Below are 56,924 nucleotides of genomic sequence, written 5' to 3' on the forward strand. Positions count from 1 at the left end.
CGCACCGAACTCGTAGAGAACGCACTCGATGCCGCAGCTCGCACACGCGGTGATCTTGCCGGTGCAGTATTCCACGCCGATCGCGGAAGTCAAGGCGTATTCAACTGGTCGAAGCAACACGTTGCTGTTGAATTGATCGTAGGTGTTCGTCCCAGGCTTCAGCGGGGGTTCGCCATTGGAGTCGTTTCCGTGGTCGCGTGTTGAGAGCGTGTGCGACTGCCGCGAGATCGTCTGGGCTCCATCGCGAGAGATCAGTTCCCTTCGGAAAGTATTGGCGCAGTAGTCCATTCGCGTTCTCGTTGGTACCTCGTTGCCATGGGCTGTGTGGATCGGCGAAGTACACCTTCAGCCCGGTGTCGATGGTGAACTGGGCGTGTGCGGACATTTCCTTTCCTCGGTCCCAGGTCAGCGAGCGTTTGAGTTCGGTGGGCATCGACGCCAGTGCCTGTGCCAACGCTCTGTTCATCGACACCGCTCCGTATCCCGACAGTGCCGGCCCGTTCTTGGTGATCGGTTGCTGTCGCCACCCTTGTTCCCGAGGCAGGTGCACGAGGGTGGTGTATCCGGTTGTGCGCTCGACGATGGTGCCGATCGCGGACCTGTCCGTGCCGATGATGAGATCACCTTCGTGGTGCCCGGGGATCGCACGGTCGTCGGCTTCTTCGGGACGCTCGCTGATGAGTACGTCCGGTGTCACATGGGCCCAGGCAACGCGTTTCGCTCTCGCGCGTGGCATCCGAAGAGCGCGGCCGGTGCGCAGGCACAAGATGAGTTCGCGGCGCAGCGCACCGCGACCCTCGATGAATAGGGACTGGTAGATGGCTTCGTGGCTGATCCGCATGGACTCATCATCCGGGAAATCGATCGGTAGCCGGTGCGAAATCTGCTCAGGGCTCCACGCTTTCACCCATCGGCGGTCCTGACGATGCGGCTTGTTCAAGCCCTTCCATTGCCGTTCGAACGGTCCGGCGACCGCATCGCCGCCCGGCTTGGTGATCTGGCCTGAGAGTCGGTCCTCGACGTAGTGCCGTAACCGATCGTTGGCCGTGAGCTTGGCGGTCTTCGGGCGGCGGGCAAACAACTCGGCTTTCCAGTGCGCCACGCTGGCGCGGTACTCGAGCTTGCCGCCACGCGTGGCAGCGTTACGCCGCAGCTCCCGCGAGATCGTCGACGGGCTCCTCCCGATGGCACTCGCGATCGCGCGCACCCCATGGCCTGTGGCGTGCAGGATCGCGATTTCCTCACGCTCTGCCAAAGAGAGGTACCTGCCTGCCGGCGCGGGCCACGAATACGGCGTCATCCCGCCAGCGTGCCGGAACCACCGCTGGCCCACAGGCTGTCCCACGCCGACAGCGTCAGCTGCCTCACGAGGAAGCTTGCCTGTGGCGATCTGGTCCCAAAACTGCCGTTCCTTCGACCGAGGATGGCCCGGTGCTCCCGGTGACCTCATCGGAGCCCTGCCCGTTACTTCCCGCACCCAATCCGATGGACGACCCACAACACCCTCCTGACCTCGAATGTTGCGTCCACCGATTGAGCCCAATCAGTACACATCAAAGGATTTCGCGATGCTCTGCACGAAGCTCGGTGTCACACAATCGATGGGAGCGGTAGGCACGAGCGCGGATAATGCCCTGGCCGAGTCGTTCAATGCGACGCTCAAACGGGAGACGCTGCAAGGCGCCGCCCGCTGGGAATCGCCCCGGGCGGCACGGCTCGCTGTGTTCCGGTGGATCACCCGCTACAACACCCGACGCCGGCACTCGTACTGCAACTATCTCAGCCCAGCCGACTACGAAAACGCTCACACATCCGATAGCCTGCAGAAAGCCGCGTAATCACAAACCCCGTGTCCACCTTCCGGGGTCAAGGCCCGTGTGTTTCGCGCATTACTGCATAGTTGACATCACGAAGCCCACTGCACTGACCGCAGTGACGAAAGGATTGCCATGATCTACATAACCGTCAAATTTACCGCTCGCCCGGAGCACGTCGATAATTGGCTGGAGCTGGTAGACGACTTCACAAAAGCAACGCGGAGCGAGCCGGGGAACATCTTTTTCGAATGGTCCCGTAGCGTGGACGACCCTCACCAATTCGTACTCGTCGAAGCATTCCGCGACACCGAAGCAGCGACTGCACACGTCAATTCTCTTCACTTTGCACGCGGAACGGAGGCCATGTCGTACGCCGTCGCGACCATTCCTCAAATCGTCTCGACGGAAATACCCGGTCAAGACGGTTGGAGCGAGATGGGCGAAGTACGTCCACGCACCCATTGAACACAGCAGTCGAACGGCTTTCGAAATATGTTATGTCCTAAAGGATCACAATTGTCCGGATGATCGGCCGTCTCCATGAAAGGACTGCGGAATCTTCTTTCCGTCTTCATTTTTCATCCATTCGTAGTATCCGTCGGCTGGGATGATGGCACGCCGTTTAGCGGCGCTGCTTCTGAATGACGGCTTCTCCGTGACGGTTTCGCTGCGAGCGTCTTTTGCCCAGGCAGGAAGCAAACCCCATTTGGCAGTTCTGAGCTGGCGCTGGGGCTCGGCGTCGGGTTCCTCGTGTGAGGTTCGTTCGAGGATCACACGGACCGGTTGGGTGGGTGCGACGTTGTAGGACGGGGGAAGTTCGTCGCTGACGGTGTGCGTGGTGTCGAAAACGACTGCAATTCCTTGCTCGAGCTTTTGTTTGCGTAGCGTCCGCACATGGCCTGACCTCCTCGTAATCGGTTCCTGCCCCATTGAACAGCGTGGGTCCGACTTCCGCGCCAAGCGCCGTGTGATGATCTGTGCGAGTACGTCGTCGAGTGTCGAGGAAGGGGAAGTGCGATCACCAGTCCTCGGCCGGCGCCCACGGATGTTGCGTTGGCGATCGTGGCCGCAACGGTTCTCGGTGTCACTGTCGGGGTTCTTCTGGCCGATGTGGTGGCCGGCCTCGCGGTCGGGGCCGGTACCGCGGTGGTGTTCCGTTTCGGGTTGCGGACGATCATCACCAGGAAATGACGGAAGCGTTCGGGAAGGCGGTCTACGCATGAAAACGTATCGCGACTTCGAATGGCTCTTCCGCGACTACCCGTGGACCGAGAACGGGCTGCACGTGACCTACGTGCTCGACGCAACGCCGGCTCGTCGCTCGTGCTCCTGGCCCAGGCGAGGTCTACATCAGGCCTGGCCCACCTCTGGTAACCCGCTGCCCAGAGCAAACGGTGCATCCAGATACCGAGTACGACTGTGAGAAGGCATTTCCAAATGCATTCGGCCAAGTAGTCGTTGTCCGGTACGGCAGACCAGATGCTCACGCGTACCCCGGTCATGGGGCATTCGGCGAACAGCACGCATGGCAGGACCACGGGTTGGGGATCAACGCGGCTGGCAAGATTCTCAATATTGCTGCGCCCAAACCGATTGCTGGGGCGACGGAGTACTTCGCGTCGTTCAAGATGCGCGGTGCCAACCCTATTCGGGCCTTTGTGCGGACCGTTGACAGGGAACAAACCGAAGAGGGCCATCTCGACAGCTACAACATGGGCCTACTCACCGGTTTCTGCAAGACTGGATCCGAAGCAGGTGAAGGCTATTGCGAACCGTGGGTGAACCAAACGCTAGGAAACTGAAGCATGCCCAATGACCAACTCGTGCAAGAAATCGCAGCGAATCTCGAGGACTATCTTCAAGCTGCGAGTTCGTTCCCACGTGAACCTTCCGCGCCGATCGAAGACGGCGCGGAAGGCTGGTATGCCCCAGCACCAGGCTCGCCCACGTATGGCCGAACTCCGTGGGTGAACATGCGCGATGTCCTCGTCCGCCCAGTCGGAAAAGCTGTCGTCGTGTCGTTTACCTGGCAGCCGGAATTCTCTGGCCGGAAAGCCACCTACGTCGTGCCCCTCGAAGCCCCAGACGTCGACGCAATCGGGGGTTCGAACAAGCTCATCACCTTGCTCGACTTCCGACTGGACGAGCCGAACTGGCAACACTCGGCTCGCTCGATCGGAGACGACCTCTACGTCGTTGTCTTAAAGCCGTTAACGCCACGGCAGTAGATGACCGTGGCAGGACCCCATTTGGTGAGCCACTCGCTATCAGAGAATCAATGCGTGTGAATACAGCTGGCAGCGTACTCATTTGGAGTTCGATACGCCAGCGATGAATGACGGTGCCGGTTGTTGTAGTCCTCCTTCCAGTCCTCGATGACCACCCGAGCTTCGAGGAGGCTGTGGAATTCGTTCATGTTCAGGCATTCGTCACGGACACGGTTGTTGAAGGACTCGATGTAGCCGTTTTTCCACGGCTGACCAGGTGGAACGTAGCCGATACCGACCTGATCCTCGCAGAACGTCCTCAGCGCCTCGGAGATGAACTCGGGCCCGTTGTCGCACCGCAGGACCTGCGGTGGGCCGCCCCAGCGTGCGAACGCCTTCCCCAACGCGGTGACGAGATCCTCTGCCGGGATGGATCTCTCGACAATGTTCAGCACGGACTGGCGGGTGTGTTCGTCGACCATCGACGCGATCTTGAATTTCCGGCCGTCGGTGGTCGAATCGAACTGGAAGTCGATCGCCCACACCACCTTCGGCGCGTCCGCTTCGGTGATCGGGGTGGTCGAGGCGCCGGCCCGTTTACGAATTTTTCGGACGTTTACTCGCAATCCTTCCTCGCGCCAGAGGCGCTGCACTTTCTTCTTGTTGATCACCCAGCCGGCGGCACGCAAGTCCGCCCATGCCCGCCGGAACCCTTTTCTTTGGTTCGCTTTGGCCCAGTCCCGCAACCACTTCCGCAGATCGACGTCCGGATCATCCGAGGTGTTCCTTGCTACTTTCTTGCGTTGGGTCGATCGCGGTTGCCCGACGATTCTGCAGGCGAAACGCTGCGAGAGCCCCATTGTTTCCTGGAGCATCATCACGGCGTTTCGTTTGGCGGTCGGGCTCAGAATTTTCCCCGAGCAATCTCCTTGAGGGCAGCCTTTTCGAGCTCGGCTTCGGCGAGGAGCTTCTTGAGCAGGGCGTTCTCGTTCTTGAGTTCCTTGAACTCTTTGGCGTCGTCGGCTTTCATACCGCCGTACTGCTTGCGCCAGTTGTAGAGCGTCGGCACCGAGACGTCGAGTTGTCGGGCGATTTCCTCGACGTCGGCGCCTGTGGCGGCGAGTTCGTCGCCGTGGCGCAGTTTGCGGATGATCTGTTCGGGTGTGTGCCGTTTGCGTCCAGCCATGAGATGAAGCCTTTCATGCCCTTGATCAGGGCGGAAGGATTCTCATAACTTGCTGATCCGTGCCCCCAATAGTGCACCAGCTTTATGAGAGCTGAGGGTACGGTTGGATGTCTGCCCAGAGCTTCTCATACTCGATCGGGCTGATGTTGCCGAGATAACTGTGACGCCGTTCGCCATTGTGAAAATTGTCGATGTGATCGGCCATGGCTGCAGTCAACTCCAGCGTGGTCGACCACTTCTTCGTGTTCAGTAATTCCGTCTGCAACCGCCCCCAGAATGCCTCCATGACAGCATTATCGAAGCAATCACCGACCGTCCCGAATGACTCGAGAAGTCCCCACCTTCGCAGATTCTCGCCGAACCCCTGCATTGAGCGCAGTTCTGACACCGACCGCCGCTGAGCCGCCCACTGCATAGTTATGCGCCACTTCGGGTCGTCTCTCATTCGATCGTTTCTCGGACACTGCCGGACTCACATCGGGACGTGGAGCCGAGCTTTCGTTATCGAATCGTTGAGTGTCTCGAAACCCGTCCGAAAACCAACTGTCTCTCAAATACTTCGTGTCGTTGAGTTCTGCGACACTGTGCCCTTGTGAGCACACTTTTGGGTGTCAGTTTCAGAAGACGACTGCACTTGTTCAGAAGTGGGCTGCGCATTGCCTCTTCAGGCACTTCGAGCGGGGCATGCTTCCGTTCAGTGTTGTCTTCCAACCGCCAGGACTCGTCACCCCGTGAACGCATACCGACCTTCTCGACACTGGCTCGAACCACCCGTCCTACGGCCTCCGATGGACAGATCCGCGCGCGACAAGGTCCACGGTCAGTGCGACGGCGACGGTTTGTGCAAGCAGCAGCCCGCACAGCACCAGAATTTGCACAGCCCCAGCCTGCAGGGCCGAACCGCTGGCCAGCAGTACGCCCACGAATGCACCCGGCAACGTCACCAGTCCCACCGTTCGTGTCTGGTCCAGTCCCGGCAGCAGCGCGTCGTTCGCGGTGGGTCGCACCACCTCCAGCCGTGCCTGACGTTCGGTCATGCCCAGACTGAGCGCCGCCTCCACTTCGCCGTGCCGGTCGGTCAACGCGGCCAGTGCGCGGCGTGCGGACAGCGATGTTGCCGTCATCGTCCTGGTTGGGTCCCTGTGTAGAAGTCCAGTGTCTGTGTGACTTTCGTGTCCGATAATGGGCACAGGAGGAAATTCACGAATCATGGCACGCAGACACACCCCTGAACAGGTCATCGCGAAGGTCCGGCAGGGCCAGAAAATGCTCAACGACGGCCACCCGATGATCGAGGTCGTCAAGGAACTCCAGGTCACCGAAGCGACCTGGTACCGGTGGCTGAACCAGTACGGGTCCGAGAAGAACGCCGAGGCGTCCAAACGGACCAAGGAGCTGGAGAAGGAGAACGCGCGACTCAAACGGCTGCTGGCGGAGAAGGAACTGGCCATCGACATCCTCAACGAGGTGGCCAAGGGAAAATTCTGAGCCCCGAACCCCGCCGCCGTGCCGTGCGCATGGCGGTGGAGAAGTTCGGGGCCTCCGAGCGTTTCGCCTGCAAGATCCTCGGCCAAAACCGGTCTGCCTTCCGGAAGAAGAAACCCGATACGAGCTTCGAGGAAACACGGCTTCGCGGCGCCCTACGCGCCATCGCGATCAAGCACCCGACATGGGGATGGCGGAAAGCCCGCTGGTGCCTGCTCGCCCAGGAGTGGGCTGGAATGGCGCTCAACAACAAGCGCGTACGCCGGCTCTGGCGCGAGGAAGGCCTCGTCTGTAAACCCAAGGCGCGGAAGAAACGCCGGGCCGGTCCCGGCGCCGGGGAGCAGAAGCGGCTGACGGCCGAATACCCGATGCACGTGGTCAGTTTCGACTTCCAATCCGACGTGACTTCCTGCGGGCGGCACATCCGCTTCTTCAATGTCATCGACGAATACACCCGCACCGCGCTGGCCATCATCGCGCGCCGGTCGTTCACAGCCTCCGACGTGGTCGCAGCATTGGAGAACATCATCGCCGAAACCGGCACCGCCCCGACCTACGTCCGCTGCGACAACGGTCCCGAATTCACCGCCGCCGCACTGATCAACTGGTGCAACACCGTCGGCGTGGGCACCGCCTTCATCGACCCGGGTTCACCGTGGCAGAACGGTTTCGTCGAATCGTTCAACGCCCAGTTCAGAAGGGAACAACTCTCGGGAGAAATCATGGACACGATGGCCGAAGCGACCTATCTGGCCGAGGAATGGAAAGCTATCTACAATCATGAACGGCCCCACGGATCCCTCGATGGCATGACGCCAAACCGCTACTGGGAAAACTGGACTCAAGAAAACCAACTAGCTATCGCATAGGTGCTGGACTGCTAACGGGGGCCCAACCAGTCCCACCCAGGATGATTCCGCCGACCGGCACGATCGAGATTCCCTGCGCCGGAACGACGCCCGTGAGCAAGCACAAGGGCACGACGATCCCGATACCCACAGCGAGGGGAAGAACGAGCCAGATACCGGACCTTCCCGATTCCGAACGCCGACTCGACGTGAACGCCGCAGCCCCGAACATCACCAGCAGTACGAGCAGCGACGACCACAGATGCGCAAGCGCCGCAGCGAGAATCAGCGAGATTGCCGCCAGTTGAACGAACCCGCGAACGGCAGCAGCGGGAGCGGTGATCATGCGCCCGAACGAGGAGACCCGATAGAGGATCGCAGCGAGGGCCACCATCACCAGACAGAGAACCACGAGCGGCGGACCAGGCTCGGCCAGGGAAGTACTCACCGTTCAAGTATGTGGCGTTGCCCCGGTGCATTCGTCTCGCCGCTCCTTAGCGGAGGGCGATCAAGGTGGCCAGGTGACTGCCACCCCTACAGTTCCCTACGTCCTTCGCGCCAGGTTCGCGACGACAGCAGGCGCATCCCGTTGAGAGCGACGAGGACGGTGGAGCTTTCGTGCCCGGCTACTCCGATCGGCAGCGGAAGGGTCCAGAACAGATCCCATCCAACGAGTGCCACGATGAACGTCGCCGCGATCGCGAGGTTGGCGACCACGATCCGGTGCGCACGCCGCGACAGTTCGATCACCGACGACAAGGTTGCGAGGTCGTCGCGCACCAGGACCGCATCGGCGGTGTCGAGTGCGAGGTCTGAACCCTTGCGTCCCATGGCGACACCGATGTCGGCGGCTGCAAGTGCCGGGCCGTCGTTGACGCCGTCACCGACCAGAAGAACGCGGCGCTCGCGAGTGCCGCCGCTCGAAAGTCCGCTGCGCTGCAGTTGCTGCACTGCCGCTGCCTTGTCCTCGGGAAGCAGACCTGCCCGAACGTCGGTGATCCCGATACGCTCGGCCACCGCATGCGCTGCGCGGACGTTGTCTCCGGTGAGTAGCACTGCCGGACTACCGGTTACCCGTTCGAGCTCGCCGATGGTGGCGTCGAGGTTCGAGCGCGCGGTGTCCGCAAGGGCGATCACTCCGATTGGTTCGCCTCCGACGCGCACGATCACTGCGGTCATACCGCCCGATTCACGGTCGACCGCGGTACGTTCGGCCGTCGACTCCCATTCGCGTATCGACAGACGTTCGGACGGTACAGCTTTCGGTACCACGTCAGGTTTGCTCACGGTCACTACCTCGCCGTGGACGTTCGCGCGGACTCCCACACCCGGTGTCGACTCGAATGCCGTCGACGCCGGTATCTGCAGACCTCGGCTGCGGGTGTAGCTGACGATGGCTGCGCCGATCGGGTGTTCGCTGCCCATCTCGGCAGCCGCTGCCGCGGTGAGCACGTCGGTTTCGCTGAAGCCGGTGAATGCATCGACGCGTTCGAACTGCGGTGTTCCTTCGGTGAGGGTTCCGGTCTTGTCGAATGCCACCACCTCGATCGTGCGGAGTTGTTCCATGACGACAGCAGATTTGACCAGAACACCGTGGCGACCGGCGGTGGCCATCGCCGCGAGCAGAGGCGGCATCGTCGCGAGGACCACCGCGCACGGGGAGGCGACGATCATGAATGTCATCGCTCGCAGCAGGGCCGGTTGGAGTTCGTTTCCGAGCAGCATCGGGATCGCGAAAATTGCTGCGGTAGATACGACTACGGTCTTCGAGTAGTACTGCTCGACCTTCTCGATGAACAGCTGCTTCTTCGCTTTCGTGGCCGACGCGTGTTCCACCATGGCCACGATGCGGGTGATGACGGTCTCCGAGGGGTCGACGTCGATGCGGATCCGCAACGCGCCGGTGCCGTTGATGGTGCCGGCGAAGACGCCGTCGCCGACCGACCTGAACACTGGGATCGCCTCACCGGTGATCGAGGACTGATCGACGTCGGAACTGCCGTCGACGATGGTGCCCTCGCCGGAAATGCGCTCTCCGGGTCGGACAATCACGATATCGCCGCATCGAAGATCCGCGGCGTCGATTCGATGCTCGACGCCCGCGGTATCGAGCTTCACGGCGGTCTCGGGCGCGAGATCGAGGAGACTGCGAATCGAGTCGGCCGTACGGCGAGTCAGGACCGCCTCGAGTGCGCCGGAGGTGGCGAAGATGACGATGAGCAGTGCGCCGTCGAAGATCTGCCCGATCGCTGCTGCGCCGAGGGCCGCGACGATCATCAACAGGTCGACGTCGAGGGTCTTCTCTCGCAGTGCGCGTAGTCCCTCGCGTGCCGGTTCCCAGCCGCCGGTGACATAGCAGGCCAGGTAGAGCGCCCAGAACAACCAGAACGGGGCATCGACGAGCTGCGTTAGGAGTCCGAGAAGGAACAGTGCGGTGGCAGCCAGCGCCCACCTCACCTCGGCGACGTCGAGCAGGCGCGTTCGCGAGGAGCCGGGGTTGCGCCGGGCCGTGGGCACGGCCGCAGTGGTAGTGCCGATCGATGCCATGACTGCCTTCTGCCGACGAATGTGGATGTACGGGTGACTGTACAGGAACATATGAAGATCTTTACATATGTACATGGACTACAGTTGCCGCATGGGACACGAAGTCGACGGGCGGCCACGTCCTCCAGCACAGCTCGACGCCGAATCCGCGGCAACAGTTGCGGCGACATTGCAGGCTCTGGCGACACCGAGCAGGCTGCGGATTCTCACCCAGCTACGGCAAGGCCCCAGTGGGGTGAACGACCTGGCCGACGCCGTCGAGATGGAACAGTCCGCCGTCTCTCATCAACTCCGCTTGCTCCGCGCGATGGGACTGGTCACCGGGGCGCGATCCGGCCGCAGCATCGTCTACCGCTTGTACGACAATCACGTGGCGATGCTTCTCGACGAGGCGGTCTATCACATCGAACACCTCGGAATGGCCGCACCGGATACGGCCGGCACTGTCGATTCCGCCTAGCCAGAGCCCCCCTTCTGGTACCCAGCACACTCGCAGTCACATCGAACCGACGGACGTGGCCGCTGGGCCTGCCTCCTCAACCAGTGGTTACCCCCAGGGGGTATCTCTTGGTATCGTTGGGGGCATGCACTCAGTGAGCCGGCGCGGTCGACGGGGCACAGCTCCGACGGTCTGTTTGCTGATTGCACTGACGGTGTTCGGTGTTCTGTTGATGCATTCGGTAACACCGATGTCGAGGTCCGTGACCGGCTCTATGTCCACGTCGATGAGCGACGGCCATGCTTCGGCGGCAGCACCGTCCCACACCGACGCCGTGGTTTCGGTAATGACCGGGGAGCACGGCTGCCCGTCGGCACACCAGATGATGCATCCCTGTGTCGGCACTACCGCGTCGTGGCCTGCGCTGACGGTCCCGGCTGCGAGCGCAGCCATCGACCTGGTGCCGACATCGGTGAACCGGATCATTGGACGCGCCGATTCCACGCTCGAACGTGCACCGCCGTGGACGTTGTGGGAGTTGGACAGATCGGTGACCTTGCGAGTGTGACGGGGAGCCCGACAGACGCACGTCTGTCGGGGGATCGATACACATTCAATTCTCTGTACTACTCACTCTTGCAAGGAGTTTCCTCATGCGTACCAAAATCATTGCCTCACTCGCTGCTGCTGCCGCGAGCGCGTTCCTCGTCGTCGGCTGCAGCGACAACACGACCGATTCGTCGATGGACGGCCATTCGATGGGCTCGATGTCCTCGGCGTCGCCGGCATCGTCCGCTTCGGCGAGCTCGTCGGCACAGTTCAACGATGCCGATGTGATGTTCGCGCAGATGATGTACCCGCACCACGCCCAAGCAGTCCAGATGGCCGACATGGCGAACGGCCGCACCGACAACCCGGACGTGCTGTCACTGGCATCAGCGATCGCCGCCGCGCAACAACCCGAGATGGACCAGATGACGGCATGGCTCACCGAATGGGGTCAGCCCGCACCCTCGGCCGACATGGGCCAGATGGGCGGGATGGACCACAGCTCGGGCAGCGGCATGATGACCACTCAGGACATGGACGCGTTGAGGGCAGCGTCGGGACCCGAATTCGACCGCCAATGGCTCACGATGATGATCGCCCACCACACCGGCGCCATCGAGATGGCGAACACCGAAATCGCGGACGGGACCGATCCTGACGCCCAGGAGATGGCCCGCACCATCGTCGCCACCCAACAACAAGAAATCGACACCATGCAGCGACTGCTCGGCTGACCTGGCCCGCTACACGACACGATGGCCGCATCCTCTCCGGCGGAGAGGATGCGGCTATCAGCGTTCCACAGTTGTCAGGGCTGCGTTCCCGGTACGAAATCAGCTCTCACAGTGCCGGTTCGCGCTGCGACGGAGGATTGGAACTCCCCTCGTTCACCGCCCCGGCGATGGCGTCGGGTGCGAGGTCGAGGCGACGCAGTAATTGTGCGTTCGCGGCGACGATGATCGTCGACAGCGACATCAGGATCGCGCCGATCGACATGGGGAGTACGAACCCGACCGGTGCCAGAACCCCCGCCGCGAGCGGGACGGAGATCAGGTTGTATCCCGCAGCCCACCAGAGGTTCTGCTTCATCTTCCGGTACGAGGCCCGCGAGAGTTCGATCACCGACAACACCGACCGCGGGTCGTCGCTGGCGAGGATCACTCCGGCCGATGCGATCGCGACGTCGGTACCCGCCCCGATCGCGATGCCGACATCGGCCTGCGCAAGAGCCGGTGCGTCGTTGACTCCGTCGCCGACCATCGCCACGGTGCGTCCTTCGCTCTGGAGTTCGGCGACGGTGTGGGACTTGTCTTCCGGTTTCACCCCGGCGAAGTAGCGGTCCACACCGAGCTCGGTGGCGACGGACTTCGCGACGGCATCGGCGTCGCCGGTGATCATCACGACCGCGATTCCGCGCGCGTGGAGCGCGTCGATCGCGGTGCGGGATTCGGGCCGGATCTCGTCGGCGAGCGCGAGTGCTCCGATCACGGCACCGCCGGCGAGGACGTGCAGGATGATCGCCCCGTCCCCGCGCCACCGATCGGCGACAGCGAGTTCGGATCCGCGCTCTTGCTCGAGCAGCGCTGGCCCGCCGACCTGGATCCGGAGGCCGTCGACGTCGGCTGCGACCCCGACAGCGGGGGACGACTGGAAGTCGGCGGCCACCGGGACCGTCAGGTTCCGTGCTCGTGCGGCCTCGACAATGGCGCGAGCCAGGGGATGTTCGGAGTCCGCTTCCGCGGCAGCAGCGAGTGAGAGAACGTCGGCGGCGGTGCGCCCGTCGGTCACCTCGATCGCGGTGACGGTGGGTTCGCCTTTGGTGAGGGTGCCGGTCTTGTCGAATAACACGGTATCCACCGTGCGCATGGTTTCGAGTGCGAGCCGGTCCTTGACGAGTACACCGCCGCGGGCGGCGCGTTCGGTGGCGATGGAGACCACCAACGGGATAGCGAGTCCGAGTGCGTGCGGGCAGGCGATGACCAGCACGGTGATGGTGCGGATGACGGCGTCGTCCGGCATCCCGACCAGAGTCCACACGGCGGCGGTGATGATCGCGGATCCGGCTGCGAACCAGAACAGCCAGCCGGCGGCGGTGTCGGCGATGCGCTGAGCACGCGAGGTCGAGTTCTGGGCGTCGGCGACCAGGCGGCCGATGCCGGCGAGGGCAGTATCGTCGCCGACCGCGGTGACCTGGATGCGGAGACCTGAGTCGGTGGCGACCGTGCCGGCGACGACCTGGTCGCCGTCGCTGCGGCGGATCGTGCGTGATTCGCCGGTGATCATCGATTCGTCGATGCTCGCCGATCCGGAGACGATGGTGCCGTCCGCGGGTACTCGGCCGCCGGGGCGGACGACAACGACATCACCGAGCTGCAGCTCGGATGGGGACACCGGCACCACGTCGTCGCCGTCGACGCGTTCGGCGGTGTCCGGGAGCAGTGCGGCCAGTGAGTCCAAGGCGGAGGTGGTCTGCGCGAGGGATCGCATTTCGATCCAGTGCCCGAGCAGCATGATCACGATCAGCAGGGCCAGTTCCCACCAGAAGTCGAGCTGGTGATCGAGCAGGCCGAGGCTCGCTCCCATCGACGAGGCGAATGCGACGGTGATCGCGAGGGCGATGAGCAGCATCATTCCCGGTGCACGTGAACGGATTTCGCCGATTGCGCCGGTGAGGAACGGGGAACCGCCCCAGGCGTACATCACGGTGCCGAGTACCGGTGAGATCCAGGCGATCCACGCTGCGTCGGGCAATGAGTATCCGAGGAGCATCGCGAACATCTCGGAGGCGACGATCACCGGGACGGCGAGGACCAGCATGCTCCAGAACAGGCGACGGAACATTCCGACGTGGTCGCCGTGACCGGCATGGCCACCGTGCCCGGTATGGCCCTCGTGTTCCTTCTCGCCGTGTGCGGAGTGGGCTGCGCTGTGTCCGGATGCATCGTGGCCCGGTTGAGTGTCCGCCGTCTCGGCTCCGCCAGCGTCGGACTGTGTGTGGTTGTTCATCGCGGTAGATCCTTCTCTCGAAACAAGGTCGAACGGCTACGCGGTGCGTGAATCCGCGGGTTGCGGTTCGGCTGTGTATCCGGCCTCGTGGACGGCGGCGATGACCCGAACGTGGTCGGGCTCGTCGGTACTGGTCACCGTCAGCGTTCCCGCAGCTGCAGATACTTCGACCGTGTCGACCCCGACGACGGCGCTGACTTCTTCGCGTACCGATGCTTCGCAGTGCCCGCACGTCATGCCGGTGACTCGGTAGTTCGTGGTTATCACGATGCCCCTTCGTTTGCATTCTTGGTAACATACCCCCAGGGGGTATATGACGGGATGGCTTGCACCATACCCCCTCCCCGTATATTTCGACAGGGCGAGCGGCTGCTGTCAGGGGCGAATACAGGTCACCGGAGCGGTGCAGTCGAAGTCGTGTCGACGTTCCCGGCGATTAACGTGTATCCATCGACCTGGCATCGACATCGGTGGCCCGAATCGCTGCACGCCCCGACTTCACACTCGAACGCGCATCGTCGCGGACTTTTGTAGGAATACACAGATTTGGTGACCTGGCGAGCGCGACAAGGAGCCCGGTCGACGCACGCCTGTCGGCGGATCGAAAGACATCCGAATCCCTGTATCGACCACTCATGCAGGGACTTTCTTTGTGCGTACCGAAGTTCGCTGCTGCCACCGTCGGCGCGTTCCCTCGTGCTCGGCTGTAGATCTCGACGGACAGATCCGCGTCCTTCTCGCCGCGCCACCGACCAGGCGGTGAATGACGTGCGGATCCCGTCGAGATGCCGAGAGATGTGTACGACTACGGAGCCGGAGACGCAGCCGTCCGACAAGCACGCAGCTGCGTCATCCCCAGACAGTCGAACCCCAGGACCGGATGCGGGCTCAGCACGACGGCGGTCGGGACGTGCGTCGACTCTGTAGGTACGTACAGCCTGTCCCCAAGGGTCGTTCTCGGTGGCATATCCTGGAACGGCATCCAAGAGTGAGGTCGACGCCGTGCGTAGAGGATCCGGACAGTTGGAGGAGTCGATCCTTCGATTGCTCGGTGAGCATCATCAGTTGGCGGTGTCAGAGGCTCGGGAGTTACTTGGATCCGATCTCGCGCATACGACAGTGATGACGGCGCTGGGGCGATTACACGGCAAGAGGCTCGTCGACCGGGAACGACGCGGACGATCGTACGTCTACACCCTCCGCGCTCCCGTCGACGAGCTACCGGCCTTACGAGCAGCGATGCGGATGCGGACCGAACTCGATACGCGAGCTGAACGAGCCGACGTTCTCGCCAACTTCGTTGCCTCCCTCGATCCGGAAGACGAATCCGTCCTCCGAAAGCTGCTCTCGGAAGGTTCCGCACGGAACTCGGACCACCGAACATGATTCTGTTGCTCGTCGTTGCCGCGTTGCCGTGGATCATGTCGGTCGCGTTGAGAACATACTGCGGCCCGGTCGACGACGATGCAGCACCGCTGGCAACGGTGACGGTCATCCCTGTCCTGGTGGCAGTCACGGCCTTCTCTGTCGCAGCGTCCACGACGGCGCTGGCATCGGTACTGATCGCCTCACAACCTGCCATTGCAATTGCCGCCGGCTTCGGGATGATCGGGTGGGTCGTCTACAGGCTCGCACTAGCCGCCGGACACATCGCTCGCGTCGTCGCCAGCTCACGAGATGCTGCGAAGTTCGCAGCCGAGGCCGACGTACGCGGCGGAACCGTCCTCGTCGAATCGACCGAGCCCGACGCCTTCGCCGTCGCCTCCGGTGGCGGCGCAGTGGTGATCACGACAGCGCTCGTCGCGGCCCTGTCGGATGCCGAACTCACTGCGGTGATCGAGCACGAACGCGCGCACCTTCGCTTCCGGCACACCTTCTTCACGCAGACGGTCGAGCTCGCAGCACAGTTCGACCCGCTGCTTCGCCCCGTCGTCGGCCACGTCCGCCACGCGGCCGAACGCCACGCAGACGAGTGGGCTGCGCGATACGACCGACATGCAACCATGTCGGCCCTGGCCAAGACGGTATTGCTCCGCGCCCACCTAGCGCGGCACTCGACTTCGTTGTCAAGCACCGGCGGCGACGTCGTACGCCGTGTCCGCGCTCTGACCGCGCCTCCGCCTCCGCCTCCGCCTCCACGCCGTTCGGTCGTGATCGCCGCACTGGTGTCGATCACGGCTTTTGCGGCGATCTCACTGGGATTGTTCGACGTAGCGCAGGACGTGATCGTTCCGGAAGTCGGCGAGAACCCGACCTCTGTCTTTCGTTGAGGAACTCCCCCCCACCGGAAGGCGTACGTCAGATTCCCGCGACGCCGGCCAGCTGCCCGATGCCGTAGGTGATGATCATGGCGATTGCCCCGCCGGTCACTATTCGCGTCACCGCGGGCCGGCGCGGGGCTCCCCCGAGCCATGCGCTGATCGTTCCGGTCGCGGCCAGAGCTACAACGACCACCGCGAACGTCACAGCGATTCGAATCGGCGCCGGAAGCAGCACGATCGCAAGAAGCGGTAGTAGTGCACCAGTGACGAACGCGATCGCCGATGAGAGAGCGGCCTGCCACGGGCTCGTCAACGCGTCCGGATCTATTCCCAGTTCGATATCGACGTGAGCTGAGAACGGGTCCTGGGCGGTCAGTTCCTCTGCAACGATCCGGGCAGTCTTCGGTGACAAGCCTTTGTCCTCGTACATCGCCATGAGCTCTGCGAGTTCCTGCTCGGGTTCTTCGTCCAGTTCTCGGCGTTCTTTGTCGAGTAAGGATCGTTCGGTGTCGCGCTGAGTGCTCACCGAGACGTATTCCCCCAGTGCCATCGACACCGCGCCGGCAACAAGGCCTGCGGTACCGGCAGTGAGCACAGGTGCGCGTTCTGCGGTTGCGGCCGCGACTCCCACCACCAATCCGGCAACGGAGACGATACCGTCGTTGGCCCCCAGAACTCCCGCGCGGAGCCAGTTCAATCGTCCCCCGACATCGCCGTGGGGTTCGGCCTCGTGTCCGCCGGGCACTGGGTCTGTCATATTCGCCTCTTGTTCGGGTCCGTACCGATCACCGTTCTCCGATGGTCACCGGTCAGGCACTCGTCGTCACTTACCAGGATCGACTGGTGCGGGTGCAGAGGACACTGCGTCCTCCCACGCCGCGCGTGCCCCGGATTCTCCGATCCGATACACCTGCACCATCGTGGCCACTCCGACCACGACAGCGAGTACGGCGACAGCGATCGATTGCCACCGGACCGGCCGCGTCCCACGGCGCTCCCGAACGTGCTGCGCCACGAGCATCGCAGCAATAAGCACCATGCCCAGCGCGAAGTAGAGCATCGAGTCGCCGAGTTCGGTGTGCGTCTGCACCGAGGCCCCCTCCGGAACTCGCTTCTCGAGCCATTCCCCCGCGTCGGTGGTCAGCGGCGTCAGGACGAGCGTGAGGACCGCGAGCACCGCGATGAGCCAGACGAGCCTGCGGCGCACCGGAGCCCAGATACTCGCCACGATGGCGAGCAGTGCGGTGAGCGGGGCGAGCACCACGATGAAGTGCACCAGCAGAATATGAGCGGGCAGGCCATTGATCGTCGACACACGGATCTCCTACTGTCCGGGCGTGCACACCACACGGCCACCACTAAATACTACACGAGTTGTAGTATTGAAGCTGCTGTCGACCACGGCGCTCCCGGGCCGGTGATCATCTGTCGAAGAGTTCGCTCGTAGAGTTCCCCCAACGATTGCACCGTGTCTCGGTCGAACAATGCTGTCGGGTAGACGATTCCGACGTCCATCCCGATCATCCGGCCGACGACGTCGCGTCGCTCGACGAGGTGAAAGTGCAGATCACATTTCGCGATGTCCAACGGTCGGGGCGTGATGTCGACATGCGTGGCGCCGAGATCGAAGTGCGAGTCGGTGAACACATCCAACGAGAGCGCAACCTGGAAGAGCGGATGCCGCCCGAGGTGCGGTCCTGGGTCGATATGTGCTGCGACCGTCTCGAACGAGACGCTCGCATGATCCAGTGCGCGTACTTCGCTCGCATGCGCAACGGCGATGACGTCCTCGAACGTCGTCGCTGCGGCGATATCGGATCGGATCGCAAGAGTATTGACGAACGTACCGACGATCGTTTCCAGCCCCGGATCTGTGCGACCGGCAATCGGCGTCCCAATGACGAGATCGCTCGTGCCGCTCGCACGGGCGAGAAGCACCAGGAGACCGGCCCGCAGAACGGTGAACCGGCCGGTTCCATTGGCGCGGGCGACCCGGTCGAGCCCGTCGGTGATGTCGACGGCCAGCTGCAGGTCGATTCTGTCGCCGGTGAAGTCCCACGACGAGGATCTGGGTCGGTCGGTCTCGACAGCAGTACCGAAAGCAAAGCCTTCGAATTCTCGGCTCCAGAAGTCGAGATCCGGCACCCCCGGGCGCTGCGCTGCCCACACGCTGAAGTCGGTGTACTGCAGCGGCATCTCCGCCCAGCCCGGTGCGCGTCCCGATAGACGAGCTCGATAGGCGACAAAAAAATCCTGCGCCAGCAGCCGGAGGGACCAACCGTCTGCTGCGATGTGGTGCACCGAGCACGCAAGAACGTGGATGCCCGGTGCCTTCTCGAACAGTGTCGCCCGAATCGGAAGCTCACCGCGAACATCGAACGGTGCGGCGAGGACCTCGTCGACCGCGCGCGGATCGAACGCAGTGATACCGAGAACGGACTGCATCCGCGCTGGATCGTCGACAACGACTTGCCGCGGACCCCACGGTGAATCCGGGTAGATGGTGCGCAAGCTCCGATGTCTGACGAGCACATCGACGAAGGCTGCTTCGGCCGCGGAGGTGTCGAACGGTCCGGTGATCTCCGCGGCGAACGGAAGGTTGTACAGCGGCAGCTGTGCTGCGCGGTCGATGTGCATTTGCTGCGGTGCCAGTGGGATCACCGCAATGCTCTCCGCTGCGCCCGGCACCGGACGCCCTGGGCGGGGCCGATCGGCTGGATGCGCCTCGATAAATGTCGAGAGTGCCCGTACCGATCCTGCATCCACCAGGTCTCGTATCCCGATGTCGACACCGAGTTCGGTGTTCAGGCGTGCGATCACTCCGGTTGCAGTGAGGGAGTCGCCGCCCAGGGCGAAGAACGATGCATGCATGTCGATGACCGTAAGGCCGAGAACATCCTTGAATGCCCGCGCAACAGCATCTTCTGTACAGCTCCCGGGTTCTGTGTCCACACCGATTGCGACGTCGCGCTTCGGCTCCGGTAGCGCAGTTCGGTCGAGTTTGCGGTTGACGGTCAGCGGTATCGACTCGAGCACCGTGATGGTCGCGGGAACTGCAGATCCCGGAAGTATGTTCGCGAGAAAACCTCGAACCTCCTGCGGATCGAGCGGCTGCGCTCCGTCGCAGACGATGTATCCGTCGATGCGTAGGTCACCACTGTGGGTACGGCGGGTGGTGGATGCAGCCGCCGTGACTCGGGGGTGCGTCCGGAGTGCGGCATCGATTTCACCGAGTTCGATGCGATTGCCACGGATCTTGACTTGGTCGTCGGTCCTTCCGACGAACGCCAGGGAGCCGTCGGATCTCGCTCGTGCCATGTCGCCGCTGCGAAACAGTCGTCGACCGGCTCCGCCGAGCGGGTCTGCCACGAATCTCGATGCGGTGGCGGCGGCCCGGTTGCCGTATCCCCGTGCGATTCCGGTGGTCGCTATGTAGACCTCACCGACCGCCCCGGTCGGAACCGGTCGCAGGGTCCGGTCGAGGAGGTGGATTTCAGTTCCCACCATGGCGGTTCCGATACCGATTGCCTCTCCGGCGACCAGGGCATCGGTCATGGTGACGCTACATGTGGTTTCGGTGGGGCCATACGCGTTGAGTAACCGACGCCCTGGGGACCATGCGGCGACGACGTCTCGCGGTGCCGATTCGCCTCCGATGATGATCGTCTCGATGTCGGTGAGGTCGGAGTAACCCAGTGTCACCAACGCAGATGGCGTGATCAGCAGATGCGTGAGGTGGCGGCGCGCGAGCAGTTGCGTCAGCTCGGGGCCCGCGTATGCCTGCGGCGGGGCGATGACCAGGGTCGCCCCTGCTGCCGCTGATGCAAGGTGTTCGACGATGGCGGTGTCGAATCCTGGCGAGGTGAGATGGCAGACTCTCGACGAGGCATCGAGACCATAGCTCACCTCGATCTGCTGCACCAATGCTCCGATGCCCTCGTGGGTGACGACGACGCCTTTCGGCTCACCGGTCGAACCCGAGGTGTAGATCACGTACGCCGCATTCGATAGCGAAGCCTTGCGCGTCGCCGGTCGACGCCGGGTTTCGTCGCTGCCGGCGACGCCGATGTCGAGCCAGTCGATTCCGCCGCCCGTCCAGGCGGGTTCTGCACTCGACCTGAGCCCGAGGACAGCGCGGCTGTCCCGCAGGATGTAGTCGGCCCGGCTATCGGGCAGTTTCGGGTCGATCGGCACGTAGACCGCACCCACGCGAGCGACCGCCCAGAACGCGATGACTGACGCGATGGATCGTGATATACACACTGCGATTGCAGCTTCCGGTCCGGCCCCCCGCTCTGTCAACCTCCCCGCCAGGTCGTCGACACGCTCGTTCAGTTCGAGATATGTCAATACTGTGTCTCCGTCGTCGACCGCAGTCCGCTCTCCCGCGTTCCGCACCGCAGCGTCGAATGCGTCGATCAGAGTCATGCTCGAAGTCGCTGCGGCCCCGGTCGATGCGGTGGGTGGTTCGTCCGGCAGGAACAACTCGAGGTCGCAGACGGCGGTATCGGTGACGTTCGGGTCTGCGAATCCGTCGAGGAGATGAAGAAACCGTTTGTGGTGGAGGGCGAGATCGCCGGCGGGATAGACGGCTGGGTTGGCCTCGAAGTCGATGCGGGGGCCCTGGCCGGTGCGGCCGGGGTAGATGTCGACGGCAAGGTCGGCCACCGGTCCAGTGGTCAAGATGTGGATCTGCCCGTCGACACCGCCCAGGCGGACACTGTTTGCGAACATCATCACGTTGACCGTGGGTCCGAAAGATGCTGCCGAGAGGGGTGATTCACCGGGTGAGGTGGACGATGTGCCGGGCCTGGATCGTTGGTGGCGCAGTACCGTGCCGAGGGCTGTCTCGGTCAGTTTGATGGCACCGCCGACGGTCGTGCGTCCAATGCCTGGCAGGTCCAGGGGCACAACGTTCGAGGTAGTCGATCCGCCGCGCCGTAGCAGCGCAGTGGAGCGAGCGGACACCGGGAGGGACAGTCGCACGTCGGTCGAGTCGGTCATGCGGGCAACAAACACTGCGAATGCTGCGATGACAACGCTCGACGTCGTGCGGCCAGCGAGCGGCGTGAGGACAGCGTGCTGGCTCGATGCGGCGACACCGCCTGCGGTCATCGACATCGGTTGCGGTGCAGCACTGCCCGCGAGCGACAACACCCCGGTACGGGAGTGTTCGAGTGCCGATGCGCGCCAGAAGTCACGGTCTCGTCGTGCCCGCGCCGACCCTTGATACTGTCGGTCTTCCTCCACGAACGCCGCCGGTGACGTCGCATCGTGGGGCGCTGGTTCTTCGCCGGCCATCACGGCGGTGTAGATCGCTGCGCCGCGCTCGAGTACTCGGACCGAGGCGTATCCATCCAGCGAGATGTGGTGGGCGCAGGTGTACCACAGGACATGATCGTCGGACAGGCGGAAGAGCCGGAGCCGGACCAAGCAGCCGTCGAGTGGGAACGGGCTTCGGCAGTCCCGCTCCATCCACTGCAGGGCAGCCTCCCGTGGATGCTCGACGCCGCGAAGGTCGACCGTCTGAGCCGCATCACGGACGCTGCCAGCGAAGGTCTGACTGGGACGACCGGCGGCATCGACAATGCGCATCGGAGCCGACGAATACTCGGTGTGGGCCCGCAGGCCACTGCTCAGCAGCGCATCGACATCGACGCTGCCGGTCAATTCGACATAGTAGGCGATCACGAAGGGGATGTCCGGCGACAGCTGCTGGGCATGCCAGATATCGAGCTGTGGTGTCGTCAACGCCAACACGTCGTCGCCCATGTGAACCCTCTCAGAACAGTTCATCAACTACTACATGATCGGTAGTATCCAGATTAGCGTCGTCACCGAGGCCGCGCATCGACGCAGCGAAGAGCGGCCGACCGAGATACCACCAAACCCCCTATAAGAAGCCTTACTCGCGTGTTGCTGAAGGTCCCTTGAGGATGAACGGGATGGGCTAGAACGGCGCTGGGTCGGACCACTCTCAGCGCTCTTTCAGCACCCTGTGGGCACTATGAAGCCAAGTCCATCGACTGGTCGACCTCCGCAGAACACACAAGGTTCGCGATCGATCGTCCAGGAAAGTTCGTACCCGAGTTGCAGCGCACGCACAGCGTCTTCCCAGCAAACTCGCACACTCTGGATCTCGAGGCCCTCGACCACGCGGGCCGATATCGGAAAGGCCTCGCATGACTACACCGGAATCCGGCTTTCGTAGAACCCGTATCGCTACTGCGGCAGTGGCAGGAATCGGGGTCGCCGTCGCGATCGGAACCTCGACCCTGGCATTCCTCGATACCCAGAACACCGGTACAGCCAACGCAGCGACCGTCTCGGATACGACCTCGACCACGCAATCTGCCAACGGAACCAGCACCACTACGAACCCATTCGGTGCCTCGCCGCCTGTCTCATCGGGATCCGGAACAGCACACAGCACCACCCACGGCTCATGACTAGCGTCGCCGAGAATGATTCGGTAGCCGAGTCCCGTTGGCAGATATGGAGCACCGACGCTCATCTCGTCGTGACCGACCCGATGTCGCTCGAGGCTGCGGAATCGATGGTGCGCAGCGAACTCGATACGGTCGATCGCGCATGCAGCAGGTTCCGGCCCGATTCCGATGTCATGAACCTGGCCGGCTCACATATCCGGCCCGCCCCCGTCGGTGCCGTACTCGCCGACTTCGTGCACGCGTCGCTACAGGCAGCCGAATTCACCGACGGTGCAGTGGACCCGACGCTCGGCTCGGCGATGATCGAGCTGGGCTACGACCGGGACTTCTCACTGCTCGAACCACCCACCGAGGGTTCCTCCACACCCGTGTCGTTCGTACGCCGCGCCGACTGGACGATGGTGACCCTGCACGACGGCGTGCTCACGGTTCCGGAGGGCGTTGTACTGGACCTGGGAGCGACCGCGAAAGCGCTGGCAGCCGACCGCTGCGCGGCACTCGTCGCGTCCGAACTCGGCTGCGGAGTTCTCGTCTCTCTCGGAGGTGACATCTCGACGAGCGGTCCGCAACCGAGCACGGGATGGCATATTCGAGTGTCCGACGGCGACAACCAACCATCGACGACGATCACCATCGGATCGGGCGTCGGAGTTGCCACGTCGAGCACCCTGCGGAGGCGATGGTCGAAAGGCGGAAAGACTGCTCACCACATCCTCGACCCGCAACTCTTAGTTCCTGCCGACCCATACTGGTGCACAGTCACCGTCGTCGCACAGAGCTGCTTTCTGGCAAACACGGCCAGTACCGCCGCCATCGTGAAAGGCCCGTCGGCCGTTCGATGGCTGACAGACAACGGCCTTCCCGCCCGAATGATCGACGCCGACGGCGACACGACACTGACACCCGGATGGCCCCATAACAGTGCCCACATCGGACATCCGATCACCGAGGAGCACTGATGGATCAGGCATTGTGGGCACTCGGACGGGGAACAGGCATCGCGGCGTTGGTGCTACTCACCCTCTCCATGGCATCGGGAATGGTGACGCGATCGGGGAGACCGATCCTGACGCTCCCACGATTCGGCGTCGTGGAACTCCACAAGAACACGTCCCTGTTGGGGTCGCTGCTCATCGCGATCCACGTCGGTTCACTGTTCTTCGATCCCTACGCACAGCTGAACGTCATCGACTCGGTGGTCCCGTTTCTCGGGCAGTACCGGCCGTTCTGGCTCGGCCTCGGCACCCTCGCCGTGGATCTGATCATCGTCGTCGTCGCCACCGCTCTACTGAAGCACCGACTGGGGCACAAAACATTTCGAGTCGTCCACTGGTCGACGTACGCCCTGTGGCCGATTGCCCTCGCCCATGCCCTGGGCAACGGAACCGACGTCGGACACGCATGGTTCCTCTCCATTGCTGCAGTGTGCGCGGCACTGGTGACAGCCGCGACGATATTCCGGCTCCGCCACGATTTCCTCGAATTTCACCACACCCGAGCAGGAGCACAGCGATGACGACCTCGAGCCTCACTCACATTTTGTCCGGTGCCGCGTTCGACCTCGACCGACATGCGCACATGTTCGGGCCGGTGCCTGCGGGCGATGATTCGGTCATCGCGGCTGTCTCACGTTCCGGCCTGGCCGGGCGCGGTGGCGCAGGTTTTTCGGCCGGGGCGAAGATGGCCGCCATCACCGGTCGCCGCCCGGTAATGATCGCGAACGGATCCGAGGGCGAACCGCTGAGCAGCAAAGACGCTGTCCTACTGTCCGATTCACCGCATCTCGTTCTCGACGGCCTCTCGATTGCCGCGGCCGCAGTGCGCGCCACGGATGCATTCCTGGTCGTACCCGCCTCGCATGCCGAACGGTTGCGCAACGCCATCGCCGAACGGCGACACAGTCGTTGGGATCGCACCGATGTCCATGTCGTCGCGTCCGCCGGACGCTTCGTATCCGGGGAGAAAACGGCTCTGATCGCGGCGGTCGAGGGGAAGCCGCCGATTCCGCGATCCTCGCTGACATCGTCATCGAAATCGGGAGTGAAGGGACGTCCGACTCTCGTGCACAATGTCGAGACTCTCGCGCACGTCGCCACCATTGCGCGATTCGGCGTCGACTGGTTCCGAGCGTCCGGAACTACGAGCGAACCTGGAACGATGCTCGTGACGTTGTCCGGTGCGGTGCACAACCCCGGCGTCGTCGAGGTACCGATCGGAAGCCGACTCGAGTGGGTCGTCGGCGATATCGGACGAGCAGACATAGACCACACTCGCGCTGTCCTGGTCGGCGGTTATCACGGAACCTGGATCAACCGAGCGGACCTCGCAGGGCGACGCCTCTCGAGAGAATCTCTCGCCGCGATAGGCGCACGTCCGGGAGCGGGAGTGGTACACGCGCTTGCAGTCGACACCTGCGGTCTTCGTGCCACGGCCGACATAGTCGACTACCTTGCACGGGAAAGCGCTGGGCAATGCGGGCCTTGCCTGAACGGGCTCCCCCGGCTGGCGTCGGTGTTCGGCGACCTCGCCTACCACCGTCCCGGTGAACAGACGCTGAACGAGATCCGCCGCTATGCCGGGCTCGTCGACGGGCGCGGTGCATGCCATCATCCCGACGGAACCGTACGGCTCGTCCGGTCGGCCTTGACCGCATTCGCCGACGACGTGCGCCTGCACAGCACCGGCCACTGCGAGGCAACAGCGCGATTGCGGAGAAAACGATGAGAACCGACCGAACATCCGACATGCAGCTTCGCATCGACTGGACGCGCTGCGACGGCCGGGGCCTGTGCACCGAACTGCTCCCCGAGATCCTCTCCCGCGACGAGTGGGGCTATCCGCTGTCTGCGAGCCCTGCGCCTGTTGTGCGATCGAGATCACTCGGTGATGCACGTAAGGCCGTCGACCTGTGCCCGCGGATGGCGTTGTCGTTGCACTCACCGGGCCGAACGGCACCGTAGAGCGGTCTCGAGACGAGACTGTCCGAGGAACCGGGGCTACAGGATGGCTCCTGAACCGACGTGATTTCTGTGTTCGGTGTGCCGTCGCCGAGCATCCTGCGGATGCGGTGTGCCGTATTTCGTGGCCGTTTGTCGTGGTGGATGCAGGTCGTGACGACCTGACGATGGTCGACACACGTCAGGATCGGCGAAGCAATGCAGTCAGCAAGCGCACACTTTGTACCGGGGAAAGCTGAGGTAGATACGCCTTGGTGATGGCACTGCCGATGCTCGCCAACGCTGCTGGGTCCGGGAACGCCATGTACATCGGGCTGTAGTCGGGTTGGAACTTGGATTTGAACGCGAGCAGTGATCGAAAGCCGTACACCGGTTCGAGAGTTCGCCCGAGCAGGTCCAGGGATCGATCCATCACTCCGGTGGCCGGTGAATCCGATGATGCGGCAGTCACCGCGTGTGCCAGCGGAGCACCGGAAAGACTGAGGAACTGTGCGCCTTCGTCTTTGACCATCATCGCAGCCGAAGCGATCAAGAACTCGATGGCCGGCCGGAAACCGTCGGCCCGACGCCGCATGAAGTCCATCGTCCACCCCGCCACGAGTCCGTCGCGATAGACGGGCATCCAGGAGGTAACAGCGTGCACCGTGCGGTGCTCGTCCACGGCAATGAGGCAGCGGACATCGCGGTCGTCGAGTTCGTTCAGTCCACCGAGGGTGAACCCCATCTCGGGCATGCCCTTGTCGGTCATCCATTCTTCGGAGATGGCCGCGATCTGGTCGGTGATCGCAAAGGGTGCGTCCGGGTAGGAGAGCCACTCGGCGTGCACAGCAGCTTTCCCGGCGCGGTTGAGTGCTGTGCGCACGTCTTGAAACTTCTTCCCGGTGAACGCCAGGGTCGACACGTTCAGGACCGCCTCCTGGGCGACCTGCACACTCGACCACCCGAGCGTGTCCGTGACCGAACGAACCTCGGCCGACACCGAATACAGGCACGGTGTCCAACCGTTCCCGACGCAGAAGTCCGCGAATCCGAGCAGCGCTGCGCGCAGATCGACTGCGGGGCACACCGGGCTTCCGGTGGTGACAGCGACACGGCCGATCACCCGATATGCGACGAAGCCCGTGCCCGAGTCGTCGAACCAGTACTGGTTACCCGGCCATGTGGTCATCCACGACAGTGATCCCCCGCCGAAGGACCGCAGGATGTCGCGGGCGCGGACGACATCACCGGAGTCGACTGTGTAGGCGGGTTTGGTGAACGTTCGGAACATCGCGACGGTCAGCACGAGCCAGAACACCACTCCTGTCCACTCGAACAGCAGCGTCGCTGGCGTGTTCGTGGGTAGTAGACGTGGGTCGAGCCACTGCAGGTCCACCGGTGGGATGAGACGGTTGGGGAATTCGGCGATGAGCGCGGTCGGTGTGGCCACCGGGTCGAACCCTGCCCGTGCAAGCCAGCCGGCGCCGACGAAGACCACGAACAGCGTTGCCACTGTCACCGCCCCCGCGTACCCGAACCGGCGGTACGTCCCCGACGGCGCGGCAGCATCGAACAATCCACGCGACCACAGCAACAAGGCCAGGATGACGATCGGAGTCAGTACCGGTATCGCGGATCTCGCGATCTGCGATGTCTCGTCCAGACCGTAGAACACCGAACCCGGTGTGACACTGTCGATGTAGCGCAGAGCAACATTGAGCACGGCCAACCCGATCAGTACCGCCTGAGCGATCACGGCGGTCCACCAGGCACCACGTCGGCCGCGCCGCAGCCCGTCCGATACCGCCAGCACGAATACGGTCGGCATGATGGCCAACAGTGTGGGGCCGATCCCGGAAAGCCTCAGTGCAGCAAGCCCTTCCCTGCATTCTTGGGGATCCCCTCCTGCCGCGCACAGTGCGCGGATATCGCCCACCGTCGCTTCGGATCCTCCGAAGACGTCTTTCAGCCCGGCGAACGGGCCGATCGCATTCGGGGAGAGAACGGCGAGGATGGGACCGACTGCGCTGGCAGCGACCACGAGTGCAATCAGCAGACGACCCTCACGTTGTGTGCCCACCATCGGTTGACGCCGCGCCGGCCGACCGAGCAGCAGCGGGCCGACGATCAACCCGATCGCTGCCGCCACGAGCCGGATGACGTCTTGCAGGTGCCCACCGAAGAGCACCAGGGTGATCAACAAGGTCACGGTCACCACCCGCACCCGCCACCGCCACAACGTGCTCATCGACACCGTCGACGCCATGACGACCCCGACGATCCACGTGGTCGGACCGACCGCGACACCACTGTGCAACGTCGAGGCCCACCGTAGGCCGATACGCTCGGTGATCGAGGTGAACAGCACCCCTCCTGCGGTGCCACCCAGTTGTGTCAGCACCGCGGCCGCCACCCATCGCGGCGTCCCGAGTCGCTTCTCGAGCGGTGCAGCGACGAGCAGCACCAGAAGCGTCGCAAGCAGATACCCGGTCAGGCTCGGCGACCACAGACCGGCCGAGAGCAGTGTCCACACTCGGCCCTGCCGCAGTGACTCGGTCCCGACACCGACCTGAGCCAACACCGATGGGCTCGGGCCGCGCCCGACACTCGACGTCGCGATCGCCGCCGCCCACATAACGAGGACGAACAGTGAGCTCGCCGGCGCACGAACTATGTTCTCGCGCAGGAACGTTCCTGCCGAGGCTGTGTACCGGGGCAACGACCGCACGGCGGATCTGGCGGCGGCGGTGGAATTCACCGCGCGCTCCTTTACCCGGGTGTTGTGCGGTAACGAGTGTTTCACGATCTCGGGTCCTCCTCGTTGCGGACCGCGCACGAGTGGTCCTCGCGCGGTTCCGATCGCATCGCGAGCCGACAGCTCGCCCGGGTTCTACAAGATCTTCGAATCTTTCCGACGCCCTGTGGTACTCGCCGCCGGTCGAGTCCATCCGGTCCAGGGCTGCAGCGCCGGGTCATGGTGTCAATCCCAACCGGGTTCCCAGCCACGGCAACGACTGCGAGAGCCCCGGTCCCCACACACTCCAGCTGTGTCCTCCCGGGAGTTCGAGGTAGCGTACGTCCACCCCGGCAGCGGTGGTCGCGGCCAGTACCCGCTGAGCCTGCGGGCCGTACGTCCGGTCCGTACTACCGGCGACGATGGTTCCGGCGGTGTCGGGCAATCGTGTGCGCGCGAGCACGTCGAGGGGGTTCACCGCGGCGAATGCGACGGGGTCACCGCCGAAGAACTGGTCCATCGTCTGTCGACGGGTTCCCACTGTCGGTTCGTCCTGCCCGGAAATATCGAGGAACGTCGGATACACGGCCGCGGCGTTGACGGCGAGCTGCAGTGCGCACGTTCCTCCGGCCGACATGCCGCCCACAGCCCAGTGGCGAGGGTCGGGATCGACCTGAAGTGTGGAGCGGATCCAGGCGGGTACGTCCACGGACAGATAGGTGAACGCGTTACCGGCAGGCGAGTCCACGCAGAGGGTCTGAGCGAGCCTGCTGCCGAGTGGATCGGCCACCACGACGACGGGGGCAAGGCCAGCGTGCGCGGCGGCGTAGGAGTCCAGTACGGCATCCAATCTGCCGCCGTCGAACCAGTCTCGCGGTGTCCCCGGTTGCCCGGGGACCAGAACCAACACCGGAAGCTGCGCGCGCGGAACACTCAGATACGCCGGTGGCAGGTAGATCCACGCCTCCCGAGCTCGGAATCCCGACATCAGCCCCGGGATGCTCACCGTGGACACGATCCCTGTGCTGGACATCGACTGCGGCGGTGACCAACTTCGGCTCAGTGGCACTCCGGGTTCCGCGCTCGTCAGCGCCGGTGTCGTTCCCGGTACCCGGGAGAAATCCACTTGCGACGCCAGGTTCAGCCCGAGGGCGGTCCGCACGGTCGGGTATGCACCGAAGTGGTTGTTCACCTGTGCAGCGCCGCTGATCACCACACAGGCCACAGCAACCAGTGACAGCAGCTTCATCCGCACCCGCGCTGGACCCAGCAACGCCATCGCCAACGCCGCTGCACCGAGCCCGGTCCAGAGCACCGCAACCACCGGCAGAGGATCGGGGAACGGCCGCCAGAGAACGTCGACCGAGACTGTCGTCACCGCCGCAGCGGCGACGCCGACCATCAGCGCCACCGGTAACCGTCGACACCACCAGCGGCGCCCCCGGCCGACAGCGAGCACCAGCAATGCCACCACGCCGAGTCCGAGCAGGGCGGCGCGCACCGGGCCGTAGAGGACAGGTATGTCGATCATCGACATGACGTCCTTTCGCAGGTGACTCCGAGGCCGCCTTGTCCGATCCCATGCTGTCCCAGCACCGGCCTGCTCGCACGGAGAACGCCCGTATGGGGAGGTGGGTAAGACGATCGATACGGGGACAGGCGCGAGGAACGTGCGGCCCTCACGCAGGGTCGGGCAGGAGCTCGCCGTTGGCTTTCTGCGGTTCCCCGGTCCGTCGGTGGGTCGGGGCAGGGAGAGTATCGACGGGGCCGTTGCGGACACGGATCGCCTCGGCGACGACGAAGCCGACGAGCACGCTCAGCAGTGCAGCGGAGGTCCATTGAGTTCCCCATCCCAAGCCGCCGTGGTCGGTGGGCTTGCTCAGGAAGTCGCCACCGGTAGCGCCGAGGGGGCGGGTGAGAACGAACGCGATCCAGAACAGGGCGATGCCGTTGACGGAGGTCAGGTAATGGGCTACGAGTAGCGCGATCATGACCGCGAGCAGGATCAGTGCACTGGTGCGGAATCCCAATCCGAGACTGTCAGCGAGGAAGTCGCCACTCGAGGTACCCAGACTGTTGGAGAACAGGATCGCGATCCAGTACAGAGTTTCGCCGCGGGCGGTGGCGATGTTCTCCACGTCGAGGGTCTGTCCGCTGCGCCACCAGAGCAGGAACACCACCGCCAGACCTGTGATGAGCAGGACCGCTCCGCCGGTGTAGCCCAGTCCGCCTGTGCGGTTGAGAAGATCCGACAACGTCGTGCCCGCGGTGCTGGTCAACGCGATGACCGTCCAGAACAGGGCCGGGTGGTAGCGCCGGGCTCGTAGCTGGAAGATCACCGCGATCAGGAACAGTGCCGCGAAGACGACGGTAGCGACGAGGTAACCCACGTGCAGGGTCTGAGCGAGCAGATCCCCGCCGGTCTCGCCGAGAGTGGTGGCGAGTATTTTCACCACCCAGAACGATGCCGTGATGTGGGGAAGTTTGCGCGCGACCCGCAGCGCGGATCGGCCTGTCGTGGGCGGGTCGTCCGAAGCGGTCATCGAGAGTCCTTGTCCAGTCGCAGAAAATGCCCACCCGTGCGGGCCACCGCTGGCGCGGCAGATCAGAGACTGACATCTGCTTGTTGAAGAACCGCTGAGAACGCGCGCTCAGCGGTTCAGCGGAAGGCGGATCTCGAACCGGGCACCGCCGGCCGGCGACTGCGACACCGCCACCGTCCCTCCGTGCGCGGCGACAGTGCCTGCGACGATGGACAGTCCCAGCCCTGTGCCGCCTTCATCACGTGTTCGTGAGGAGTCCAGGCGCACGAAACGGTCGAACACTTTCGCGCGCTCGGACTGCGGTATCCCCGGCCCGTCGTCGTCGATCCGGATGATGGCGTGTCCTGCCGATTCGGCGCAGGACACAATGATGCGGGTCCGGGCGTGGCGGACGGCGTTGTCGGCGAGGTTGCGCACCACCCTGCCCAGCGCGCTGGGGTCACCGGTCACCCGAACGGGCACGATCGACGACTCCACCAGTACCTCGGACACGGCCTCGATACGTTTGCCCTCCTCGTACAACAGGTCGTCGAGATCGACATCGACCGCCGCGACGGGCAGACCGGTCTCGTCCGACCGTGCCAGAAGCAGCAGATCCTCGATCAGTCGACGCATTCGGCGCGCTTCCGGAAGCAAGGACTCGTCGATCATCGCCTCATCGAGAAGGTCGGGCCGCGACGATGCGAGTTCGAGAGCTGCGGTGATCGTGGACAACGGACTTCGTAGTTCGTGGGATGCGTCGCTGACGAAGCGTTGCTGCGCTCGTTGTCCGACCTGCAAGCGTTCGAGCATCGCGTTCATCGTCTGTGCCAGGCGGGCGATCTCGTCGCGGGTTTCGGGTACGGGAATACGTTCGTCGAGTTGGCGACTGGAAATCGACGCCACCCTGGACCTGATCCGTTCGACCGGGCTCAATGCCGCACCGACGAGGCGGTACGTCGCGAACGCGACCAGGGCGATCACGATGGGACCGACGACGGTGAGCAGGATCGCCACTGTGGACACGACGTTTTCCACCGGTTCACGGTCGGCCCCGACCACCACCGTCACCGGCCCGGAGGGCGATGTGGCTCCCTGTGCGGTAACCCAGAAGTCGCCGTCCTCACCGTAGGACACTCGGCCCAGATCACGGGTCGCGGCCGGGGCAACCTGCTCGGTCGTAACAGGCGCAGCGCCATCCCCTCGGGACTGCGCTCGTACCGTCCCCGATCCGTCGATGACCTGAATGATGCCGATCTGCCCGTCCGTGGCCAGTAACGAGTCGTCGATCTGCGCTGCGGTGTCGGATTCGAGCTGTTCGGCGACCTGCAGGCCGCGGGCAGCGGCAGCAGATCGAGCGGAGTTCTCGAGCGAGTTGTACAGGACCCCGAGGAGCGCACCGCCGGCGATGACGAGGCAGACGGCGACAACCACTGTCGATGCCACCGCCGAGCGCACGCGGACGGTCCACGAACGTGGTCGCAACAGATCGAGGGTCGAGTGCATCAGGTCAGTGTCCCGTGTCCCCTCGTGAGAAGCATCTGCTCTTCAGCGTCTCTTCAGGAACGATCTGCCAGAGTCCACGACCATGACCACGACCACCGCGCGCATGTTGGCGAGCAAAGTCCCCGAAGTGACGCTCTTGTTCTGGGTCATCAAGATCCTCGGTACCACCGTCGGAGAGACGGCCGCCGATGCACTCAACGTCGATCTCGGGTTCGGCTTGACCGGAACCACCGTCGTCGTCGGTGTAGTGCTGGCCGCGGCCCTGATCTACCAGTTCACGCTGCGCCGGTACGTGCCGTGGGTCTACTGGCTGGTGGTCATCCTGATCAGCATCGCCGGCACGTTGATCACCGACAATCTCACCGACAACTTCGGTGTGCCCCTGGCCATCAGCACCGGGTTCTTCGCTGCCGGCCTGATCCTGACGTTTGCAGCGTGGTACATCAGCGAGGGAACACTGTCGATCCACAGCATCAGAACCCGGCGCCGTGAAGGGTTCTACTGGCTGGCGATCCTGTTCACCTTCGCGTTGGGCACCGCCGCGGGCGATCTGGTCGCCGAGCAGCTCGCACTGGGATACCTGACATCGGCATCTGTGTTCGCGGCGATCATCGCGGTGGTCACCGCCGCGCACTACGGGCTACGACTCAATGCCGTCCTCGCGTTCTGGATCGCCTACATTGTCACTCGCCCCCTCGGCGCGTCGATCGGCGACTATCTCACGCAAGACAAGAACCTGGGCGGCCTCGGACTGGGACCGACCGTCGTCACCGCGGTGTTCGGCGTCGCCATCGTCGGATCGGTGGCGTATCTGAGCATCTCCCGCGCCGATGTCCTCGACACCACCACCGTCAGCTCCGGGACCTCCGACGCAGCGCACAGCGCATGACACCGCCCGTCGAACATCACCCGAACACCGGCCGGGCGCGGCGCACCACGCCGTGCTCACGTACCCCGCGAGTACCGCGCGGTGCGTGCCTGTCCATTCACCGATAGTCCTGGCGCGCCCCACCGCACCGACGGCCCGCTGTGTACGACCGTGGGCCTAATCGACCGATACCAGACACAGGCAGCGGTCGCTCCCGACCCACCGGGCCGATCTCGAGACGAGGATCGATGACCGACACGGCAGACACCGAACAAGCACGCGTGTTCATCACCATGTTGCACGCCGAGATCGCCGTGATCTCGGCGCGAATCGAAGGAGCCGAGAAGATCGCCCGGACGGCCTGGGAGGTCGGCCGAACATCCTCTCGCCGTTGGTATGCCGACGATGCACGTATCCAACGCACGATTCTCTACGAGCTACATCGTCAACTCGATTCCCTGCACACTCGCTTCCCGGGTGTACGAGTGCCGGAGGCACCGAGGTCACCGTCGACGCCGGAGAGTGCCGGAGGCACCTCACCCCTGACCTCGTCGAGGCCTGCGCCCACTCACCGTGAACGAACACCGTGATCAGGGCCGCAACCGAGAAGTGCAGGACCGTCGACCGATTCGACGAACTACCCCAACTCATCGGAGCCCCTGTAGCTCGCTGGTCGACAGCAGCTCCAGCTGTGTCCGACGATGTGCAGCGGCACTGCGCTGCGCCGCGCGATGTCGACCTCACTCTCAGGTGTCCACAGGGATCCTTCAGGAGCAGTCGAGCATATTCGGGGTTGTACCGCACGCAATCAGATGTGCATCCGACAACCGAAGGAACCCTCGTGAACATCAAGAACAGGATCGTTGCGGTCGCCGCCGTCGTGCTGGCCGGAGCATCCATCGGCGGTGGCATCGCAGCCGCACAGACCCTCGAACAGCCCACAGCCTCGAACAGCAGCGTCGTCGACACTCCCGAAGCGGGCGACACACCGGACGCACCGGGCGCAGCAGATGTGCCCGAGGCCGGCGACACACCCGACGCACCGGGCGCCGCAGACGTACCCGAGGCCGGCGACACACCCGATGCACCCGGTTCCGTCGACAAGCAGGAAACGGGCGACACACCCGATGCACCGGGCTCGGTGGACCTACCCGAGGCCGGTGATATCGTCGACGCCCCCGGACAGTAAGTTCCTCGCTTCACCCCGCAGCGCCCGCAGGCCCGTTGGCCTCCGGGCGCTGCCCCTATTTCATCCCAACCCTGTTGCTTCCGAACGCTTTTCAGTGTTCCTTCAGTCTCGTCCGCGCATGATCGAGATGTACCGGATCACTTCTGGCAGGAGATACCACTCATGCTCGCACCGACTCGCCCGACACCGCCGGACCACAGCGACGACCGACAGATTTCGCGCCGCGAGGTGAAGATCTGGAAGCTTCTCGCGGCGGCAGCACTCGTCGTGCTCACCCTTGCCTCGGTGTCATACGCGCGAGCGCTGCTGACCCCGGGATATGCGACCTGGAACGACAAGACATCATCATGGATCCGCGACCATGGGGGTGGCCCCGTCCTCAACGCCTACGAGAACTGGCGCTACGCGAGCCCACCGTCGGACACCCCACCCGATCTGTCCGGATTCACCTCGGCCACAGCCATTGCCGGCGGCACCCCGACATCGTTCGCTACTCTCCCCGTTCTCCCCACTGTCACCGGATCGCCGGCTCCGACATGGACACCCGGCCGCACGGGAGCCGATGGAACTCCGGTCGCCTACATTTCGCACTACCAGCCGGACCCGGCCCATCGCAGCGCAGTGGCCGGAGTAGCGATCGTCTCCGGTTCCGCGACGGTCGCCCACCTCGTCGACGGCACGAGCCAACCCCGCACCGACGGCAATGCCGCTGCATCGGTACCTGGTTCCGAGGTACCGAATCTGGTGGCTGCGTTCAATTCCGGGTGGAAGATGAAAGATCTTGCCGGCGGATATTTCTCGAACGGTGTGGCGCGGCAGGACCTGCAGAACGGCCAGGCCTCGGCGGTGGTCGACGACTCCGGGCACCTGAGTGTCATCGACTGGAGCAGCGGCGCGGCAGTGGACCCGCACATCGTGGCGGTGCGGCAGAATTTACCGCTGATCGTCGACCACGGCTCGATCGCCGCGGGCGTGCACTCGAACGCCGACAGCCGCTGGGGCAGCGCGAAGAATCAACTGCAGTACACCGAACGATCGGCATTGGGGACCACCGCGAACGGCGACCTCGTCTATGTAGCGGCGTCGAGAGTCGACCTCTCCACCCTGGCGCAGGCACTCGTCGATGCCGGGGCGGTGACCGGGATGGAGCTCGACATTCACACAGGGCTGACCGAGTTCAACTCCTGGACAGTCGATCACACCGGGACGTTGACACCGACGACGATCTTGCCGGGAGTCCAGAACAGACCCGACCGCTACCTGGCCCCGGATCAACGCGACTTCTTCTATCTCACTCTCACGACGCCGACGCCGAATCAGCAGTGGGCCGCAGCGGACACCGCGTCGACGCCGCCGAGCGTGGTCGACGCCGCGGGCATCTAGGGCGCACCCCAGCGGCCGACACGGCTCCTGTCGACCGAAAGAAGCCACCGGCCAACAGGTGCGGAGTACACGAACGGCGAGGGTGTCGGTGCCGCAGAACGAGGATGCTCAGTCGGCCGCCGCGACGGTGAGGCGGTATCCGACCCCGCGGATGGTCTCGATGCTCTTGAGCCCGAACGGTTGATCGACCTTCTTGCGGAGATAGCCGATATAGACCTCGACGATGTTCTCGTCCCCGTCGTAGTTGACATCCCACACCGACCGCACGATCTCGGACTTGGTCACCACGGTGCCGCTACGCCGCATCAAGAACTCGAGCACACTGTATTCGCGCGGGGTCAGCGCAAGTTCTGCACCGCCTCGACTGACGCGGTGGCGCGCGGGATCGAGTTCCAGATCGCCGGCAGTGAGCACCGCGGGGCGCTCGGGAGCTCCCCTTCGCATCAGGGCGCGCAGGCGAGCAACCAGCACCACGAAAGAGAACGGCTTGACCAGATAGTCGTCTGCGCCGAGATCGAACGCATCGGCCAGATCGTATTCGCCGTCCTTCGCCGAGAGCATCAGGATCGGTGTCCACACCCCCTGCGCCCGAAGATCTCGCACGATGTCGTAACCGTGTTTGCCCGGCAGCATGATGTCGAGAACGAGCGCATCGAACTCCCCCGTCGCTGCACTGTGGAATCCGTTGTCACCATCGTGTTCGACCTCGACAGTGAACCCATCGGCCACCAGACCGCGACGCAGCATCTCCGCCAGGCGCACTTCGTCCTCGACCACCAGTACCCGCATCGACAACTCCGTCCGTATAAGTCTGGCAAGTACAACAGACCCATGCCGAGATACCAGACTCGCTCTCAGCGGTTCTTCAGCAGCTCCCCAGCACACTGATCCCCGTGCTCCTTTCCTCATCGATCTCCGCCGTACACGCCACGGCCACCGAAGTGTTCACCGAAGCCGCAACCGCCGACGTCGAGATCGCGGGGCTGGTGATCGCAGTCGGCCTCATCGCAGCCGGGCTCATGCTCCGCATGCGCCGCGACAGGGCCGGCGCGACGGTCTTCGGCGCACTCGGTTACGCCTTCGCCGTTCTGGTGCTCGCCGTCGCAGTACACAGCAACGGCTGGCTGACCGGTGCCGATACCGCAGTCGCTCGATGGTTCGTCGATCATCGCAGTGCGACACTCGACCAACTCGCCGTCGCCGTCACCACGGTCGGTGGCCCCGCGGAGACCGCCGCACTGGGCCTGATCGTCGCAGTGGTTCTGGTGTGGAGGACGAAACGGTACGGCCCGGCACTGGTGCTGCTGGTGACCGTCGCCTCGGCTTCGATCGCGTGCACGCTGTTGAAGCTGATCGTCGGCCGTGAGCGGCCACCCCAGTCGATCCAGATGATGCTCGAAACCGATCCGTCGTTCCCGTCGGGGCACGTCACCGGCACCGCTTCCCTACTGTTGATGCTCGCGCTCATCGCCGGTGCGCGGCGATCGAGACCAGTACGAGCATTGCTGCTCGTCATTGCCGTCACGCTGACCGTTGCCGTGGCGTGCACGCGGATGTACCTGGGCGTCCACTGGCTCACCGATGTCGGTGCCGGCGCGCTCCTCGCGGCGGGTGCGGTCACCCTCGGCTCCTATGCGCTGCATCGTCTCGACTCCGCCGGCGATGGCACAGAGTCGACGCCACCTCGACTACTCATGAACAGGATCTCGCTATGACATCGGGACTGACCGGCGGTGTTCTCGACCCGAGCACCCTCGTCGCGACATTCGGATTGATCGGTCTGCTCGTGGCGTTGTTCGTCGAGACCGGTCTGCTGATCGGGTTCTTCCTCCCCGGCGACTCACTGCTGTTCACCGCAGGAGTGCTTGTCGCGCAGGTCGATCCGTTCGTTCCCCTGTGGGTGATCCTGGTGTCCGCACCGATCGCAGCCGCGCTCGGTGACCAATGCGGATACATGATCGGCCGTGCCGCCGGGCCCGCCGTCTTCGACCGACCCGGCGCCAAACGGCTCGGCCCTGCGCAACTCGCGCGCGCGCAATCGTTCTTCGACACCTATGGTGCCCGTACGATCGTTCTCGCCAGATTCGTTCCCGTCGTCCGGACACTCGCACCCGTCATGGCCGGTGCGTCGGGGATGAAATATCGAACCTTCCTCGTCTACAACATCATCGGAGCCCTCGCCTGGGGTGCCGGTGTACCGATGCTCGGCTACCTACTCGGCGGAATCCCGTTCGTGCGCAACCACATCGAGATCATCCTCATCGCGGTAGTCGTACTCTCGATACTCCCCCTCGCCATCAACTACCTGCGCTCTCGTTTCCGAGGACACGCACCGGTCAACCGGCCCGACCCGGACACGAGCATGTCCCCGCGCTGAACAACAGAGATCTGACAACACCGGCGTCGAGACCACCGGGCGCATCGACGAACCGAGCCGATCCCGCGGCATCGCCGCACCGACGAACCCGAAAACCCCAACGGTGCTCTTTGTCATCGGAGATGCTTGACTCGCTTGCTGGCGATTTGTATCTGTGGTCCCGATACACCGGGAGTTCAGCCGGGTAACGACGCCGTGTCGGGTAGACGAGAGGAGGAACAGATTTCGGTGTCGATGTCCGCGAGCACTCATCGGTGGCGTATCGCTCGGCACCCCCACGCCGGGAGTGGTGTGGACGCCGTCGTCATCATCGCAGCCGGCACCATCCTCCTCACCCGATCAGCTCTTCAGCTGCTGGGGTATCCGCGGGTCGGTAGCGGTCCACTGCACATCGCCCATCTGCTCTGGGGCGGTGTGGCCCTGACTGTCGCCGCACTGACCGCACTGTCGGTACTCGGCGACCGAACGCGACCGATCACGATCGTGCTCGCCGGGATTGGACTCGGACTGGGCCTCGACGAGATCGGCAAATTCGTCACCACCACCAACGACTACTTCTACAAGCCGGCGGTGGCCATCATGTACGTCCTGCTCATCGCTGTCGTGGCCACCTCCCGCCTGGTCCGTGATCTGGTGCCGCGTCGACCCCACGAAGACCTTGCCGCGGCAGCCTTCATCGCTGCGGACGGGGTCGTCCGCGGACTCGACCATCACCGCCGCGCCCAAGCCCTCGACTATCTCGCGCGCGCGAACGCACACGAACGACGACAGGTCACGCAAATCACCGCACTGCTCGCCAGCTGCACCGAGCGACCGCCGACGCGGTGGCGACGACGATGGTCGACGATCGGGAACTGGCGTGTACTGCGCTACCTCGACCACAGCATCTGGATTCGACTGTCCGCACTGGCCCTGGTGACGTACTCCGCGTTCGGTCTGTCGTCGGTCAGCATCCTCGGCACCGAAACCGTCGACGACATAACGCAATTCGCGCGACTGCTCGATGCGGCAGGGTCAGGGCTTGCGCTCGTTCTCGCACTTCCCGCTCTCGTCTGGCGTACCGACCGCAGGTGGACTCTCGAGGCCGTGCGACTGTCGAGTATCACCACGCTGATCTTGATTCAGATCGTCGAATTCGCGCAGTCCCAATTCTCCGCACTCGCGGATCTGCTGGTCGGACTGGTCACGTTGTCCTTGATCTCCAGGGCGATCGCGGTGCGCGCGCGTCGCCGGAACGACGTCGTCCGTCCTACGACCTGACGGAGTCGACGCTTCAAACCCATGCGCTGCGAACATGCCCGGGCCATTGGACATCCAGCCCGCCGAAACATCAAGACGTAGAAATGACAGAAGGCGCGCACGATCATCGCCGCAGTCAGCGCAGACGATGATCGTGCGGCCAGCTCCCTGATCGATGACATCAGCCGTCGTCGCGCTCCGGTTCGCCGTGTTTGTCGAGAATGTCGACGAGCGAGTGCAAGAGTTCGTCGACGCGGTCGTTGATGTCGTCGAATCGATCGTCGAGATCGGCAAGGCGGATGTGAGCGTTGCGGCGGGCACGAATTCCATGCTCGTAGTAGGCATTGTCCAGAACGACGCTCGAGTAACGTATTTCGTCGTAGAGAACGTCACCGTCTGTGCCGTTCTCCGTCCACAGGACTCGCGGACGATGCTCGGACGGACGGCCGGTCAGGTGCGCGCGGGTCACTGCGGACAACGACTGCGCCGTGAGCGGTTCCGGAATCCAGGGCGTGTAGCCCCAACGGTCGATGCGGACCACAAGTGGCTCACCCGCTTGCTGCGCTGTCACCACCGGAAACGCAGACGTCGGCGGTGAGCGATCGGGGTCGAGAAATTCGCGGAGCACCGAGATACTCGCGAAGCGATCGAGCATCGACTGAATCTGCGCCCAGCGCCGGTACACCGTCACCGGACCGGACTCACCGTGACTGCCGAGCATGTTCGGGGTGACCCGGTACAGGCCTGAAACAACCAGGTCCAGCCCCGCGACCTCGATGTCGCCTCGGCGCAGCACACTGATCTCACGGTAGGTCAGACCGGCGGACACCAAGGTCAGTATCAGTGCATCACGCCGACCGAACAGCCCGTATGGCCATCCGGACGTCGGAATGCTGTCGATGATCGATGCAGCGCCGCCACGGATTTCGGCGAGACGTTCCCGGCGATGCTCCGCGAGAGCGAGTCGAATGGGGACCGAGCGGCCGGGTTCGGTCATTCCGCGAGTGCGGTGAGCGGCGTTGACAGCGGCGACTCGGCGTCGCTGCGTGGCGACGCTGGCGGGATGGTCGGCGAGAAACTCTGCCAGTGTGGATGGTGCAGCCGGCAGCGACGGACGGTCGGTGGCAGCGCACCAGTCAAAGAACAGTGCCCATGTGTGTTCTGCGGAGCGGTCGAGACCCGCGACGCCATGGGGCACCGAGCTGAACGCAATTCCGTTCGGTTTCATAGTCCGAGCTCGGTGACGGCGTTGCCGAGCAGCGGCGCGTTCTCGCGGGCATAGATTTCGACCATCCCAGGGGTCGTGTGGCCGGTCTGGCGCATGATGGCGTGGGCGTCGGCGCCGTTCCGGAATGCTTGGGTGACGAATCCTGCCCGCAACGAATGCCCACCCAACTGTGTGACCGTCTCGGGATCGAATCCGGCGCGAGCGGCGCGGCGACGGATTGCAGCGTGCACCGCAGCCCCGGAGAGGGCGGTGTCGGAGAGGTTGCCGTTCTTGCGGATGGACCGGAACAGCGGCGAGGATTTGTCGGCGGTGGGCAGGGAGCCGCGGCAGACATGGGCATCGAATGGTGTTGCACGGAAGAGCAGTCGAATGACGGCGATTCTGCCGCCGGTGTCGAACGCTGCGACGATCTTCAACCATCGCACCCACGCGCAGACCGGGCAGGATTCATAGCGGTCGGTGAACGGAAGGGCTTTCACGGTTCCGGTACCGTCCTGGTCGGTCTTGGACTTGCGGATCTGTACGTGCGCGCCGTCGAGGCGGTCGCGGCGGACATCGCGGCATTCGAGCGCCACGAGTTCACTGCGCCGAAACGCGCCGGTGTATCCCATCAGCAGTAGCGCGGTGTCGCGGCGTTCGAGCACCTCCGACGCCCAGTCCGCTGCAGTGCGTCGGGCGTGGTCAACGATCGTGGTGATGTCAGCGGTGAGGAGCGGGGCACGGGGATTTCGGGGCCGCTCCCCCGCAGACGCATAATCCCGACGAATACCGGCGAGAGTGGCGCGAACCATTTCGTGGCCGCACGGGTTGTTGTGGCCAACAGCGCGGTGACGGTCGGCGATCGCCGCGATCCACTTGCCGAACGTCGACGGTGCATACGCCCGCGTCCCGTCGACAGTGAGCGTGTCGGCGGCGGCGACGAGGTAGGCCGCCACCGTCGCGGGATGCGCAGGCAACGCGTGGTGCCCGGCGACGGTGCACCAGGTCTCGAAGCGTCGCCACGCCGAATCGTAGGCGCGGCGAGTAGCAGCAGACCGTGCCGATGCCATCGACCGTTCGATTCGCGCGGCGACCTCGCTCGACAGGTCCGGAAACACCGCCGCACCACTCACCGGGACGATTGAACCCACGTCCGGGACCTCGCTGAGCTGCCGTTCTGCCATGGTAGGGACTGTAGCGAGCACCCCCGACAGGCTTCTCAGGTCGAATGCACGCTGAGCAGGCGTTTCAGCGGGGACGGTGCGGGAAGGAAAATTCTCGTCGGTCACCGCACACAAATCGTGGGTGACTACAGGCAGCGATCGATTTCCGCGTAGAAACCAAGGTAGAGATGCGTGTGGTGATCACGCGCGCTTCAGTCCCAGTCCAGTCGAATACCGAGCTCGACGAAGGCATAGGCCAGCTCATCGACGTCACCTTCGGTCCGGCACCCCGTTCGAGCGAATCCGAACAGAGATCGGGCGGCGTCGCTGTCGACGCGGGCGGCGGCGACAGCGGCATCGATCGCCGCAATTACACCGTCCCAGGCGCTGCGGGCGGGTACCGGACTGCGAGACCTTGACGGAGCGGTCCCCGGATCGACCGGCTCGTACGAACGTGGGCGCAGTAGAGCCGCACCAGCACCACCTGCGAATATCTCGTCGTTCTCGACCGCGATCATCGCGGTCGCGGCAGCGAGCATGACTGTCGACTGCTCGTTCCACCTCAGGTCCTCGAACGGAACCCACGCGGTCCGGAGAGGTCGAGAACAACCGGTGGACTTCCAGATCGCGCTCAGTGGCTTTGCCCACCATCCGGTGCGGACCAGCGGTGTGGACACTTCGTCGACGACGGTGCGCAGCAGCCTGAACCACACTGCTGCATGAACACGGCCTCCGCCGAGCTCGACCGACCCGCTCGTCAACGCGGTGACGCTGCGTCTGTCGATTTCTGCGACGGCCGCCGCGACAGGTATCGGTGATGCGTGTTCGTCCGCGCCGGGCGGTGTCCTGTCCCAGAAAACCAGTCTGCCGGGCACCACAGCGCAGAATTCCAACCGGCAGAGGTGCTTCGTGCAACTGGTCAGTATCGGGTATTGATGAGCCATCATGACCGCGATATCGGTGTCTGTGTCGAGGTCGTCGATACACAGGGGGCATGCCCGCGTAGTCAGCGTGCTCACCCAGGGAAGCCATGTGCCGGCAGGCGGTGTGCGTCGACGTCGATCTGCCATCGCCAGACCCGCCGGTAGTAGGACAGAGAACTGGTGGACGTAGGTGTCGAAGTCGCATTCGGTGAGGTCGATGCTGTCAAGCAGCCAGGGCGTGCAGCCCGCCAACGTCATCTCACGCAGCCGTTCCGCCGTACAGGTGCTCCTCTGGGCAAGCGCGGATAGCACCGGCTCGGGTGTGTGCCGGTCCAGGTCGACGCCCGAAGTCTCAAGGCCGAGCCCGTCGAGGAGGTCCGCGGCGGTGATCGACGAATACTGTTCGCTGGTCCGGGCCAGCCACGACGTCAGAGTCTCACCAGGTAGTGGTTGCGGGTGCAGTGGCCACCGCGGATGCGCGCTGTGGTCGAGCGCCGTGTGCGCTGCAGGGGCATCGGCTGGTGTCATGCCAGGTGCCGTTCGAAGTGGCGGCGGCGTTCGGTGGGCCCGAAGTACGCGGTTTGGGTCAACACCTGTGAGGTGATCGATTCCTCTCCGGCTTCTATTGCGGTCACTGCGGCCGCGGTCAACAGCGTGGCCAGTTCGCCGATGGTGCCCTCACACCGGGTGAGGAGGTAATCGGTCATCTCCGTCGATGTCAGGTGAGAGGGCGCACGCAACGGGAAGCTGGCGGTGAAGCTCGCCAGCAGGGAGCGGGTGTCGGTGTCATTGGTCCAGATCGGCAGCGTCATGGGGTGAAAACGGTTTTCCAACTGTGCATCACTGCGGATCGCGAGGTACGCCTCCCGGGTACCGACTCCGACGAGAGGGATCCGTAGTTCGTTGCCCAGAAACCTCAACAGGTTCAGAAATTCTCGGCGCACGTTGTCGCGGCCGGCGAGAACATTGTGGAGCTCGTCGATGATCAGCATCCGAACCCCGGTTGCTCGCAGCAGCGTGACTGCTTGCTGTTCGAGTTCGTGAACGCGGCTCCGTGGCCGGGTCGGCGTTCCGAGGGCAGCGAGCATCGCGAGGTAGAACCGTGTGGGTGCCGGGTCAGGGGGCATCTGCATACACAACACCGGTATGTGCTCACGGTCGGGCAAGCTGACAGCGAGGTGCGCACGCCGGAACTTCTCGATGATCATCGACTTGCCGTTGTTCGTCGGTCCGATCAGTAGCAGGTTCGGCATTCGTTGCCGATCTGGCCATACCAGCAACGTCTCGAGGTGCTCGATCACCGACCGTGCACGCGGATACCCGATCCACCGTTCCGTACGAATGTGCCTGATACGTTGCGCTGCAGGAAGACCCGCTATCGATCTGACCGAACTTCGCAGGTGGGTCAGATCCGCACTACCGGGGTCGATGTCCTGGCAGCTGCGGTCGTCGCCGTCGCCTGCGGGAGTAATTCGGGGGTCGTTGTTCACCGTTTCACCATTCTTCGATGTCGTCGAAGATCGGAACCGACACGTCGTCGGTGCCTGGGCCGAGCTCGGGCGGGCCCATCGCGTTCGGTGATGTCACGACGCTGCTCAGGTGCGCACGACGACTGCGGTTACGTCGAGCCCGTCTGGTGTCCTTCTGCGCCGATGTAGCGATCTCTCGCATCTTGTCGATCATCGAGAACAAGGCGTGTTCGTCGATATGCGCTCGGCCGTGTTCGCGCAGTCGTGTCACTGCTGCGCGATGCTCCCACAAGGTCACCGCTGGATGTGACATCGTCCGGTACGGCACCTCGATGTATCCGCCGCCGCTGTCGGGGTCCAGGACCCACACCCTGCTTAGATCTCGTGGATCCCGCCGGATCACGAACTGGCCCAAAGTCTCTCGTCGGGCGATCCACGGTTTCAGAGCGTTCGAGAAGTACTGGATGTGGTCGATGACGAACCCTGTCCGGGTCACGCGGCGCCGCATGACCGGAAGGAAGTCCACCAGGAATGCGGTCTCGTCCACCACTGTCGACGTCGGCAGAGCAGGGTCGGCGTCGATGCTGCTGGCCCACTGCGCAGCCGGGCTCCGGCTCAGGCCGGCGTGCACGTCCGCGTGATACGCCGCGATCGCCAGGATCAGCCAGCGTTCCAATTCTTGTAAGGCCAGTGCTGCTGTGCCCTCCGAGTCGTAGCTGCCCCGCTGCGTTGGGTTCGAGAACGTGGTGCCGGGGAGTTCGTGGACCTGGGTCATGACGGTGCCGATGATGCGTTCGACGATCCCGCCGTAATGCGGCCGGCCGGGTGGTCGGTAGCCGAGGTCGATGCCGTGCTGCTCGCAACCACGCTGGAGCGCTTCGCTTTTGAACTCGGCGGCGTTGTCGACGTACAAGCGGTGCGGCTTTCCGCCCATCGGCCACCGCACATCCGCGCCAAGGCCCAAAGCGTCGATCCGTACGCTCTTGTCCGAGCACACCCTGCCCAGACACAACCCGACCGACACTGCGGACGGCGGATCGAGTGTGACGACGAACCCTGGCACACAGCGGCTGAAGACATCGATGGCAATCGTGAGATACGGACGTCCGATCGGTGCCCGGTCGTATTCGTCGACGATCATCAGATCGACCACGGTGTGATCGATCTGGACTTGTTGCAGAACGGCCGTCACCGGCGGCGGGACGTCGCCAGCGGATTGCCGCGATCGGGCCGCGTCCGGTCCGCCACGTGAGCGTGCGACGCGGCCCGGGTGCATTGCTGCGATCCGCGCGTTGACTGTGTTGCGGGCTGGGATCGGGAGTCCGGCGCGGCGGCAGGCGAGCGCGATACGACGATGCAGCGCAGCGACACTGAGCTTCTGGCGAGCCAGAAAGTCACGGTTGATGTGCTCGGCGATTACCACTTCCACCTCGGTCGGCACGCGGGAGCGTCCGCGCCCGCCTGACGGTGCGGAGACCAACAGATCGGTGACCGCCCCTCCCCCATTCCGGAGCCTGGACAGCAGCACGTACACACGCCGCGGCGAGACCCCCAACTGCTGCGCTGCATCCTCGACCACTGCGGTACCAATCGAGGATCGATCCGCTAGTTCGCTGAGCACTGCAAACCGCGTCCGTGCCTGCTCCCACTGCTCGGCCGACGCGGTCAGCACACCGGTCTCGGCGACGTCGAACTTGTCCGCGTCCATCGCAGCCTCCGAACGCCCAGCCTGGGTGACCGATTGTGCAGTGCACTTCTGCACTCAGAATGTCAGAAGACGACTGCAATCGGAGGTGAAACCCCAGGAAAGCATGACGCGCACTCCTGAAACTGACATTGGGGTACGCCAGGGTCTCGACCGCCGATCAGAACCCGACTCTGCAGACAGACGCTCTGACGGCCGCGGGTTGTTACAAGATCTGGACGGACGTCGCATCAGGCTCCAAAGACGACCGCCCACAGCTTGCCGCAGTCATCGACCATCTACGTCCGGGTGACACTCTGGCCGTGTGGCGCTTGGACCGCCTCGGACGAAGCCTCCCCCACCTGCTGGAGACGGTTGCCCACCTCGAATCGATCGGTGTCGGGTTCACCTCACTGACCGAGGAAATCAACACCACCACTTCCGGTGGCCGCCTGATCTTCACCATCTTTGGAGCGCTCGCCGAGTTCGAGCGAAATCTCCTGAGGGAAAGAACATTTGCCGGTTTGGAAGCAGCCAAAAGGCAGGGACGCACGGGTGGTCGACCGCCCGTGCTCGACGACAAACAGAAGGCGATTGCGCGCAAGATGAAAGGTGCCGGCGTCTCGATGACGACCATCGCCGAAACCCTCGGGGTTGCCCGATCAACCCTGTACCGCAACCTCGGCTAGGTGACTGGCGCAGTCCACTGCGAACACGAACTGCCGGAAGACAACCTCAAGACTGCATGCCCTCTATTCACCACGTATCAGAAACTATTCACCGCGCCTCAAGAAAATTCGCTACTCGGTGGCGGGGAAAATCAAATATGCCCCATGCTAGTCATTTCCATATTCCTCCCCATAATCTATATCGTCATAATCACCTTCAGTTTCGAAGGATTCTGCGATACCCGCCTGTTCGAGCAACTGATACTGGTCAAGGACCAAACCACAGTTAGCGCAACTGAAATATTCGGAACTGATTGTAAGCGTAACCGAAATATCGTAGTCATCTTCCGCGATCTGGTGGTATTCACGCTTGATATCGATCTTGTCTTCGCCTTCTACGGCACCAACCCCCTCACACGCTGGGCAGTGCTCAGCCTGCTGGTAGTTGAGACCGGCGGACAGGTCTGCACCTGGCTGCCAGTCCTTTGCGACCTTCGCGGGCAGCGACCCGGCGTTGTACTGCGCAAGGCGTTGTTTCGCACGCCCGATCAGGGTCTCGCAACGGTGTTCAATGTGCTTCTTGTTCTGCTCCAGGTAAGCCTGAACAACCGTTCCCCGTTGGGGACCGACTAGATCATCGATGTCCTTTTCGCAGGCAGATACCAGTATGTCGGCCTGCGCCCAATACTTGGGCCACCACGCTGACTCTGGCAATGGCGTGAAACTAGCCGATGATCCATGAATGTAATCATTCCGAGCCCAGGACGTCTTTTGAGCTTCACTCGCATCGAATGGCCTAAAAGCCTTTTCGCATCGGGAATACAGGGACTTTGCAGGTATTGATTCGAACCGTGCTTTACCGCCTATGAGACCCAAAGCAATCAGAACATTAGTCCCTTCTTCCGTTGGGACAGCGATCAGTAGCGGAGACTGCCTAGCGAGTGCCGCTTTCGCTAACGCCTCCAATGCCAAAGAAGACCACAGTGCACGCTCGTCGAAGGATCTCATCGCGGGATCATCCATCGCATGGTTGAGAAAAAGTTTGGCCTTTAACCACAAGGCTTCATGGTCGTACGGTGCGCTCATGAACTGCTCTTTTGGTTGAGTCGTAGCATCAGTCGCTGCATCTCCCGGTCTGGATCGTGTTCTGAGTCGGCACGTGCGTGAAGAACATTTCGATTGTCAATTACCAAAACTTGGTCAGGTTTAGCCCACTCGAATTGAGTTGCTGATTTCAAAGCGGTTTCAAAGTGCTTAAGAACACGCCGAGCGCGGGAATCAGCCGGTTCCATGCACCCGGGATCGAATCGGATTCGCGCAGTTTCCTTAGTCCAACCGGTGCGCGCTGGAGCGAGGTGAACCTCCTTGCCATCATCGATGGTGAACAGACCGTGCCGAATATCCTCGTCAAGTTCACTGAGACCCTCCACCATGTCGATATGCCGCCACAGGAGAGTGGGGACGGGAGTTGGCTTGGCCACTGCCAAGATCACCAAATCTGGCGGCTCAGCTAAATGAGCTCCGTCGGTATGCAACGGTTGTTGCCCGCGTCCGTACACCGCACTGAGGGAACGCTTTTCCGCCTGTTCTGTCCCGGTGGGCCGAAGCACCTCGAACCCTCCTTTTAGCGAACGGCCGGCAACGGTGGTGTAGGCCCGTCCCCAAGTTTGGTACTCGAGCGTCTCTGTGGAACAAACGCCGTCCGCCCAGCCATCTTTTCGAGCCTTCTCGACCAGCTCGTTGAGCTGATTACTGACCGTCATAGCGCGGTGCTACCTCCTGGTGCGAGAACACGAACAGTCTGGTTGATGGAGGCTTCGAAGCACCAACAATCGCCCGACTGGGGATGTCGAAACGTACACCAAGAACTCAACCACGCCCTTGAAAGGGTTGCATCACGCGAGCCGATACCAGTTCAGTCCCAGCGCTCCGGAGCGAACAGGCTGGGTCCGATCCGTTCTTCGAGGACTTGGAAAGTCGTTCCACGCCAAACGCGGTACACCCCAGCGAGAGCGATCACTACTCCGATTGTCATGAATATTTCTGTTCTCAGTCGACCCAGGCAGGCTGGGCAGGGATGTGTTTGGTGGGAACAGGTGAGAGAAGGCGCAGGATGGGCAGGCTGAAAACTCGAAGTGCGAGCGAGCTGCGCCATCCCTTGTGCTTGAACGCGAACAACCAGTGTCCGACCAACCACAGGCCCAGCCCCACTGCCAGGGCCAACGGTGCGTTCATCTCCCCGAAGTGGGGCCCGCCCCAGATGAGGCCTGCGATGGTGAGAATGATGAGCAGGCCGCCGAGGAATCTGGCGACGAATGATCCGATTATCCAGGCCACCAGGACCACTACGCCGATGATCAAGACGCTCATTTTCGTTCCCCCGCACTGTGTATGAGTGTGTTGGCTCATTGTGCGGCACACCTACGACAGATGTGGGTTCTGTCGTGAGAGTGCGGGCGGAGCGGCCCACTGTGTTGTTCACCGTTCTTCTCGCTTGAGAGTCAAGGTGTTTCCGTGACCGACGGAATGTGGTCTGCCCAATAGGAAACGCCCTATGTGAGAGCTGTTGTCGTCGAGGGCGATTGCTTCGATGCGGACTGCGCGCCCTGTGTAGCCGTCGTCTTCGGTGCACCAGTTCTGGATCCGGCAGGCTCTGTTCAGCCAGATGATGCGTCCCACGTGTTTGTCGCACACGCACGCGGCGGGAATGGTCTCGGCGTCTGCGAGGAACTCCTCGAGCGCCGGATCTGCGTCGGAGGGAAAGTCGAACAGGTCGAGTTGAACAGGTTCGTTGCCTTTCATGTCCCCACGATAGACCATCGCGTCCTATAGATGGGACACATCAGGCCTCGAATGGGTCTCCGCGTCCCGTCTTTGGGTAAGGTTGCGGTATGAATCAGCTGTTCAAAGCCGCTTCCGAAGCAGTGTCGACCTCGAAGCAGGCCGCCCGCCAGGCGAAAGAAGCGAGCGATGTCGTGCTGATGCAGGCAATCAAAGTGCTGCTCGCGAGCGGTGCGTCCATACGGGAGACCGCGGCGATGCTCGATTCAAGCAAGGCGACGGTCGGCCGCCTCGCGGCACTACCGTCGACGACCACACCCGTTCCCTCTGCCGATGGGGAGTCCACCGACCTCGTGGTGAGCAACGGGTGGGGATCACAGAAACGCTTGGACGAGGTGCACGAGTGGTGCTTGATCTACGACGGTGAGCACGGCATCGAACTCCCGCCGGCGGTACTCGAGCTGACGAAGGCGCAAGCACTGAAAAATCTTGGGGACGCGTACGAGCAGGAACGCATTGCCGGCGAGAGCAGGCTCACCGACGACGAACGGAACGCCGTCCGCCGTCGGCACAGGCTGGCTGCGGTCATTGCCCAGGCCCGCGGAGCGAATGTAGAGGAACTCAGTCGAGCACAGAACTGAATCGGTTTGAAACTACCTAGACGACGGACCTCGACGCGTAAGTTTCGATCACCGAGTCGATCAGCCGAACAGGAATGTGAAGACTCAGGTTGTCCTGGAGGATCGTCTCGGGCAGATCCGGAAACGGTGTCGCCGGAGCCAGCTCGCTCACAAGAGGCTCGAGTTCGTTCTTCTTAAACTGTTCGTAGATGCGTTCGATGGCTTTGGTGTCCGAGTCGTTCGTCTTCGGGACGTCGACTTTGACCCAGCCTTCCGGAGAGTGCGCCAGCAGCTCCTTCACATTTTTGGACACTTCGATGTAGGAGTAGTCCAGCGAAGCCGCGAGCATTTCCATGGCTTCCCGGACATAACTCTTGTGGTCTTCGGTGATGTCCCCGAATCTGGCAGCCTGTGCGGCTGCGTCCAACTTCATATGCTGGGTTTTCAGCTTTTCGATCGCGCCTGTAGCGAAGTAGCTCCGGAGGCCGGGGACGGGTTGGTTCAGATGGATGTGGGTCATGGTCGCTCTATGTCCGTTCGTTGAGGTCGTAGTCAATTCCACTGTATTGGAATAAGTTCCGCCGTAGTTCGCCTTGTTGTCGGCGAAGATTCAAGGTTGTTACAGCTCGTGGCCATGGTCGCGTTCGGCTGATGGATCGGTCGGTGGGCGGGTGGGGTTTGGCCGGTCTGGCGATGATCGTCGCCGGTTGAGCATGTCCCGGATCGAGGTCGGATGCGCCAGATCGCTCACCGTGGGGGGAACCTCGGGTAGCGGTGAATCCGGTTCTGGAGACGACTCAGCAGCCTCCGCGATATCTGAGTCGGCGTTGCCGGGTTCTGGTGTTTCCTGCTCTGCCGCAACAGGTGCCGGTTCTTGTTCCGTCGAAGCGTCGGAGACGGTTGCAGATTCGGCCATTGCTGCCAGGCGACTGCGTTCCATGGCTGCTTCGGCTTCTCGGCGGGCCATGATCGCTCGGACCTCGTCGGCGTCGACGCATTCGAGTTGTTCGACAAGTGCCGGTGTCGCGTTGAGCATGAGCGACCAGCCGGGTTCTCGCCCTTTGTATTCGAGACGCTCTTGCAGTTCTACTCGGCGGGCGATCGCTTCGGGGCTGTTTTCTTCCTCTCGGAGCTGGCGTTGGAGGTCGTAGAGTTCGGCGTACATCGACTTGAGTTCCGCGCTTCGCGGGAAGTCCTCGCTGGACTGCTTCTGCAGTTCTTCGAGTCGGGCGGTGGCGGTGTCGAGTTGCCAGGTGCGGGAGTCGAGTTTGTCGGGCACTTCGGCGACCATGCGTTCGATGCGGCTCATGATGCCGCTCGCGAGGTGACCGAACGCTCCTTCGCGTTCTTCTTCGGTCATGGTGGTGTTCGCTCGTACGCTGACGTACATGTCTTCTTGGGGAAGAACTCTCGTCGAGAGGGGCAGTCCTTTCGCGCCGACGTAGAGCGCGGCATCGGCCATGGATCGGCGGACCTCGATTTCGAGGCCGCCCTTGGTTGCGACGGTGACGACCTTGTCGAGTCCTGCCCCTTTGAGGTGACCGTAGGTCTCTCGTAGGTGATGGACCAGCGCTTTCGACGCTTCGGGGCGTTTGGTGAAGGTTTGGCCGGCGATGGTCATCGAGAATCCTTCGGCCGCGAGGTGCGCTTCGACTGCGGGTACGGCCGCGGTCAGTGCCGCGATTGCCTGCTGGTGGCCGGGTATGGCGGTGGTGAGGGCTCCGAGTTCGCGTTCACGGCTTCGAGCTGCCGCGAAGTGCGCGTCGGCGTCGGCCTGTAGGTCGGCGACGGCGCCGTCGAGTTCGACTTGGCGCATGTAGCGGGGATCTCCGGTAGCGATCGCTTTGATCGCTGCTGCGTTCTTGGCGAGGTCGTCCCCGCCCAGATCCTCGACTCGGCGCACAGTGCGGTCCGCGCGCTTGAGCTGCTCGATGAAGTGCGCTTTGCGTTGCACGGTCTGCCACATGAAAGTGTCGAAGGTGCGTTCGGCGACGTACGCGAAGATTTGGACGCGCTTGTTCTGGTTGCCCTGCCGGATGATGCGGCCTTCTCGTTGTTCGAGGTCAGCAGGTCGCCAGGGCACGTCGATGTGGTGCAGGGCGACGGCGCGTGGCTGGATGTTGGCGCCGGTTCCCATCTTTTCGGTGGAGCCGAAAACCACGGCGACGCGGCCATTTCGGCAGTCCGCGTAGAGCTTCGCCTTTTCCGATGCTTTCGCGTAGTCGTGGATGAACCGAATGGATTCGGGGTCCATGCCGGCGGCGACGAGTTCGTCCTTGACTCCGGAGTAGATGTTCCACGCTCGGCTCTTGGCTTTCGGAGTCGACCGGTCGCAGAACACGATCTGTAGCCCTCCGCGTAAGGGCGACTCGTTTCCTAGATTGTCGAGGTAGACGTTGTCCTTGGTGTCTTCGCGGACCTCAAGGATCTGATCCGCGAGGATGCGAGCTCGGCCGCCGGTCTCGGGTGCGTCCAGGTGTGCGGTCCTCGGGTCGAGGGTGACGTTGCGGCCGTCGCTCGCGATCTTGAGCGAGTTGTCGATGTCGGGGCGTCGGCGGTCGGCGGCGCTGGCGCGGTGACCGAGGTCGGTGATGAAGTCCCGCACTTCCTGGCTGGGCTCGAAGGAGATGACGGTGCGCTGCCCGTCGTCGAGGACCGGAAGAGTCACCGGCACTTGATCGCGCATCACGACGTCGGTGAACACGCTGTTCATGGCGACAAGGTCACCGACGTTGGTGAACTCCCCGACCCTGGTCTTGGGAACGAGCTTGCTGCCACTCGAGTTCAGTTCGACGCTCTCGACCGTGTCGGTGAAAGTCGCGCCCCACGAGTCGAGCGCGGCAACACCGGAAGCCTCGAGCAGATCCGGACGCAGGTAGTTCGTCATCACCCACAGCTCACCGAGACTGTTCGCCACCGGTGTGCCGGTGGCGAAGGTCGCGACTCGTTCGACGTAGTTGTCCTCGGGGATACCGGCTTCGACGGCTTCGGCGCGGCGCACGCCTCGCAGGTAGTGCAGCTTCATCGACAGGTCCATGGCCTGATCGGCGCCCTTGGCGCAGGCCAGCTCGTCGACGTTCGATTGCCGGCGCAGGTTCTTGTACATGTGCGCTTCGTCGATGAACAGGTAGTCGCCGCCGCTCTCCTCGAAGCTCAGACCAGCGTCTTTTCCGGTTTGATCGAGGGTGTCGTTGAGTCGTTCCTCGGCGTTGGCGATCGCGATTTCGAGTTTCTTGACCGACTCGCGGGTCTCCATCGTGGTGCGGTGCTCGTAGAGCTTGTCGAGTTCGTCGCGGATGAAATCGGCTTTGGTCTGATTCGAGACGCCGATCAGCTTGAACGCGGACTGCGGCACGATGACCATGTCCCAGTCCTCGGTGGCCGACTGTGCGACCAGTCGCCGGCGGGATTCGAGATCGGTGGCGGCGGATCCGGAGAGGATGCGGGCGCCGGGGTACCAGTGCGATGCCTCGATGGCGATCTGTTCGACGATGTGGTTCGGAACCACGATCCACGGTTGGCGGACGAGTCCGAGCCGTTTGAGTTCCATGGCGCCCATGAACATGGTTCCGGACTTGCCGGCACCGACGACGTGATCGAGCAGTACGGACGGCTCACCGACGATTCGGGCGACGGCGTTGCGCTGGTACTCGTAGGGCGCGTACTTGTCGCCGAGGCCGGGGAAGGTCTGGTAGCTGCCGTCCCACTGCGGTGCGACTGTCGAGTTGAACAGTTCGTTGTAGGTGTCGAGGAGCCTTTCGCGGCGATCCGGATCGGCATCGAGTGCCCACGTGCGGAACTCCTGCTGTATCCGTCGGGCCTTGTTCTGCGCGGCGCGAGTTGCCTTGTCGTGCAGCAAATCCCCACCTGCTGCTTCGGCGTATTCCTTGGACTTGTTGATGCGGATCGGTTCCATGTTGCACAGCGACGTCAGCAACGTGATGTGGTCGTAGTCCCCACGGGCGCAGCCGGAGTACTTGATGCCCAATCGGTCGGCGGTCTCGTCCTCGAAGTTGAAGCCGCCGGCCTGCCCGGTCCACGTCTTCGGTACGACGCCCCACTTCTCGGCCATGCCCTTGTCACCGCGATAACCCGCGACGTGGATCGACCACTGGGCGTCGAAGCGTTCGACCTTGACGGTGATTCCCTCGGGAACCTCGAAGGTTTCCCGGATGAACTGGGCGTAGTCAGCGGGATCGACCCACGGGGCACCGAGTTTGATGTCGATGTCGTTCTTGCGCGGCGGCTGAATCTCGGTGAGGGCTTGAACATTGGGCCGGTACCGAGGATCTTGTTCCGCCGCTGCGTGGGCGTCCGCGAGTTTCGTGCGGACGTTCCCCGACAGGTACGACGTCGCGGGGATCCAGGTGTTCGGATCGTGCAGTGAGCGGAATGCTCGCCCGACCAGTTGTTCCTCGACGTCAGGGCGCGGGACGCTGAGCAGTTCACTGATGCGATCGACATCAATGCTGCGAGTCTCGTCGAGACTGATCGCGAGTGCATCGTCGATGGTTTCGGCCTCGCGGCGCTGCGCACGTGCCGAGACCACGTCGGTGGCGAAGATCGCGGCCTTGCTGCCGCGCATCGTTTCGTCGTCGAAATTCTCCATGGCGAACACGACGTGGATAGTCGGGTCGTTGCGAAGGATCCCTTCGAGGTGGGTCTGCTTCTTCCACGGCCGGCGGTTGTCTTCCCACGCTTCGTCGTTGAGGCGTTCGTAGACGGCGTCGGGGATCTCGCCCTGCCACGGTCCGTCTTCGTTGCCTTCCTTCGCCCTCCACCGCTCGATACTCTTTTCGAGCTTGCGGTCGTGCTGGGCGTCGGTGAGGTCGGCGGGGATCTTCCACTCGAACCGGTTGATGAATCCGTATCGGCCCAGGTACTCGTCATAGCGGGAATTCAATTCCTCACGCAGAGCGATCCTTTCGCTGCGCGGTCGCTCTTCGAGCTGAGAGCGCACCAGGGTGACCGCCACGTCACGCATCTGCAGGAGCTGGCGCCATTCGTCGTGCTTCTTCACCCCTCGCACGGTGGCCTGTTCCCATCCGCCGCGGCCGTAGACCTGGATCTGCTGCTGCTCTTCGTTCCAGCGCAAGGTGTCGATGGCGATTTCGTCGCCGGTACGCTCGGCGCCGTTGATCAGCCCCTGATCGAAAGCGTTCACTCCGGCGACGGCGGTGGACTCGATCGTCGCGGTCAACGCCAGATCCTCGGCGCGGGCGCGGTCGACTATCGCGGTCAGGCGCTGCGAGAGAGCTTCGACCATGCGCGCACCGACAGGGCCGTTGACCTTGAGGGTTTCGTTGCTGTACATCCCGGACCCGATGACCAGCTCACCGAGAACGTTGTGCGGGTTGGCGGCGAAGTATCCGTTGACGGACCGATCCAGGTAGCGGCCGTCGTCGTCGCGGACTCCCGTCTCGCCTGTGGTGACGAATTGTGCTGTCGCTTCCGAGCGTTCGCGGTCCTCTTCACGAACACGGAAGACCAGCACGTCGGTGACGACTTCGGTGCCGGCCACTCGGGCGAACGCACCGGTCGGCAGACGCACTGCGCCGATCAGGTCGGCCCGCTCGGCCATTTCCTTGCGCGCACGCGGATCTGCGGCGTCGGCGGTAAATGCCGACGAGATCACCGCGACGTACCCTCCGGGCGCGGTGAGGGCGAGGGACTTGTTGATGAAGTGGTTGTGGATCGAGAGGTTGCTCTTGTTGTGTGCGGGGTCGTGCAAGCGCAGCGCACCGAACGGGACGTTGCCCACGGCCGCGGTGAAACTGTCCTCGGGTACGCGGGTGTGTTGGAAACCTTCGTTGCGGACCTGCGCGGACGGGTAGAGCGCCGCCGCGATCCGGGCGGTCGTCGAGTCGAGTTCGACACCGACCATCGTCGCAGATTCCGGCGCGTGACCGATGAACGTGCCTGCACCGCAACCCGGTTCGAGTACCCGTCCACCGCTGAAACCAGCGCGCTCGAGTGCATCCCACATCACCGAGACGATGGCCGGATCGGTGTAGTGGGCGTTGACGGTGGTGAAGCGAGCTTGATTCCACTGCTGACTGGTCAACAACGATTCCAGGCGTGAGCGGTCTTGCGCCCATTCCGATTTCGAGGTGTCGAAGATGTTGGGGACAGCTCCCCACCCCGACCACTGAGCGATGATCTGCTGCTCTTCTGCGGTGGCGTAGCGCTGTTCGGAGTCGAGGACACCGAGCATTTCGATAGCGGCGATGTTCGCCCGTGCCCGCGCCTTCTCTCCGGACGGCGGCAGAACCTCGACCCCGGGGGCGAAATCAACCGGTTCGGGAAGGATTCGCGCGGCCGTTTCCGGTTGCGTCTCCTCCCCCGCTTCCTCGGAACCTAACGCTTCCGAGACCTCGGCGGCAGGGGTTTCAATCGCCGTCTCCGCCACCAACTCCACGTCGGCGACACTCGGTGAGGGTTGAGTTTCTGCGGCCGTCAGAGGCAGCGGTGTGCCCCCAGGATCGACGGCTGCGGGATCGACGGGACTGGCGCCGGCCTCGTCGAAGAGTCCGAGCTGGCTCTGCTCTACTTCCGCTCGACGAGTGCGCCGGGGCCGTCGAGCGGCTGGCCGTCCTCGACCATTGCCGCTTCGAGCTGGCTGATGAACGACGGAAGAAGCGGGTCGCTGCTGCTCGTCGGAATCGGCTGCCCATCCTCCGAGAGTGTCTGCATCAAATAGGCCGCCATCACCCGGTAGAGCGTCGAACGGGTCGGGAACAGTTGATCGGTCAGTTCCTCGAACGCTTTCAGCGGTTCGCTCCGAACCAGCGCCTTGCGCCACCGCTGCGGATCGGCCGAACTCTCTTCGGACTGCTTCTCCGGTGTGCTCTCGTTGTCCGC

The 56,924-nt window shown here is 63.4% G+C and carries 51 protein-coding genes and 5 pseudogenes (1 of these 56 cut by a window edge); 26 read left to right on the forward strand and 30 right to left on the reverse strand.

Annotation, left to right across the window (positions count from 1 at the left end; all coding sequences use genetic code 11):
- Positions 1-100 precede the first annotated feature (100 nt).
- Positions 101-1,300 carry an IS30 family transposase gene (locus ATN38_RS19825; RefSeq protein WP_374104624.1) on the reverse strand — a complete coding sequence of 400 codons (1,200 nt, stop codon included), beginning with the start codon at positions 1,298-1,300 and terminating at the stop codon, positions 101-103.
- A gap of 244 nt (positions 1,301-1,544) precedes the next feature.
- Between ATN38_RS19825 and ATN38_RS19830 the strand changes: the two are divergent.
- Positions 1,545-1,838 (forward strand): annotated as a pseudogene (locus ATN38_RS19830) (transposase); the annotation flags it as partial.
- A gap of 111 nt (positions 1,839-1,949) precedes the next feature.
- Positions 1,950-2,282, forward strand: a complete 333-nt coding sequence (locus ATN38_RS19835) for a putative quinol monooxygenase (protein ID WP_073513850.1) — start codon at positions 1,950-1,952, stop codon at positions 2,280-2,282.
- A 69-nt stretch (positions 2,283-2,351) separates the two neighbouring features.
- Here the strand turns inward: ATN38_RS19835 and ATN38_RS19840 are convergent.
- A pseudogene (locus tag ATN38_RS19840) lies at positions 2,352-2,713 on the reverse strand (SOS response-associated peptidase); the annotation flags it as partial.
- A 157-nt stretch (positions 2,714-2,870) separates the two neighbouring features.
- Here ATN38_RS19840 and ATN38_RS19845 point away from each other — a divergent pair.
- From ATN38_RS19845 to ATN38_RS19860, 4 genes are all read left to right on the forward strand, one after another.
- Positions 2,871-3,008 carry a hypothetical protein gene (locus ATN38_RS19845; RefSeq protein WP_178377397.1) on the forward strand — a complete coding sequence of 46 codons (138 nt, stop codon included), beginning with the start codon at positions 2,871-2,873 and terminating at the stop codon, positions 3,006-3,008.
- A 28-nt stretch (positions 3,009-3,036) separates the two neighbouring features.
- Positions 3,037-3,240 (forward strand): hypothetical protein, encoded by a 204-nt coding sequence (locus ATN38_RS19850; protein ID WP_218748436.1) that lies wholly within the window; start codon positions 3,037-3,039, stop codon positions 3,238-3,240.
- Between the two features lie 118 nt (positions 3,241-3,358).
- A complete protein-coding gene (locus tag ATN38_RS19855) occupies positions 3,359-3,619 on the forward strand; it encodes a hypothetical protein (protein WP_218748437.1) in 261 nt (86 codons plus the stop codon).
- 3 nt (positions 3,620-3,622) lie between these two features.
- Positions 3,623-4,045: a hypothetical protein gene (locus tag ATN38_RS19860; RefSeq protein WP_218748438.1), complete on the forward strand. Its 423-nt coding sequence runs from the start codon at positions 3,623-3,625 to the stop codon at positions 4,043-4,045.
- A 47-nt stretch (positions 4,046-4,092) separates the two neighbouring features.
- On the opposite strand, the gene ATN38_RS19865 is transcribed toward ATN38_RS19860, so the two are convergent.
- From ATN38_RS19865 to ATN38_RS19875, 4 genes and pseudogenes are all read right to left on the reverse strand, one after another.
- Positions 4,093-5,076 (reverse strand): IS3 family transposase, encoded by a 984-nt coding sequence (locus tag ATN38_RS19865; RefSeq protein ID WP_256932021.1) that lies wholly within the window; start codon positions 5,074-5,076, stop codon positions 4,093-4,095.
- Positions 5,043-5,210 (reverse strand): annotated as a pseudogene (locus ATN38_RS32915) (transposase); the annotation flags it as partial. The gene ATN38_RS19865 and the pseudogene ATN38_RS32915, both read right to left, overlap by 34 nt.
- Positions 5,211-5,292: 82 nt before the next feature.
- Entirely contained in the window at positions 5,293-5,655 is a 363-nt protein-coding gene (locus ATN38_RS19870; RefSeq protein WP_306300992.1) for an IS3 family transposase, read from the reverse strand.
- A gap of 331 nt (positions 5,656-5,986) precedes the next feature.
- Positions 5,987-6,334 (reverse strand): annotated as a pseudogene (locus tag ATN38_RS19875) (ABC transporter permease); the annotation flags it as partial.
- A gap of 85 nt (positions 6,335-6,419) precedes the next feature.
- Between ATN38_RS19875 and ATN38_RS19880 the strand changes: the two are divergent.
- Positions 6,420-7,564 (forward strand): IS3 family transposase gene (locus tag ATN38_RS19880; RefSeq protein WP_116058469.1). Its coding sequence is split into 2 segments (ribosomal slippage): positions 6,420-6,693 and positions 6,693-7,564, totalling 1,146 coding nucleotides; the frame shifts between segments, so codons are not numbered across the junction.
- A 31-nt stretch (positions 7,565-7,595) separates the two neighbouring features.
- Here ATN38_RS19880 and ATN38_RS19885 read toward each other — a convergent pair.
- Together ATN38_RS19885 and ATN38_RS19890 are read right to left on the reverse strand one after the other, a co-directional pair.
- Positions 7,596-7,991, reverse strand: a pseudogene (locus ATN38_RS19885) (ABC transporter permease); the annotation flags it as partial.
- Positions 7,992-8,077: 86 nt separating this feature from the next.
- Positions 8,078-10,141, reverse strand: a complete 2,064-nt coding sequence (locus tag ATN38_RS19890; protein ID WP_374104625.1) for a heavy metal translocating P-type ATPase — start codon at positions 10,139-10,141, stop codon at positions 8,078-8,080.
- Positions 10,142-10,181: 40 nt separating this feature from the next.
- Between ATN38_RS19890 and ATN38_RS19895 the strand changes: the two genes are divergently transcribed.
- The 3 genes from ATN38_RS19895 to ATN38_RS19905 all read left to right on the forward strand — a co-directional run bounded on the left by ATN38_RS19895 (position 10,182) and on the right by ATN38_RS19905 (position 11,812).
- On the forward strand, positions 10,182-10,550 hold the full coding sequence (locus tag ATN38_RS19895) for a metalloregulator ArsR/SmtB family transcription factor (protein ID WP_030537380.1): 369 nt from the start codon (positions 10,182-10,184) through the stop codon (positions 10,548-10,550).
- Between the two features lie 124 nt (positions 10,551-10,674).
- Positions 10,675-11,097 carry a DUF6153 family protein gene (locus tag ATN38_RS19900; RefSeq protein ID WP_030537379.1) on the forward strand — a complete coding sequence of 141 codons (423 nt, stop codon included), beginning with the start codon at positions 10,675-10,677 and terminating at the stop codon, positions 11,095-11,097.
- A gap of 85 nt (positions 11,098-11,182) precedes the next feature.
- On the forward strand, positions 11,183-11,812 hold the full coding sequence (locus tag ATN38_RS19905) for a DUF305 domain-containing protein (protein WP_003943446.1): 630 nt from the start codon (positions 11,183-11,185) through the stop codon (positions 11,810-11,812).
- Between the two features lie 106 nt (positions 11,813-11,918).
- Here ATN38_RS19905 and ATN38_RS19910 read toward each other — a convergent pair whose 3' ends face one another.
- A complete protein-coding gene (locus tag ATN38_RS19910; RefSeq protein ID WP_003943427.1) occupies positions 11,919-14,084 on the reverse strand; it encodes a heavy metal translocating P-type ATPase in 2,166 nt (721 codons plus the stop codon).
- 36 nt (positions 14,085-14,120) lie between these two features.
- Positions 14,121-14,351 (reverse strand): heavy-metal-associated domain-containing protein, encoded by a 231-nt coding sequence (locus tag ATN38_RS19915; RefSeq protein ID WP_003943444.1) that lies wholly within the window; start codon positions 14,349-14,351, stop codon positions 14,121-14,123.
- A gap of 693 nt (positions 14,352-15,044) precedes the next feature.
- Between ATN38_RS19915 and ATN38_RS19920 the strand changes: the two genes are divergently transcribed.
- Together ATN38_RS19920 and ATN38_RS19925 are read left to right on the forward strand one after the other, a co-directional pair.
- Entirely contained in the window at positions 15,045-15,470 is a 426-nt protein-coding gene (locus ATN38_RS19920) for a BlaI/MecI/CopY family transcriptional regulator (protein WP_003943433.1), read from the forward strand.
- Positions 15,467-16,354: a M56 family metallopeptidase gene (locus ATN38_RS19925; RefSeq protein WP_218748441.1), complete on the forward strand. Its 888-nt coding sequence runs from the start codon at positions 15,467-15,469 to the stop codon at positions 16,352-16,354. Before ATN38_RS19920 ends, ATN38_RS19925 begins: the two co-directional genes overlap by 4 nt.
- A 28-nt stretch (positions 16,355-16,382) precedes the next feature.
- Here the strand turns inward: ATN38_RS19925 and ATN38_RS19930 are convergent, their stop codons facing one another.
- The 3 genes from ATN38_RS19930 to ATN38_RS19940 form a co-directional block, all read right to left on the reverse strand.
- Positions 16,383-17,102 (reverse strand): VIT family protein, encoded by a 720-nt coding sequence (locus ATN38_RS19930; RefSeq protein WP_116057242.1) that lies wholly within the window; start codon positions 17,100-17,102, stop codon positions 16,383-16,385.
- Between the two features lie 66 nt (positions 17,103-17,168).
- On the reverse strand, positions 17,169-17,660 hold the full coding sequence (locus ATN38_RS19935) for a DUF2231 domain-containing protein (protein WP_116057241.1): 492 nt from the start codon (positions 17,658-17,660) through the stop codon (positions 17,169-17,171).
- 50 nt (positions 17,661-17,710) lie between these two features.
- Positions 17,711-22,117 (reverse strand): non-ribosomal peptide synthetase, encoded by a 4,407-nt coding sequence (locus ATN38_RS19940; RefSeq protein WP_116057240.1) that lies wholly within the window; start codon positions 22,115-22,117, stop codon positions 17,711-17,713.
- Between the two features lie 410 nt (positions 22,118-22,527).
- On the opposite strand from ATN38_RS19940, the gene ATN38_RS19945 reads away from it, so the two are divergent.
- From ATN38_RS19945 to ATN38_RS19965, 5 genes are read left to right on the forward strand one after another with little or no spacing between them, the layout of a single operon-like run.
- On the forward strand, positions 22,528-22,794 hold the full coding sequence (locus ATN38_RS19945) for a hypothetical protein (protein WP_218748442.1): 267 nt from the start codon (positions 22,528-22,530) through the stop codon (positions 22,792-22,794).
- On the forward strand, positions 22,791-23,753 hold the full coding sequence (locus tag ATN38_RS19950) for an FAD:protein FMN transferase (protein ID WP_218748443.1): 963 nt from the start codon (positions 22,791-22,793) through the stop codon (positions 23,751-23,753). Before ATN38_RS19945 ends, ATN38_RS19950 begins: the two co-directional genes overlap by 4 nt.
- On the forward strand, positions 23,753-24,310 hold the full coding sequence (locus ATN38_RS19955; RefSeq protein WP_218748444.1) for a ferric reductase-like transmembrane domain-containing protein: 558 nt from the start codon (positions 23,753-23,755) through the stop codon (positions 24,308-24,310). Before ATN38_RS19950 ends, ATN38_RS19955 begins: the two co-directional genes overlap by 1 nt.
- Complete coding sequence (locus ATN38_RS19960; RefSeq protein ID WP_218748446.1) at positions 24,307-25,518, forward strand: NADH-ubiquinone oxidoreductase-F iron-sulfur binding region domain-containing protein; 1,212 nt, start codon at positions 24,307-24,309, stop codon at positions 25,516-25,518. Before ATN38_RS19955 ends, ATN38_RS19960 begins: the two co-directional genes overlap by 4 nt.
- On the forward strand, positions 25,515-25,754 hold the full coding sequence (locus ATN38_RS19965; RefSeq protein WP_003941236.1) for a ferredoxin: 240 nt from the start codon (positions 25,515-25,517) through the stop codon (positions 25,752-25,754). Before ATN38_RS19960 ends, ATN38_RS19965 begins: the two co-directional genes overlap by 4 nt.
- A gap of 178 nt (positions 25,755-25,932) precedes the next feature.
- On the opposite strand, the gene ATN38_RS19970 is transcribed toward ATN38_RS19965, so the two are convergent.
- From ATN38_RS19970 to ATN38_RS19985, 4 genes are all read right to left on the reverse strand, one after another.
- Complete coding sequence (locus ATN38_RS19970; RefSeq protein ID WP_308256365.1) at positions 25,933-28,488, reverse strand: DUF2156 domain-containing protein; 2,556 nt, start codon at positions 28,486-28,488, stop codon at positions 25,933-25,935.
- A 214-nt stretch (positions 28,489-28,702) separates the two neighbouring features.
- Positions 28,703-29,995, reverse strand: coding sequence for an esterase family protein (locus ATN38_RS19975; protein ID WP_256932010.1), 1,293 nt, complete (start codon positions 29,993-29,995; stop codon positions 28,703-28,705).
- A 148-nt stretch (positions 29,996-30,143) separates the two neighbouring features.
- Positions 30,144-31,007, reverse strand: a complete 864-nt coding sequence (locus ATN38_RS19980; RefSeq protein ID WP_218748455.1) for a hypothetical protein — start codon at positions 31,005-31,007, stop codon at positions 30,144-30,146.
- Between the two features lie 108 nt (positions 31,008-31,115).
- On the reverse strand, positions 31,116-32,492 hold the full coding sequence (locus tag ATN38_RS19985; RefSeq protein ID WP_030537366.1) for an ATP-binding protein: 1,377 nt from the start codon (positions 32,490-32,492) through the stop codon (positions 31,116-31,118).
- An 82-nt stretch (positions 32,493-32,574) separates the two neighbouring features.
- On the opposite strand from ATN38_RS19985, the gene ATN38_RS19990 reads away from it, so the two are divergent.
- The 4 genes from ATN38_RS19990 to ATN38_RS20005 all read left to right on the forward strand — a co-directional run bounded on the left by ATN38_RS19990 (position 32,575) and on the right by ATN38_RS20005 (position 35,932).
- Positions 32,575-33,381, forward strand: coding sequence for a hypothetical protein (locus ATN38_RS19990; protein WP_080712791.1), 807 nt, complete (start codon positions 32,575-32,577; stop codon positions 33,379-33,381).
- A gap of 227 nt (positions 33,382-33,608) precedes the next feature.
- Positions 33,609-33,950, forward strand: coding sequence for a hypothetical protein (locus tag ATN38_RS19995; protein ID WP_030537364.1), 342 nt, complete (start codon positions 33,609-33,611; stop codon positions 33,948-33,950).
- A 251-nt stretch (positions 33,951-34,201) separates the two neighbouring features.
- Positions 34,202-34,549: a hypothetical protein gene (locus ATN38_RS20000; protein WP_063836248.1), complete on the forward strand. Its 348-nt coding sequence runs from the start codon at positions 34,202-34,204 to the stop codon at positions 34,547-34,549.
- A 162-nt stretch (positions 34,550-34,711) separates the two neighbouring features.
- A complete protein-coding gene (locus ATN38_RS20005; RefSeq protein WP_030537362.1) occupies positions 34,712-35,932 on the forward strand; it encodes a phosphodiester glycosidase family protein in 1,221 nt (406 codons plus the stop codon).
- 108 nt (positions 35,933-36,040) lie between these two features.
- Here ATN38_RS20005 and ATN38_RS20010 read toward each other — a convergent pair whose 3' ends face one another.
- Positions 36,041-36,721: a response regulator transcription factor gene (locus ATN38_RS20010; protein WP_030537361.1), complete on the reverse strand. Its 681-nt coding sequence runs from the start codon at positions 36,719-36,721 to the stop codon at positions 36,041-36,043.
- A 104-nt stretch (positions 36,722-36,825) separates the two neighbouring features.
- Between ATN38_RS20010 and ATN38_RS20015 the strand changes: the two genes are divergently transcribed.
- The 3 genes from ATN38_RS20015 to ATN38_RS20025 all read left to right on the forward strand — a co-directional run bounded on the left by ATN38_RS20015 (position 36,826) and on the right by ATN38_RS20025 (position 39,569).
- Positions 36,826-37,647: a phosphatase PAP2 family protein gene (locus ATN38_RS20015; RefSeq protein WP_051720934.1), complete on the forward strand. Its 822-nt coding sequence runs from the start codon at positions 36,826-36,828 to the stop codon at positions 37,645-37,647.
- On the forward strand, positions 37,644-38,309 hold the full coding sequence (locus ATN38_RS20020; RefSeq protein WP_051649571.1) for a DedA family protein: 666 nt from the start codon (positions 37,644-37,646) through the stop codon (positions 38,307-38,309). Before ATN38_RS20015 ends, ATN38_RS20020 begins: the two co-directional genes overlap by 4 nt.
- Before the next feature lie 228 nt (positions 38,310-38,537).
- On the forward strand, positions 38,538-39,569 hold the full coding sequence (locus ATN38_RS20025) for a hypothetical protein (protein ID WP_155277940.1): 1,032 nt from the start codon (positions 38,538-38,540) through the stop codon (positions 39,567-39,569).
- Between the two features lie 160 nt (positions 39,570-39,729).
- Here the strand turns inward: ATN38_RS20025 and ATN38_RS20030 are convergent, their stop codons facing one another.
- From ATN38_RS20030 to ATN38_RS20050, 5 genes are all read right to left on the reverse strand, one after another.
- Positions 39,730-40,776, reverse strand: a complete 1,047-nt coding sequence (locus tag ATN38_RS20030) for a hypothetical protein (RefSeq protein WP_030537357.1) — start codon at positions 40,774-40,776, stop codon at positions 39,730-39,732.
- On the reverse strand, positions 40,773-41,939 hold the full coding sequence (locus ATN38_RS20035) for a site-specific integrase (RefSeq protein WP_030537356.1): 1,167 nt from the start codon (positions 41,937-41,939) through the stop codon (positions 40,773-40,775). Before ATN38_RS20035 ends, ATN38_RS20030 begins: the two co-directional genes overlap by 4 nt.
- Positions 41,940-42,130: 191 nt before the next feature.
- Complete coding sequence (locus ATN38_RS20040; protein ID WP_256932012.1) at positions 42,131-43,369, reverse strand: TniQ family protein; 1,239 nt, start codon at positions 43,367-43,369, stop codon at positions 42,131-42,133.
- The gene (locus tag ATN38_RS20045) at positions 43,366-44,271 is read right to left on the reverse strand and encodes a TniB family NTP-binding protein (protein ID WP_218748547.1); all 906 of its coding nucleotides are present in this window, start codon (positions 44,269-44,271) and stop codon (positions 43,366-43,368) included. The genes ATN38_RS20040 and ATN38_RS20045 overlap by 4 nt, the downstream gene beginning before the upstream one ends.
- A gap of 64 nt (positions 44,272-44,335) precedes the next feature.
- Positions 44,336-46,018 (reverse strand): Mu transposase C-terminal domain-containing protein, encoded by a 1,683-nt coding sequence (locus ATN38_RS20050; protein ID WP_256932013.1) that lies wholly within the window; start codon positions 46,016-46,018, stop codon positions 44,336-44,338.
- A 122-nt stretch (positions 46,019-46,140) separates the two neighbouring features.
- On the opposite strand from ATN38_RS20050, the gene ATN38_RS20055 reads away from it, so the two are divergent.
- Positions 46,141-46,683 carry a recombinase family protein gene (locus tag ATN38_RS20055; RefSeq protein WP_374104626.1) on the forward strand — a complete coding sequence of 181 codons (543 nt, stop codon included), beginning with the start codon at positions 46,141-46,143 and terminating at the stop codon, positions 46,681-46,683.
- 147 nt (positions 46,684-46,830) lie between these two features.
- Here ATN38_RS20055 and ATN38_RS20060 read toward each other — a convergent pair whose 3' ends face one another.
- From ATN38_RS20060 to ATN38_RS20075, 4 genes are all read right to left on the reverse strand, one after another.
- Positions 46,831-47,748 (reverse strand): hypothetical protein, encoded by a 918-nt coding sequence (locus ATN38_RS20060; protein ID WP_218748457.1) that lies wholly within the window; start codon positions 47,746-47,748, stop codon positions 46,831-46,833.
- Positions 47,745-48,425: a TauD/TfdA family dioxygenase gene (locus ATN38_RS20065; RefSeq protein WP_218748459.1), complete on the reverse strand. Its 681-nt coding sequence runs from the start codon at positions 48,423-48,425 to the stop codon at positions 47,745-47,747. Before ATN38_RS20065 ends, ATN38_RS20060 begins: the two co-directional genes overlap by 4 nt.
- Positions 48,426-48,711: 286 nt before the next feature.
- Complete coding sequence (locus ATN38_RS20070) at positions 48,712-49,032, reverse strand: hypothetical protein (RefSeq protein WP_218748461.1); 321 nt, start codon at positions 49,030-49,032, stop codon at positions 48,712-48,714.
- Between the two features lie 108 nt (positions 49,033-49,140).
- Complete coding sequence (locus ATN38_RS20075) at positions 49,141-49,464, reverse strand: hypothetical protein (RefSeq protein ID WP_218748462.1); 324 nt, start codon at positions 49,462-49,464, stop codon at positions 49,141-49,143.
- Between the two features lie 89 nt (positions 49,465-49,553).
- Between ATN38_RS20075 and ATN38_RS20080 the strand changes: the two genes are divergently transcribed.
- Positions 49,554-50,084, forward strand: a complete 531-nt coding sequence (locus ATN38_RS20080; RefSeq protein ID WP_218748463.1) for a hypothetical protein — start codon at positions 49,554-49,556, stop codon at positions 50,082-50,084.
- A gap of 16 nt (positions 50,085-50,100) precedes the next feature.
- Here ATN38_RS20080 and ATN38_RS20085 read toward each other — a convergent pair whose 3' ends face one another.
- From ATN38_RS20085 to ATN38_RS20095, 3 genes are all read right to left on the reverse strand, one after another.
- Positions 50,101-50,583, reverse strand: coding sequence for a hypothetical protein (locus tag ATN38_RS20085; RefSeq protein ID WP_218748464.1), 483 nt, complete (start codon positions 50,581-50,583; stop codon positions 50,101-50,103).
- Between the two features lie 99 nt (positions 50,584-50,682).
- Positions 50,683-56,481 (reverse strand): helicase-related protein, encoded by a 5,799-nt coding sequence (locus ATN38_RS20090; RefSeq protein ID WP_218748465.1) that lies wholly within the window; start codon positions 56,479-56,481, stop codon positions 50,683-50,685.
- A 128-nt stretch (positions 56,482-56,609) separates the two neighbouring features.
- Positions 56,610-56,924 carry the 3' end of a hypothetical protein gene (locus tag ATN38_RS20095; protein ID WP_218748467.1) on the reverse strand. 315 nt of this gene lie beyond the right edge of the window, so 315 of the gene's 630 nt are visible here — the last part of the coding sequence; its start codon lies beyond the right edge, outside the window — the gene reads right to left on this strand; its stop codon occupies positions 56,610-56,612.

It is taken from the genome of Rhodococcus sp. FH8 (assembly GCF_019266085.1).
Lineage (GTDB): Bacteria > Actinomycetota > Actinomycetes > Mycobacteriales > Mycobacteriaceae > Rhodococcus_F > Rhodococcus_F qingshengii.

What these genes read in the sequence shown, in the direction of transcription:
- ATN38_RS19825 (WP_374104624.1), bottom strand. Translation starts at nt 1,300, where the DNA reads ATGACGCCGTATTCGTGGCCCGCGCCGGCAGGCAGGTACCTCTCTTTG.
- ATN38_RS19835 (WP_073513850.1), top strand. Translation starts at nt 1,950, where the DNA reads ATGATCTACATAACCGTCAAATTTACCGCTCGCCCGGAGCACGTCGAT.
- ATN38_RS19850 (WP_218748436.1), top strand. Translation starts at nt 3,037, where the DNA reads ATGAAAACGTATCGCGACTTCGAATGGCTCTTCCGCGACTACCCGTGG.
- ATN38_RS19860 (WP_218748438.1), top strand. Translation starts at nt 3,623, where the DNA reads ATGCCCAATGACCAACTCGTGCAAGAAATCGCAGCGAATCTCGAGGAC.
- ATN38_RS19870 (WP_306300992.1), bottom strand. Translation starts at nt 5,655, where the DNA reads ATGAGAGACGACCCGAAGTGGCGCATAACTATGCAGTGGGCGGCTCAG.
- ATN38_RS19890 (WP_374104625.1), bottom strand. Translation starts at nt 10,141, where the DNA reads ATGTTCCTGTACAGTCACCCGTACATCCACATTCGTCGGCAGAAGGCA.
- ATN38_RS19895 (WP_030537380.1), top strand. Translation starts at nt 10,182, where the DNA reads ATGGGACACGAAGTCGACGGGCGGCCACGTCCTCCAGCACAGCTCGAC.
- ATN38_RS19900 (WP_030537379.1), top strand. Translation starts at nt 10,675, where the DNA reads ATGCACTCAGTGAGCCGGCGCGGTCGACGGGGCACAGCTCCGACGGTC.
- ATN38_RS19905 (WP_003943446.1), top strand. Translation starts at nt 11,183, where the DNA reads ATGCGTACCAAAATCATTGCCTCACTCGCTGCTGCTGCCGCGAGCGCG.
- ATN38_RS19910 (WP_003943427.1), bottom strand. Translation starts at nt 14,084, where the DNA reads ATGAACAACCACACACAGTCCGACGCTGGCGGAGCCGAGACGGCGGAC.
- ATN38_RS19925 (WP_218748441.1), top strand. Translation starts at nt 15,467, where the DNA reads ATGATTCTGTTGCTCGTCGTTGCCGCGTTGCCGTGGATCATGTCGGTC.
- ATN38_RS19930 (WP_116057242.1), bottom strand. Translation starts at nt 17,102, where the DNA reads ATGACAGACCCAGTGCCCGGCGGACACGAGGCCGAACCCCACGGCGAT.
- ATN38_RS19940 (WP_116057240.1), bottom strand. Translation starts at nt 22,117, where the DNA reads ATGGGCGACGACGTGTTGGCGTTGACGACACCACAGCTCGATATCTGG.
- ATN38_RS19945 (WP_218748442.1), top strand. Translation starts at nt 22,528, where the DNA reads ATGACTACACCGGAATCCGGCTTTCGTAGAACCCGTATCGCTACTGCG.
- ATN38_RS19950 (WP_218748443.1), top strand. Translation starts at nt 22,791, where the DNA reads ATGACTAGCGTCGCCGAGAATGATTCGGTAGCCGAGTCCCGTTGGCAG.
- ATN38_RS19955 (WP_218748444.1), top strand. Translation starts at nt 23,753, where the DNA reads ATGGATCAGGCATTGTGGGCACTCGGACGGGGAACAGGCATCGCGGCG.
- ATN38_RS19960 (WP_218748446.1), top strand. Translation starts at nt 24,307, where the DNA reads ATGACGACCTCGAGCCTCACTCACATTTTGTCCGGTGCCGCGTTCGAC.
- ATN38_RS19965 (WP_003941236.1), top strand. Translation starts at nt 25,515, where the DNA reads ATGAGAACCGACCGAACATCCGACATGCAGCTTCGCATCGACTGGACG.
- ATN38_RS19975 (WP_256932010.1), bottom strand. Translation starts at nt 29,995, where the DNA reads ATGATCGACATACCTGTCCTCTACGGCCCGGTGCGCGCCGCCCTGCTC.
- ATN38_RS19980 (WP_218748455.1), bottom strand. Translation starts at nt 31,007, where the DNA reads ATGACCGCTTCGGACGACCCGCCCACGACAGGCCGATCCGCGCTGCGG.
- ATN38_RS19985 (WP_030537366.1), bottom strand. Translation starts at nt 32,492, where the DNA reads ATGCACTCGACCCTCGATCTGTTGCGACCACGTTCGTGGACCGTCCGC.
- ATN38_RS19990 (WP_080712791.1), top strand. Translation starts at nt 32,575, where the DNA reads ATGACCACGACCACCGCGCGCATGTTGGCGAGCAAAGTCCCCGAAGTG.
- ATN38_RS19995 (WP_030537364.1), top strand. Translation starts at nt 33,609, where the DNA reads ATGACCGACACGGCAGACACCGAACAAGCACGCGTGTTCATCACCATG.
- ATN38_RS20005 (WP_030537362.1), top strand. Translation starts at nt 34,712, where the DNA reads ATGCTCGCACCGACTCGCCCGACACCGCCGGACCACAGCGACGACCGA.
- ATN38_RS20010 (WP_030537361.1), bottom strand. Translation starts at nt 36,721, where the DNA reads ATGCGGGTACTGGTGGTCGAGGACGAAGTGCGCCTGGCGGAGATGCTG.
- ATN38_RS20020 (WP_051649571.1), top strand. Translation starts at nt 37,644, where the DNA reads ATGACATCGGGACTGACCGGCGGTGTTCTCGACCCGAGCACCCTCGTC.
- ATN38_RS20030 (WP_030537357.1), bottom strand. Translation starts at nt 40,776, where the DNA reads ATGAAACCGAACGGAATTGCGTTCAGCTCGGTGCCCCATGGCGTCGCG.
- ATN38_RS20035 (WP_030537356.1), bottom strand. Translation starts at nt 41,939, where the DNA reads ATGGCAGAACGGCAGCTCAGCGAGGTCCCGGACGTGGGTTCAATCGTC.
- ATN38_RS20040 (WP_256932012.1), bottom strand. Translation starts at nt 43,369, where the DNA reads ATGACACCAGCCGATGCCCCTGCAGCGCACACGGCGCTCGACCACAGC.
- ATN38_RS20050 (WP_256932013.1), bottom strand. Translation starts at nt 46,018, where the DNA reads ATGGACGCGGACAAGTTCGACGTCGCCGAGACCGGTGTGCTGACCGCG.
- ATN38_RS20060 (WP_218748457.1), bottom strand. Translation starts at nt 47,748, where the DNA reads ATGAGCGCACCGTACGACCATGAAGCCTTGTGGTTAAAGGCCAAACTT.
- ATN38_RS20065 (WP_218748459.1), bottom strand. Translation starts at nt 48,425, where the DNA reads ATGACGGTCAGTAATCAGCTCAACGAGCTGGTCGAGAAGGCTCGAAAA.
- ATN38_RS20070 (WP_218748461.1), bottom strand. Translation starts at nt 49,032, where the DNA reads ATGAGCGTCTTGATCATCGGCGTAGTGGTCCTGGTGGCCTGGATAATC.
- ATN38_RS20075 (WP_218748462.1), bottom strand. Translation starts at nt 49,464, where the DNA reads ATGAAAGGCAACGAACCTGTTCAACTCGACCTGTTCGACTTTCCCTCC.
- ATN38_RS20080 (WP_218748463.1), top strand. Translation starts at nt 49,554, where the DNA reads ATGAATCAGCTGTTCAAAGCCGCTTCCGAAGCAGTGTCGACCTCGAAG.
- ATN38_RS20085 (WP_218748464.1), bottom strand. Translation starts at nt 50,583, where the DNA reads ATGACCCACATCCATCTGAACCAACCCGTCCCCGGCCTCCGGAGCTAC.